Below are 57032 nucleotides of genomic sequence, written 5' to 3' on the forward strand. Positions count from 1 at the left end.
CGTACAACTCGCGCACCAATATTTTTTACTTAAAAAACAATGGGTTATTTCATGTTTGATAGGAGCGAGCTTGTCTCACGATCTTTTGATCATATGTTTTGTTCAACAGATCAAAAGATCGCGAGGCAAGCTCGCTCCTACAGGCTGGATGGTTGGTGTTACAGCTTCCACTCCAGACCCAGGCTGACGGTTCTTGGCTCGCCCCAGAACACGCCGTTATAGAAGCCGACGTTGTCGTAGTACTTCTGGTCCAGCACGTTTTTGACGTTCAACGTTGCCGAGACGTGGGTATCAAACTCGTAGCGTGCCATCAGGTCGAGGAGGGTATAGGACTTCTGGGTAATGTTTTCCTTGAAGGTGTTCGGATTGCCTTTTGCATCTGTCGTCCCGTCGGGGCGACTGGCGGCACGGTAGATATCGCTCTGCCAGTTAACGGCTGCCCCCACGGTCATCGCGCTCCATTCACCCGGGAGTTTGTAGGTAGTCGATACCTTGACCAGGTTCAACGGTGAGGCCGTATTGATGCGTTTGCCGTCGGCGTTAAGCGAGTGGGTATAGGTGTAGCCCGCCATCATGTTCCAGTCGCGCATCACTTCACCGGCAAGCTCAACTTCAAAGCCTTTGACTTTGTTGCCCTTGCCCCCGGAAGTGTAATAGTTCTCACCATTCGGGCCGCGCGGCACGGAGCTGTCGATTTCCGGCACGTTATCCTGCTTGCTCCAGAACACCGCGCTCGTCAGGTTCAAGCGTTCCTCCAGGAAGCTACCTTTGAGCCCCACCTCATAGACGCTGCCGACCACGGGCTTGAGGTACGAGCCGCTGACATCTTTATTGGTAGAAGGCTTGAAAATGTCGGTATAGCTGACATAGGCCGTTAACTCTTCAGTGAAGTCATACAGTAAGCCAGCATAGGGGGTGATCATGTCGTTGTGGGTCTGCACGACTTTATCGTAGCTGACACCGCCAGGTGCTTTATCGTCGAATTCGCGTTCAACGTTTGAGCTTTTCCAACTGCCATAACGTGTGCCGAGCACGGCGTGCCACTGATCGGTGAGGTTAAAGCGCGTGGCCAGGTAGCCGGACTTCTGTTTGACGGTGCTGTGGTTGCTGTCGATACCGCTGTCAAGGTCGCGGTATTTCGGGATGGCGCCCATATCACGCCAGTCAGGCACCCTATCGTAGCCCTCAGGGTTTAAACCAATAAAGAGCGGCGAGGTGTTGTCGTACTTGGCTTCGCCGTAACCGACCATTAATTCATGATCACGCCCCAGCAGGGCGTAAGTGCCCGACAGGTTAACGTCGATCGCGCTCATGGTTTCGTCACCGGCAAAGTGGCTGCTATAGGCCGACATGCCGGTGCCATCTGCGTTCGGGAAGCCGCCACCGGCATAATACACCTTGCCTTCGGAGTCGCTGGAACGGTGGGTATAAGCGGCTTTCAGGCGCCAGTTATCGAACAACTGCTGGTCGAGGGTGGCGAAGGCGGTTTTGTCCTTCTTCGGCCAGGAGCTCCAGGGCGTCGCATAATTGGTCGAACGCCCCAGGTTGGCCTTTTCGCCAGTACCGGTCCAATAGGGCGTTGTGCCCCAAGAGGAGCCGCGAACCTGCTTGTCCTGATAGTCGTAACCGACGGCCACGGTGGTGTTGTCGGTGAGGTCGGCCTCCAGAATGCCGTAAGCCACTTCGCGCTTGAGTGCGTAATTATCGCGAAACGACTTGCTGTCTCGGTAGGCCAGTACGGTACGGCCGCGCAAACGGCCGTCGAACCCCAGTGGTCCTCCCACATCGACGTAACTGTAGTAGTCGTCATAGCTGCCGCCGCTGACTCCGGCTGTGGCCGCCAGTTCGTGGGTCGGGCGTTTGCGGATCATGTTGATGGTCCCCGAGGGGTCACCCGCGCCGGTGGTCAGGCCGGTGGCGCCGCGGACCACTTCAATGCGGTCGTAGATGATGGTGTCGGCGTCAGTCTTCATGTAGCTGAAGGTGTTGAGCATTCCGTCAATCTGGAAGTTATTGATGGTATAGCCGCGTGACGAATAGCTGACCCGGTCCGAGTCGTTGTGTTGCACCACCACGCCGGTGGTATGACGCATGGCTTCAGTGAGGGTATTGAGGTTGAAGTCATTCATTTCCTGGCGGGTAACCACCGAGATCGACTGTGGCGTTTCGCGAATGCTCAAGTTGAGTTTGGTCGCGGTGTTGGTCGAGCCGGTGGTATAGGAACCGGTGTCTTCAGTCGTCGAACCCAGTCCTTGGGCGCTGATGCGGGTGCTTGCGAGTTCCATGCCGGAAGGTTTTGTCTCAGCTTCATCCAGGGCCTCAGTGTCGGCCAGCAAGTGCGAACTGCTGATAAGGCCGAGGGCTAACGTGACGGAACGGGTGAGGGGAGCACGCATTGCAACTGATTCCTTGTCAGATTTTTGAAGTTGTCAGTGCTTCAAACGAATGACAAAGGAGATAGTTAGGGCATTTTCAGTGTGTTGGCTAAATAGAGACTTTTCGCACAAGCACCCTGTAGGAAGAAGGCTACGTGCAACCCGTCAATCAACAACAGTACACATACGTTCACGGTTTATACTGGCCGCCTTCGCACATCTTCAAATCAAACAAACCGAGATTCTTAATGAGCCGTTCTCTGTCTATCGCACCGGAGCGCAAGTCGTTTGCGCCGCTGGTGGCTTTTATCTTGTTATTACTGGGCGCAGCGTTCCTGCAAAACACAGTGGGTTCACGCCAAGTGTTATTGCTGGTGGTGGGCGCTGCACTGGGTTTAACGCTGTATCACGCGGCTTTTGGCTTTACCTCGGCCTGGCGGGTGTTTATCAATGACCGGCGCGGTGCCGGCTTGCGCGCGCAAATGATCATGTTGTCGGTGGCCGTACTGCTGTTTTTCCCGGCGCTGGGCTCCGGCACGCTGTTCGGTCAGCCCGTGGTCGGGCTGGTCGCGCCAGTGGGTGTATCTGTAGTGTTCGGTGCGTTTATTTTCGGCATCGGCATGCAGTTGGGGGGCGGCTGCGCTTCCGGCACCTTGTTCACGGTCGGCGGTGGTAATGCGCGAATGCTGGTGACGCTGTTCTTTTTCATCTGTGGCTCGGTCATCGCCACCCATCACGCCGACTGGTGGTTTGCCCTGCCTTCGCTGCCTGCCACCTCCATCGTCAAGAGTCTGGGGGTCGTGCCAGCGCTGCTGCTGAGCCTGGCCATTTTCGGGGTGATTGCGGCGGTTACAGTGCGTATCGAAAAAGCCCGTCACGGGCAGCTTGAAGCGAGTGTGACCAGCGAACACCAAGGGCTGCGCCGCTTCCTGCGTGGGCCATGGCCATTGGTCTGGGGCGCGATTGGCCTGGCCTTGCTCAATTACGCCACGCTGGCTTTGGCCGGTCGCCCGTGGGGCATCACCTCAGCGTTTGCCTTGTGGGGCGCCAAGGCGGTGAGCGGGCTGGGCGTGGATGTCAGCAGTTGGGGCTTCTGGCAAGTGCCGAGCAATGCCAAGGCGCTGGCGGCACCGGTGTGGGAAGACATCACCAGTGTCATGGACATCGGCATCATCCTCGGCGCGCTGCTGGCTGCGGGGCTGGCCGGTCGCTTTGCTCCGAGCCTGAAAATTCCCGCTCGCTCGCTTTTCGCGGCGGTGATCGGTGGTTTGCTGCTCGGCTACGGCTCACGTCTGGCGTATGGTTGCAACATCGGTGCGTACTTCAGCGGCATTGCCTCAGGCAGTCTGCATGGCTGGGTGTGGCTGGTAGCAGCTTTTCTGGGCAACAGTGTGGGCGTGCGCCTACGGCCGTTTTTCTTCGTCGGCGAGCGTCCGCAGGTGGCGTTGAGCGGTTGCTGAGGCCTTAATTGCCATCAGAGGCTTTTGTCGCACAGTGTGTGGGTTTCATGGATTGTGCGGCAAAGGCTGCTCATTAATTCCGCGTTCGCGGTTGCGGATTTTCCATTGACTTAATAGCCACCCACCCTGGCCAGTAAAGAACTCTGTGCTGGTGGTGCAGTGGCTGATTCTTGCCAGCCTGAAGTGCCGAAAATCGCTGCGCAGTTCACACCACGCCGCGAGGATCCGAAAACCGTCAAAGTAGCCGATGGATACGGGTCGTATCAGGCGTTGACTAAGCGTTTGACTAGCATCTGTGTAGTCAATTATTACTTTTTGCTCATGCCGGATGGCATCGCGCAGCGTTTGGGCGGTGTTCCCGTCATCGTCATCTGACAGGCCGGGGCCAGCAAACAAGGCCGTATTGTCGAACTGTTCGACCCTCTTATGTTCAAGCACTGCGCGGATCTTGCTTTCAACATCAGCCGCCGCGTGCGACAACCCGGAGTCGGTTCTGCGGCTGACCCACCGCAAGCCTAACAGCAGAGCCTCCAGTTCCGTTTCGGTAAACATTAGCGGGGGTAGGGTGAAGCCGGGCTTGAGCACATAGCCGATGCCGGGCTCGCCGCGGATATCGGCCCCTTGACTCTGCAGCGCAGTGATATCGCGGTAAATCGTGCGCAGGCTGACACCGGTTTCGTGAGCGAGCACATGACCGCTGACAGGGTAGCGATGTCGACGGAGTATTTGCAGTAGAAGTAACAAGCGTTCTGAACGTGCCATGCCGGGCATGCTGACATGATTTGTCAGCATCGTCGAATAACCTGCGCGCTCTTACCTCACAAGGGCAATGCGATGAACCATCCCAACCTTCTGATCCTCTATGTGGCCGATACGGCGCGTAGTCGTGCTTTTTACGAACAGCTCCTGGAAAAAGCCCCTACGAGTAATTTCCCTTCATTCGTTTCCTTTGAGCTAGCTAACCAGCTACATCTCGGGCTGTGGTCAGAGCAGGCGCCGAACTTCAATAGCGCTGGCACAGGACAGCGTATGGAAGTCGGTTATCTGGTTGAAACCGAGGTCTTGGTTGAAGCCACCTATCAACGCTGGCAAGTACTTGGTATCACCATTGAACAACCGCTGGCGCGTGCAGTATTCGGCCTGACCTTCGTAGCACTGGACCCGGACGGGCATCGCTTGCGTGTGTGCATGCCAGATTGAACGCGAAGCCGTAACGGGTCAAACCGTGGCCGCGCGGTGTGATTTCAAGCACACCCACATCGCGGCAATGATGGGCACCAGCAGGCTCCACAGCCCGATGGCCAGGTAAAGCAGGGCGGCGCTCAAGCAACCCGCCGTGAAGCCAGTCAGGTTCACGGTGATGGGCGCCATGCGAGTCCGCACACGGGCTCGCTCCAGCGCGTCGCGTTCTGTTAGCAGGGTGAAAATGTCGATCGCCAACTGGGTAACATTGCCCGTCATCAAGGTGGTCGGTGGCGCGGCTTTCAGGTGTTGACGCGACAGTGTGTTTTGTATGGCCATGGCTGCCACGCCGACCATTCCGGTGGTAAGTGCCATGGCTGAATCCGGGTCGCTGAAGGGTCCAAACCACACGGCCAGGCCTCCAAACGCCGACAGCAACAGCACATAAGCTGCCAGCAAAATATGCAGTGAAGCCAGGTTTCTGCGGTGTAGCGCGCACGCGGCGAGGTGAGTCAGGCCGACGACAAGGGCAAACACCGGCAATGCCATCAGCTTGCCGATAATGCCGGACGTGCCTTGAACAATGCTGACCCCCAAGGTGACAAAGTTGCCGGTCACGTGAGCAGTAAAAAGCCCTTGTAGCGCAATAAACCCGACGGTATCGACGAACCCACCGTTAAAGCTGAGGGCGGGGGCTATTTGGCGAGAAATGTCTTGCATAGGGGGGCGACTTTACTTGGCTAAGAAAAAGCCAGCTTAGCAACCGTGCGCAGGGCCTCCCGGTCAACAGCTTCAGCAAAACGGACAGATGCCTTATTTCAAGGGCCAGCACTCGTGTAACAGTTGACGAGCCATGCGAGGCTACGTCCCGCTGCGCAGCAGCCGTAAAGCCTCGCGACAGCGTGGCGTCGAAGCTCACGGCCTCTTCTGTGGAGGAAGCGTGTCCAGACAGAACCGGTCAGGCCGACACGGTGCGAGCGCATCGCTCAGTTTGGCATCCAGAATTTCTTCACTCACCAGGCGGCCGACTATGGCCGCCAGTGCAACGCCGGGGTGCAGGGTGCAGACATACACACCGCTGACATTGGGCAAATACCCGATGATGGGCAGGCGATCGATCGATATCGGCCTGAGCCCTACACACGCCAACTCCGGCTCTGATAAAACCACGCCTTCAAGTTCGCTTTCGATGGCCTTGGTCGTCCGCTGCGCCACAGCGGACGGCTGGTTCTCGGCGCTGTCGTCCAGATAATCTTCTGCCGCCAGCAACGTTCCATCCGCAGCTTGTCTGACTTCCATCGCTGAGTTGGAAATGATTGTCTGCACCAGACCAGGCTGCGCCGGGTAGCGGATAAAAATGCAAGGTGAAGCTTGCACAGGGAGGGGGCAGTTGAGCATCCGAGTCAGCTCGGCAATACCGGTCCCGGCTGCCAATACCACGGTATCAGCCACTAATGTGCCGTTTGAGGTTTCAATCGCTGTCCCTGTGCCGTGCAGGGTTTTAAAGCCCAGCACACGGGTTTGCGTGAGTACTTTTGCCCCGTTCGCCTGAGCGCCTGCGATCAGTGCGTGGGTGGCTGCGACAGCGTCCAGTGCGCCTTCTTGCGCCACATACACCGCCTGTTGTGGTGGCTGCTTGAGGTTCGGTTCAAGGGCGAGAATCTGTGATCGGCTCAGCAACTGAGCGTGAGCAGGCGACACTTCACTCAGCCCCTCGCCATACGACAAAGCGCCCGTCCAGCGTATGTTCAGCGCTGGCAGTTGCGCTTCAAGGCGGTGGTATTCCTTGATGGCTTCGCGGCGCAGTTGGGCTATCGGGTCCGGTTCGCCGTGCGTGGTGTTGATCCAGGCGAACGAGGTTGCGGTCACCCCTGAAGCAATCTCGGCCGCTTCAACGACAGTGACCTTCGCCCCTTTGTCAGCCAGGTGGTACGCCAACGAGGCGCCGACGATACCGGCACCGATAACCACAATATGCTTGTCAGGTGTTAACGCCATAAGGTCTTCCTTGTCTCGGCTTTGATCCATTGACGTTACGGATGTTGCGGCCAATGATCGCTAATGTCATGCCACGTGGCCTTTGACGCCACACAGATATGCTTTTGTTTAGCGCCGGTGATGGCTGTGTCGAGGGTACCCATGGCGATTGAAATCCAGTCGGCGTAGGGCCCTTTTGAAGTTGACCAAAACATTGATGAACCGCACTCGCCGCAGAACTGACGCAAGACCGACTCTGAAGACTCAAATGACTTGAGGCTTTCAGCACCGCGGGTCAATTCAAGATCGTTACGCAGCACATTAAAAAAGCTGGCAAAGGCGGCCCCGTGGCCTTTGCGGCATTGGCTGCAATGACAGTGTGAAACCACCTTGGGCGGCGTAGACGTTTGATAGTGGATAGCGCCGCACAAGCAACTGCCGAGCAAGAGGTTATCCATTGGCGCACATTTCCAGACGAGGAGAGCGCCACTCTAAACGCGGGCGGGCGCGCATCTCAATGGTTACTACGCCGCACGCCGTCATAATTCAGCCACTTCAGCGCCGTAAGATGGCTGGCCTCTGACTGTGACGCAAGGAAAGCCTGTGGCTCTCACCCGTAAAATCTCGCCGTACGATCCTCAATGGCCGTTGCAGTTTTCAACTGAAAAACAGCGCGTGGCCCAGGCCTTTGATGCCGAGTTGATTGACATTCATCACGTCGGAAGTACCGCTGTACCCGAGATTTACGCCAAACCGGAAATCGACATGTTGGTCGTCGTGTCACAGCACCTCAATGAAGAGGTCCGCAGCGAGTTCTTGCACACATTGGGCTACGTGCGGGGCAGTGATCTTTCTGCGGGGCATCACTTCTACCGTCGCGATGTCGACGGGGTGCGCACCCATAAAATCCACGTCTGCGCAGCGGGGCATGTGCAGATAGACCGCATGCTGCGCTTTCGCGACCTGTTGCGAGAAAACGACACCATCCGCCAGCAATATCAGGACATAAAGCTACAGTTGGAGGCCAACAATCGCGGAGGGATTGGCGAATACCTCTCGCATAAAGCGCCTTATATCGATGCCTGGCTTGAGCCGTTTATGGATGAGCAAGATTAGCCGCAGGCTTGTTTGGTGTGTCGTTTTTAGTCGTAACGGCCTGAGTTGCGTTTAAGGTGCGAGCAAGCTTAGCAACTCAGTTGTCAGGGCAGCAGCCTCTTGTCTATATCCGGCAGCCCAGCTGTTTGACCAATCATCAGGCCGTCCCTGATCATCCCATTCTGCCAGTGCAAGCCCGTTCAAAATTTCCAGTTCAAACCAGACGCGTTGCCAGGCATCGCCGTCCTCGACCAACGCAGTGTCTTGCCACAAAAATTCGGTTTGCGCGACAAAAGACGACCATGCGAACAGGTCCTCCGATGCCCGCTCGGCCACGCTGCGCCAGCGCTTAGTGATTGTCATCAATAACGACCTCAGATAGTGGGTATACACGGTTTTACCGCTGGTTTTTGCAAGCGCCTGCCTTAGTGCATCAACCCGTTTTCAAGCTGTGGAAGCGAATTATCCGACCATCGTGTCAAATGTGAGTTCTATTGCGCAGACTTGCCGACCTCTACTGTGCGCATGAATATGGTCCGCAATTAACCCGTTATGAGCTTTCACATGACACAAACGCCTTTATACCTTTTTGCGAATGTACGCCACCCCTGTGAGGGGCGACCCAATGTGACGGCTATTGTGTTGTTTGGTCTCACTGTTGAAGGGGAAGACTCGCCTGTCTATATGGAGATTCGTTTCATTGATTACCTGGCCCGGCAGATAGACGGCGATCACCTCATGTTCTCATTGGATCAGGCCCTCATGTCTGCACGAAATGACTACGGCATCCTGGAAACTGATTGGCGCGCGATGAGCACAGAAGAAATTGACCGTATTGACTGGTAAAGCCTTGAGTGCGGCACGGGTGCCATTGACAAAAAAGCCCGCCAGACAAGAGCCGGCGGACCATGTGCAGGTAGCAATCACCCAGGTGCTATTTCTGGGTGATGCTGTCCGGCAAGGCATACGCAATGATGTTAAAAGAAAGCCACGAAAGAACAGTGTTGGATAATTGCCATTGAGTGAATGTTTTAATGCTCAAGGCTTTTCGCAAGTCATTGCCAAACATCTGGCCTCAGATTTGCCAGTCAGTGATATCTGATGCCCGGACAATCTGAAGCCAGCGTCAATTTGAAACGTAGAGTTTCAAGTGCACAGACCCGTAGTTAAGCTGTTTTTTACAATTGATTAGCCGTGGTCCTGTCCACCAAACGCAAACTGTTACGCCCCCCGCGTTTGGAGGCGTAGAGCGCGGCGTCACCCAGTTCGATCAACTGGCTGAGGCTGGCGGGTGGGCGGTCGAAGAGTTCGGCGCCGATGCTCAGGGTCACCGCTTGTGGGGTGACGAAGGTTTGTGAAGTGGCGAGGTAAAACGGCTCGCGCAGGGCGCTGGCCAGCGCTTCAATGCGCTCGCTTGAGGCGTTGCTCAACAGGATCACGAATTCATCGCCGCCCAGCCGGGCTGCCAGTGCGTCTTTGGGCAGTACCGCACGAATCATTTCGCTCAGGGAGATCAACAGCCGGTCGCCTGCCGTATGGCCAAACAGATCGTTGATCAGTTTGAAGTTGTCGATGTCGATCAGCAGCAAAGCCCCAGGTCGTTCGGCTGAGACGCCGTTCAGCAAGGGCGGCGCGCGCATTTCGAGGGCTCGGCGGTTGTACAGGGCGGTCAATGGATCGCGGGCGGCGAGGCGGGCAATCTGTTTCTCGCGCCGGTAGCGTTCGGTTCCGGTCATCGACAAGGCTATCAGCATGATCGCCATTGCGCCTTCTACCAGCGAGATCTGAATGATCTCGCCGCGAAACGCGGCCAGGTCAATAAACTCGCCCGGAAGCACTGCGATCAGCGCTTTGATGAGATAAAACACCCCGTGAATCAGCAGTACATAGCGCAACTGCACGGCGCCCACGCTCAACGACTTGCCGTGGGGGCGCAACAACCAGCTGGCCTTGAGTGCCAAGAGAGCGACCAACAGCGAATTGACCAGCAACATGACTCTGGACCATGACGGCTCATTCGGGATGAGCAACAGTACGGGCCAGATCGCAAAAATAAGGTACCAACTGCGCGACAAACGCACTTGTGTGAAGCGCGCAACACCCAGCAGAAACAGCCAGTGGGCCACCACCAGCAAGCCGTTGGCGAACCAGATACCGATGAGCAGCAGTCCGATACTGCGTAACAGCGCAAGGGACGAGCCTATGGCGATGGTGGCAAAACCTGCACTCCATAACAGCAGCGAGGATTCTCGCACGCTGCGCCATTCAATGGCCAGATAGAGTGCGGCGGCAGCGGCCAGCGCGATGGTCAGGGTCAATAAAGTGAGAGGGTCGAGCGCCATGAATTGACCGGCTTGCCTTGAGTGCGGAGGTGCTGGCAATTGTATGCGTATTTAGTGACTTTTCGCAGACTGCAAGACGCACTTCATCCCCAGTGGGAGCGGGCTTGCTCGCGATGCAGGCAATTCGGTGTATCAGTCACACCTTGTCGGCCACATCGCGAGCAAGCCCGCTCCCACAACAATGCTACCCGTGCGGGGTCCTCCTGCCGATCTGAACGATCTTTTGAGCATCTGTTAACTGCGCACAGCCCGCCGAGCCATAACCAGCGCCAACACTGGTGCCACGGTAAACAGCCCGAACAACCACAGTGCAGCATTGGCGATGCCGGTGTTGCCTGTCGCGTCGTTGATGCCCGCCACGTTGGAAATCACCCCGGCCAATGCTGCGCCCATGGCCATGGCGAATAATTGCAACGTGGTGATCGAGGCCGCAGCGGTGTCTTTGTCTCGCTCCGATGCCACCTGCAAGATGCGCGTCAGCAGGTGCGGCCAGCCCAGGCCGATGCCAAATCCCACCAGGAACAGCCCGAGACAGATCGGCGCCAGTTGCATCCATTCACCCAGGCCCGCCATGGGCGTGGTGATTGCCAGCATTACCAGGCCAATCACGATAAACAGCGGCCCCGCAAGGATGGCGCGCTGTGGGCCTCGACCTGTCCAGCCGGAGCTGAGGATTTCCGAGACGGTCCAGCCCGCCGCCATCAACGCTGTCATGTAGCCGGCAGCCAACGGCGACTGACCATGCAAGTGCTGCAGAAAATACGGCATGAAGATTTCGCTGCTCATCCCGATCACCAGCAGGCAAGTGGTCGCGTAGAGTGCGCAAAGCGGGGTACTGAACCTGAACGCGTCTTTAGGCAGCAGGCGTACCGAGGCACTGGATTCGTAACGGATCAGCATGAATACCAGTACCGCGCAGACGCCGATACCCAGCACGTTCCAGCTTGGCAGCGACGAGACACTGCCTGCACACACCGCCAGCACGGCAGCGGCCAGCAGCACCAGTTGCACAACCGGCAGGCGCGTAGACGCAACGGCTTCACTGTCGCGGGGCGGCAAGGCGCGGTGAGTCAAGGCGATATAGGCAAGGCTCACCGGGACCATGACACCAAAGGCCATGCGCCAGGCATCCATTTGGGCAAATACACCCCCCACCGCAGGCCCGACCAACGTCGCGACACCCCACATACCTGACACCAGCGCCATGGCACGCGGCCACAGACGCTCTTCAAACACTAATTGAATCATCGAGTAACACAAGGCCAGCAGCACGCCACCGCCCAGCCCTTGAATCAAGCGACCCGCCAGCATGATCGGCATGCTCGGCGCCAATGCGCAGATCAGCACGCCGACCATAAATATCAAGGTGGCGATGGTATACGCCAGGCGAGGGCCGGTGTGCTGGAGCAATTTGGACGTCAGTGCAGAGCCTAGGATAGAGGCCACCACGTACAGCGTGGTGCTCCAGGCATAGAGTTCCAACCCGCCGATTTCAGCGACCACCGACGGCAAAATCGTCGTGGCGATATAAGTGTTGGTGGCATAAAGCGCAATGCCACCCGAGAGGGCAATGGAGCGGGTGGCGTTCTTGCCGAGGAGTAATTCTCCCCAACTGCTGTCTTGGGCTTGCATGGATGTTTCCTTGTGCGGCGACTGCCTGTGAACGCTCGGCGAATTGCATGAAACGTGGGGTTAGGTTAATTTGCCAAGCAATTGCTTTGAATATTGCTGTGGGGCTCTTTATTTTGTCAAGAAATGACTTGGAATATTCGGCGTCGTCATCGCCGGTGGATCGCCTTTTACATCTGCTCAAAACACGCGGGCCACAACTGGCCAGTGATGCGGGCGAGTATTTGGGCACCACCGGGGAGGCGGCGCGACAACAATTGGTCAAGCTGGCGGCCAGCGGTTTGGCAGAGGCCAAGGCAGAGGTGCGCGGTGTCGGGCGCCCGACGCAGGTCTGGCACTTGACCGCAGCGGGGCATGCGCGTTTTCCGGACACGCATTCAGAACTGACGGTGCAGCTGTTGCAGACCGTGCGCGAAACCTTTGGTGAAGACGCGATAGAGCGTTTGATCGACGTCCGTGAGCGTCAGACCCAGGCGCTGTATGAGCGCGAAATGCAAGGTGTGGTGGGCCTTAAAGCGCGAGTCGAGCGCTTGGCGCAGTTACGCAGCCGCGAAGGCTACATGGCCCAATGCAGCGAGCAACCGGATGGCGCCCTGATACTGGTGGAAAACCACTGCCCGATCTGCGCAGCCGCCACGGCATGCCAGGGGTTTTGCCGGGCAGAATTGCAGGTGTTCGAGCAGGTCCTACAGGCAAAAGTCGAGCGCGTGGAACACATTCAGTTGGGGGCAAGGCGCTGCGCTTATCGCATCGTATGAATGCCCCGTGGCACAGGCAACGTGGGTGCTTTCAGTCAGTTACAGCGGCGGTTCCGGCGTTAGTGGGAAGGGAGGCTCAAGCCCAGTGCGCCGGGTCATCGACGATGGCCTGGTGTTCTTGCAGCACCTTCGGGATTTCGTTTTTCAAGAACTCGACCCACGTTTTAACCTTCGCATCCAGAAAGCGGCGCGAAGGGTAGAGCGCATAGATGCTTTTCTCATGCAGGCGGTAATGCGGCAGCAGGCGGACCAATGAGCCGCTGAGGTAGGACGCCATGCTCACGTAGTCCGGCATCAGGCAAACACCCAGCCCCGCTTCGGCAGCTTTGGCCATGGCCTCGGCCACGTTGACCCGAAACACTTCACCCGGACGAATCGAACGCTCACCCTGTTCATCACGGAACGTCCAGCTGTCGGTGAATAAAGGGTCGACAAGGTGCAAGCAACGATGCTCGCTCAGTTGTTCCGGGGTTTGCGGGATGCCATGTTTTTCCAGGTAGGAAGGGGCGGCACTGAGCACGCTGTAAATACGCCCCAACTCTTGGCCCACCAGCTCGGAGTCAGGCAGATGAGCTGACAAGGTAATGACCACGTCGTGGCCTTCTTCAAACAGGTCTGGCTGGCGTTGCGACAGGGTCAAGTCGACATTCACTTGCGGGTAAAGCTCGGCGTACCTGGCGACCAAGGGGGCCAGCAACTGAATCCCGATGCCTGTGGTGGATTGCACGCGCAAATGGCCACGGGGTATCAGGTGCGCCCCTCCGGCTTCAGCATTGGCGTCTTCAATTTCTCCGAGAATCAGTCGGCAACGTTCCAGATAGCGCATGCCGACTTCGGTCAGGGCCAGGCGACGGGTGCTGCGCTGCAACAAGCGTGCTTGTAGTGAAGATTCAAGTTCAGACAGCAAACGAGAAGTTTGCGCGGTTGAATAGCCCAGCGCCTGAGCCGCTGCAGTAAAACTGCCTGTCTCGACTACGCGCACGAACACTCGCATCGCCTGAAAAATATCCATGCTTCTTGTAACCCCACACGTAGGCGTGCTTTTTGGTGATGGCAATCATTACACAGAGCGCTGAAAGATGCCGTGTTGGCGTGCTCACCGGTTTTAGATGACAAATCATTGTGTGCTGTAGGTATATCCTTTTTTGCCGTAAAAAAATTCTCTTATAAAACAAAAGGCTATGAGGCTCTGCCACAAAAAGTGCGCAGCCCGTGGTTTCGCGTTACTTGATTTTGTCATCGTATGTGCTTGATTCTTATGGATTGGGATCTTTTCGTACAAGAATCTGTCAGACGTTTATTCTGTTTTTGCTCAGCTCTTTCATGCCTCAATCAAAGAGGTCAGCTGAACAAGATGTACTACTCACAAGGCGCCTATTTTTGAAAAACACCGAGCATCCGCGGCCTAAAGCCTCTAGCCCCGAAATTGACCTGGTCGACCTGTTTTCTTTTTTTTGGCAGCAAAAGAAATTTATTGCGACTACTTCAGTAATCGCTGGCGCCATTGCACTAGGCTACGTCTTGGTTGTGCAGCCAATTTATCAGGCAAGCACCGTGCTGCGCCCCGCAGAGATTAATGAACTGGATGCCTTGAACCGTTCAGAGGTCTACAAGCTCCCACCAAATGAAGCGCTATTGAAAGTCGGTGCAGCGCTGGATTCCTATGAGACGCGCCTGAGCTTCTTCCGCAGCCATCAGGATTTGTTCAAGCCGCTTGAAAAAGAGGGTATGACGCTTGAACAAAGCTTTGAGGTGTTTAACCGGGACTCGATCAACCTGACCCAAGTCGGCGTCAAAAACCCTGATGCCTTGAGCCCGTCTATCAAGCTTGAGCTGACCTATCCCAAATCGGTTCTGGGTGTCGATATCATCAATGGGTTTGTTGCCTACGCAATCGATAACCAGCGTGCGCAAATCAGTTCTGATCTCAAGACCATTATTAATAACCGGCAGAAAGAGCTGAGAGAGAAGATCAGCGCCGCGCGTTTGGGCTACCAGTCAGACAAAGAAGCCAAGATTGCCACGCTTGAAGAAGACGATGAGTTAAAGCGCGCTACCTTGAAGGACGAATTGCAGGCCCTGCGCCTGCAACTCAAAGCCATGCGTGAAGCGCGCATTGATCAACTGGACGAAGCCATCAGCATTGCCAGCACGTTGGGTATTTCCCGCCCGACCACGCCTTATGCAATGGGCGAGAGTGCTGGCGGCGGATCACGGGTGATTCGCACAGACATCACCTCCCAGGATACGCCGCTGTACTTTTTGGGCACTCAAGCCCTGCAAGCTGAACGCGCCGTGTTGCTCAAGCGGACTTCCGACGACTTTACCGACAAAAGGGTTCTGGAGATCGACAAAAAGCTGAAGTTGCTGGAGGTCAATCGCGAGGTTGAGCAACTCGGCAAGCGCGCGAATGAAGACGTCTACCTGAAAAATATCGAGCCTTTGCGTGCAGAGATCGTCCGCCTGGGTAATTTGAACACTGATATGAGCGCGTTGGGCCTGGTCAGTATTGACCGTAAGGCGCAGGCGCCTGTCAGCGCGCTCAAGCCGAAAAAAGCCCTGACCATTGTGCTGGGCTTGTTCCTCGGTGGTCTGTTGGGCTTGGGGATTACCACGGTGCGTTACTTCAATGTCCGCCGCCGTGATGAGCTCAAGCAATCAAGCTAAAACCGCAACAGATTTGATCTGCAGCCAGATGCTTTGCCCCGGCTGCAGGTCAAGCTGGTCACGGGAGTAGCGGGTAATACGAGCCAGCAGGGCGCTACCGGCGATGTCCAGACGCACCAGCACATGAGCTTGGTTGTCTGCCGCAGTTTCGCTGATGACAGTGGCTTGCAGGCTGTTGAGGATACTGCTGTGTTCACTGCGATGGAGGCTCAGGCTGATGTCGCGGGCCTGCACCTTTACCCGTAGGGCCTGACCCACCGCCAGTGGCGCATGGGCAACCCGCAAGCATTGAGTACTGTTTGGCAGTTGCAGGGTCAGCAATTGATACTGCGCATCGTATTCACACACCGTGCCTTCGATTACCACGCCCGCGTCATCGCCCTGCGACAGCGGCAGATCAAGCCTGGCCAGAATGTCACCGACAGGCCCGCTGGCCAGAGCCTTGCCTTCACTCAGGAGCACGATGTGGTCTGCCAGACGCGCGACTTCATCCTGCGAGTGGCTGACATACAGCACCGGTATATCCAGTTCGGCATGCAGGCGCTCAAGGTAGGGCAGGATCTCGGCCTTGCGCTGGCTGTCGAGTGCGGCGAGCGGCTCGTCCATCAGCAACAGTTTGGGGCTGGTCAACAAGGCGCGGGCAATACCGACCCGCTGACGCTCGCCACCCGACAAGTGATTGGGGGCACGTTCCAGCAGATGAGTGATGCCCAGCAGGTCGGCCGCGTGGGCCAGTTCTACCCGCCGTGCCTGGCGCGGGATGCGGCGCAGGCCGAATTCAAGGTTGGCGCGCACCGAGAGGTGCGGGAACAGGCTGGCTTCTTGAAAGATATACCCCAGTGACCGTTTATGAACCGGGACAAACAGCTTGTTGTGGCTGTCCTGCCAGACTTCGTCATTGATCTGCACGAAGGCATGTTCAGCACGCTCCAGACCGGCGATACAGCGCAGGCAGGTGGTCTTGCCAGACCCCGAGTGACCAAACAAAGCCGTCACCCCTTTACCGGGCAATTGCACGTCCAGGTCCAGCGAAAAACCGGAATAGCTGAGCTGCAGCCGAACAGTGATGTGTGAACTCATGTTCAACTCCAGGTGCTTTGAGATTTGCGGCTTGAGTACAGCGCCAACAGCACCAGAAATGAGAACACCACCATGGCGCCTGCCAGCCAGTGCGCCTGGGCATATTCCAGTGCTTCAACGTGGTCGTAGATTTGCACGGAAACCACGCGGGTTTTTTCCGGGATATTGCCGCCAATCATCAGCACCACGCCAAACTCACCGACCGTGTGGGCAAAGCCCAGAATCGCTGCAGTGATAAAGCCGGGGCGTGCGAGCGGTAGCACCACGGTAAAAAAACAATCCCAAGGATTGGCCCGCAACGTGGCGGCAACTTCCAGAGGTCTGGGACCGATGGCGGTGAACGCGTTCTGCAAAGGCTGAACGACAAAGGGCATTGAATAAATCACTGAGCCGATCACCAGCCCGGCAAAACTGAAGGTCAGCGTTCCCAGTCCCATGGCCTGGGTGAGCTGCCCGACATAGCCGTGCGGGCCCATCGCCAGTAACAGATAAAAACCGATGACGGTGGGCGGCAGCACCAGCGGCAAGGCCACGATAGCGCCAATCGGGCCGCGCAGCCGTGATCGGGTATGCGCGAGCCACAGGGCGATCGGAGTGCCGACCAGCAGCAGAATGACCGTGGTCAGTGACGCCAGCTTCAGGGTCAGCCAGATGGCCGCAAAGTCAGCACTCGAGAGCGGCATTTACAGCTGATAACCGTAGGATTTGATAATGGCCGCCGCTTTAGGGCCTTTCAGGTATTCAGCCAGGGCTTTGGCAGCGGGATTATTCTCACCCTTCTTCAGGATCACCGCGTCCTGTTTGATCGGATCGTGCAAGGCTTCTGGCACCAGCCAGGCGGAACCTTCGCTGACTTTGCCGTCTTTATAGATCTGCGACAGGGCGACAAAGCCCAACTCGGCATTGCCCGTCGAGACGAATTGATAGGCCTGGGTGATGTTCTGGCCTTCAACAATCTTGCCTTTGACCGCGTCAGTCAGCCCCAGTTTTGCCAGCACTTGCGTAGCCGCGAGGCCGTAAGGGGCCGCTTTAGGGTTGGCGATAGACAGGTGTTTGAACTGGTTTTGCTTCAGCACTTCGTCAGTGCCATTGATGTAGCCGTCTTTGGCTGACCACAGTGCCAGCGTGCCGATGGCGTAAGTGAAACGTGAGCCCGGGACGATATCGCCTTCTTTTTCGAGTTTTTCTGGCGTGCTGTCATCGGCTGCCAGAAAGACTTCAAACGGGGCGCCATTTTTGATCTGGGTGTAGAACTGACCTGTGGCGCCATACGCAGCGATCACTTTGTGCCCGGTGTCTTTTTCAAAGTCTTTGGCGATGGCCTGAATCGGCGCGGTGAAGTTGGCCGCGACGGCTACCTGAACGTCATCGGCCTGCGCTGAAGTAAACGCAAAACATCCGATCAGTGCCGCAAGCGCGGAGGGGGCAAAGTGTCGAGCGCGAAGATTCATGGCGTAACTCCATTCCTTTAGAAGCGTGAGCTGCCCGAATTGTTGGGTTGGTTTTGGTCGGGCTAGAGGAAGATAGACGGTATATAAAAAAATATATAGCCCTGTGCTATGCCTCAGCCTGCCTTGCGCAGGGTGATATTGATGCGCTGCTCGCCCAACTCTGGATGGCTGCCCGGTTTTATCGGCAGTACGCCATGGAAACGCAAGCGATCGACGCCGCCCCACACCACCACATCGCCATGAAACAGAGAGATCCTCTGCGCCGGGTCACTGCGCTGAAAGCCGCCAAATTGGAAGACCGCAGGCAGGCCCAGAGAAATCGAGACAATAGGGGCATCGTAACAACGTTCGTTCTTGTCCTGATGCAGGGACATTTTTGCGCCGGGACTGTAGGTATTAATCAGCCCTGCATCAGGTACAAAACCTGCAAAACCAGCCGCGCTCGCGGCGCCAGCAGCGATGTCGAAAAAGGCCTCTGGCATGTGCGGCCAGGCTGTCGCGCTGACGGGGTCAACAGGGCTGTAGCGGTAGCCGTGGCCGTCCGAGGTCCAGCCCAAATCACCGCAACTGCTTAAACGGGCCGACATGGTAAAACCGCCGGGGGTTTGCATGTGCCTGAAGGGCGATTGCTGCAACACGGCCTCAAGAGCGCTTAACAGTGCCTCGACCCACGGCAGGGCGAACCCGCGAAGCACAAACGCCTGCGCACCGATGCGTTCGATCCGGGCAGGCTGCTGCAGGTCTTCTTCGCCAAACAGGTCGAGCGTCATCGGGCTTAGAGCGCCTTGCTGACCTTGATGTCGGTAAATACCTCGGTATCACCGTGGAGCTTTTTCAGTGCTTCACGTGCTTCTTCTTCGCTGCCGGTTTTGAGCTGGGCAAAGTCAAAGCGGCGTTCGTCGCTGAGCTTGTACTTGATGACGTATTTAACGGTGTCCACAATATTTCCTGTCTATTAAAGAGGTGTCAGGCTTAGCGCAGCTTGGAGGTCGAGCGACGTACGATCTTGATCGTAGGCTTGAACGAGGGCTTGCGGGTCACGCTGATGGCACGGGTAGTCACCGTATCGATGGTAATGTTCCAGAAACCGGTGCTTGGCGCAGTGATGCGAGCCGGGAAATCTTTGAATGCGCCGCCGTGATAAGAGTGGCGCCCGCCATTCTTGAAGCTGCGAAAGTGCGCATCGCTCATCAGGCGGATGTTGCAGGGCTGGGAGCACTCGATAACGACAATGTCGTCTTCGTTAAGGTGCTCGCGCTGGTGAAAGAACTTCATGTGGGCTCCAAAAAGGGGGCTTTTGCCAAAAAATCAGCACGATAGCACGTGCTTTAGTCCAAGCTTGGGTCTAAAGGCGCTTATTATGCCGTGGTCCAGGCGAGTCTGACGTAAAAGGCAGATAGTTGGCCACTGTTGAAAACTTATTCCCTGACATCAGGGAGCAAAGTTAAAGATTTACTGTCTTAGGGTCTTTAACGGAGGAATTGTATGAAGTGGGGCGTTTTGGTGGCGGTGCTGGCGTTGGGTGGCTGTGCTTCAGTGACGGATATCGAACACACGATTCCTACCCTGAATGTTATTTCGGGCAAAAAACCGGACGCCTATGCTCAATGCCTGGTGCAACAGTTGTCCAAAACTCGAAACGACCCACAGATCGAGCCGCACAAAGATGGGCTGAGAATTATCGTGCCGCAAAAGCTGACCTCCAATCCAACGGCGGTCATTGATATCGAAGAGCGTTCAGGCGGCAGCAGCATCAAGGTCTATGAAAGCATGTCCAATGTGCCGGTTCGCCCGGGGGACATTCGTCAGTCAGCTACACATTGTATTTCTGGAGAATAACGCAGGCACTTGATCCGCCCGCGTTCCCCATAAAACCTGACAGAGGCTCAAGGCTGCGTCAGGTTTTTCTATGCCTGTTTGCCGGGTTCCTTTGCTCATTGGTTGTGACTCTGTCGGAATTCCCCTACGCTCCATAAGGCTTATATTTTTTAGGCCTAAACTTATAACAATAATGGAGTGGGTCATGATTCCACTTAACCGAGTGCTGTTGGGCGGCGTAGTGCTGCTCACGCTCAACAGCGTACAGGCGCAAACTTCTGCCAACATTTACCTGCAGGGCGGGGCACAGCCCGGTGCCCTGGCGTGTGTGGCTTGCCACGGGGCTGATGGCATGGGGCTGGCACCTGCAGGTTTTCCGCGATTAGCCGGTATTTCTGCTGACTACCTGAGCAAACAGCTTCACGACTTCCAAAGTGGCAAACGGGTCAGTCCCGTGATGCAGCCGCTGGCCAAGGCCTTGACTGACGACGAAATTATCTCGGTCACCCAAGCTATTGCTGCGATGCCGGCGCCGTCAGTCCCGCCGATCAATCGCAGCAGCATGCCTGAAGGCGTGGGGGAAACGCTGGCATTGCGTGGCGCCTGGGATCGGCAAATCCCGGAGTGCGTGAGTTGTCATGGGCCGGGCGGGGCAGGGGTGGGCAGCGCTTTCCCGCCATTGGCCAATCAGCCTGCGATGTACCTGGTGGCGCAGTTGAATGCCTGGCGCGATGGCTCGCGCGAGAATGACCCCAACGACTTGATGGGCCATATCGCCAAGGCCATGAGCGAAGACGAAGTCAAAGCCGTGGCCGAGTATTTCTCAACCGTGGGCCACAAGGAGATCGCGCCATGAAAAGCATGATGCCTGCTTGCGCGCTGTCGATGCTGTTGAGCCCTGTCGCCCTGGCCGCCACGATCGCCATGGACGATCAGAGCCAGATCAAAATCCCACCGGTGAGTGGCCACGGCCCGGAGTATTTCCAGCCGCCGCTGGAAAGCGAACTGCCGGATAACGCTTACGGAAAAATGGTTAAAGACGGTTATGCGCTGTTTGTCGATACCAAGCGCCAAGCCCCGCAGTTCGTGGGCAATGGCCTGAACTGTACCAACTGCCACCTGGATCAGGGGCGCATGGCCAATTCGGCGCCACTATGGGGTGCTTACCCGATGTACCCGGCCTATCGAAAGAAGAACGACAAGGTCAACACCTTTGCAGAACGTTTGCAGGGCTGTTTTCAGTTCAGCATGAATGGCGGAACACCCCCTGCGGCCGACAGTCGTGAGATCACCGCATTGTCGGTGTATGCCTATTGGTTATCGACCAAAGCGCCGGTGGGTGTCGAGTTGCCGGGGCGTGGTTACCCGGATGTCGCGCAGCCCGCCGGTGGCTACGATCTGGTACGCGGCGCTGCGGTCTACAAGGACCAGTGTGCGATTTGCCATGGCGATAATGGCCAGGGGCAAAAGGTTGGCGCTGATTACGTGATGCCGCCGCTGTGGGGCAAGGAGTCTTACAACTGGGGGGCCGGCATGCACCGGATCAACACCGCTGCCTCATTCATCAAACACAACATGCCACTGGGCAAGGCCAACAGTTTGAGCGATGAACAAGCGTGGGATGTGGCCGCCTACATCAATACCCATGAGCGGCCGCAGGATCCGCGTTTGGTAGAAGGCTCGGTCGAGAAAACCCGACTCAAGTACCACGCCAATGATGGTGTGAATGCTTACGGGCAGACCATTAATGGCGTGTTGATAGGTGTCGGTACCCAATAAACAAGGCTGCCGCCCTCAGGCGGCAGAAGCGTCTATGCTCAATCCTTGCTGCGCCCGCGAGGTGCTGGCCCAGCAAGGTCTTCAAAGACTTCGGCAACCTCGATTGCGGCTTTTTCCGAGGGGAATGGTCCCGCGACGTGTTCGCCTGATGGAGCGACCATCCACCATTCTTTTGAACTGACATTTTTTATCAGGTAACCGTTGACGCTTTTTGTGGCTGACATCGAAGCTGGGACCTTTAAGAATCGAAAACGGCGGCAATAATACCGCCAATCGAGGGCGTTGGCCTCGTGATATGGCGTTTGGCCGCAATCTGCCTGGAGCAGGTGCCGACGTGTTAACTGCTTCACTCAGTCGATGAGTAGTTGAAAAATAAGTAATTAATGAACTTGTTGGCTAAAAATTCATCTAGGTTGGCATCAGTTTGCTATTCGGGGCATTGTAACGTCGATGCCGCCTGATTAGACTGCGCCAAAATTCGAACGTACAGCCCTTTTAAGGACTCATATGATCAAGAAATGCTTGTTCCCAGCAGCCGGTTACGGCACTCGCTTTTTGCCAGCGACCAAGGCCATGCCAAAAGAAATGCTGCCGGTGGTGAACAAGCCACTGATCCAGTACGGGGTTGAAGAAGCACTGGACGCTGGCTTGAATGAAATTTCTATCGTCACAGGACGTGGCAAACGCGCACTGGAAGACCACTTCGACATCAGCTATGAGCTGGAAAACCAGATCAAGGGCACAGACAAAGAAAAATACCTGGTAGGCATCCGTCGCCTGCTGGATCAGTGTTCGTTCTCGTACACCCGTCAAACCGAAATGAAAGGCCTGGGCCACGCCATTTTGACTGGCCGCCCGCTGATCGGCGACGAGCCGTTTGCTGTGGTACTGGCAGATGACCTGTGCGTAAACCTGGAAGGCGACGGCGTACTGACGCAGATGGTCAAACTGTACAACCAGTACCGTTGCACCATCATCGCGATTCAGGAAGTTGACCCGCAAGAAACCAACAAGTACGGCGTCATCGCTGGCGACCTGATTGGTGATGACCTGTACCGCGTGCGCAACATGGTTGAAAAACCAGCACCGGAAGACGCGCCATCGAACCTGGCCATCATCGGCCGCTACATCCTGACTCCGGACATCTTCGACCTGATCAAGCAGACCGAGCCGGGTAAAGGTGGCGAGATCCAGATCACCGACGCCCTGATGAAACAGGCGCAAAACGGTTGCGTGATTGCCTACAAATTCAAAGGCAAGCGTTTCGACTGCGGTGGTGCTGAAGGCTACATCGAAGCAACCAACTTCTGCTTCGAAAACTTCTACAAAACCGGCAAGGCTTACTAACAGAGCCTGCGTGTAGAACGTTGCAAGACAAAGCCACCTTCGGGTGGCTTTGTCGTTTATTTGCCTCGCGTTAACTGCCGGCGCTGGTCAATCGCGCTGGAGCGATTATGCTGATGGCCTGCCTAGGAGAGAGAAATGGCCTACGAATTTGATTTGTTTGTAATTGGTGCGGGTTCCGGTGGTGTGCGTGCTGCACGCTTTGCTGCGGGTTTTGGGGCCAAAGTGGCGGTAGCAGAAAGCCGTTATCTGGGCGGTACCTGCGTGAACGTAGGCTGCGTGCCGAAAAAGCTGCTGGTCTACGGTGCGCACTTCGCCGAAGACTTCGAGCAAGCGTCCGGCTTTGGCTGGAGCCTGGGTGAAGCGAATTTTGACTGGGCGACCCTGATCGCCAACAAAGATCGCGAAATCCAACGCCTCAACGGTATTTACCGCAACCTGCTGGTCAACAGTGGCGTCACCCTGATGGAAGGCCACGCCAAACTGACCGGGCCCAACGAGGTTGAAGTCAATGGCCAGCGTCATACGGCCAAACATATCCTGATCGCAACGGGCGGCTGGCCGCAAATTCCGGAAATTCCGGGGCATGAGTTGGCAATCAGCTCCAACGAAGCGTTCTTCCTCAAAGAGCTGCCCAAGCGCGTGCTGGTGGTGGGTGGCGGCTACATCGCCGTGGAATTCGCCGGGATCTTCCACGGTTTGGGTGCCCAGACGTCGTTGTTGTACCGCGGGGACATGTTCCTGCGTGGCTTTGACGGCGCTGTGCGCAAACACCTGCATGAAGAGCTGACCAAGCGCGGCATGGACGTGCAGTTCAACGCAGACATCGCGCGCATCGACAAGCAGGCAGATGGCAGCCTCAAGGCCACCCTTAAAGACGGCCGTGAGCTGGAAGCCGATTGCGTGTTCTACGCGACGGGGCGCCGTCCGATGCTCGACAACCTCGGGCTGGAAAATACCGGGGTCAAACTCGACAAGCGCGGCTTTGTGCAAGTCGATGACCTGTACCAGAGCACCGAACCGTCGATTCTGGCGATTGGTGACGTGATTGGCCGTGTGCAACTCACGCCAGTGGCTTTGGCCGAAGGCATGGCGGTTGCGCGTCGCCTGTTCAAGCCTGAGCAGTATCGCCCTGTTGACTACCGCATGATCCCGACTGCGGTGTTCAGTTTGCCGAACATCGGTACGGTAGGACTGAGCGAAGAACAGGCCATCGAAGACGGGCACAAGGTGCAGATCTTCGAGAGCAGCTTCCGCCCAATGAAACTGACCCTGACCGAGTGTCAGGAACGTACGTTGATGAAACTGGTGGTCGATGCTGACACCGATAAAGTGCTGGGCTGCCACATGGTAGGGCCAGAGGCGGGGGAGATCGTGCAGGGACTGGCGATTGCCTTGAAAGCCGGTGCAACCAAACAGCATTTTGACGAAACCATCGGCGTCCACCCGACGGCGGCTGAAGAATTCGTCACCATGCGCACGCCGGTTAAACGGTAAATCCCTTTGTAGGCGCGAGCTTGCCTCGCGATCTTTTGATTGTTTAAAAGATCGCGAGGCAAGCTCGCTCCTACAGGGTTTTTACTTAGTTGTCGTAGCCGAGGTTAGGCGCCAGCCAGCGTTCGGTCACGTTCAGGTCCTGACCTTTACGCGCGGTGTAGCTGTCGATCTGGTCCTTGTCGACTTTACCTACAGCAAAGTACTGCGCTTGCGGGTGCGCGAAGTACCAGCCGCTTACCGCTGCTGCCGGGAACATTGCGTAGTGCTCGGTCAGGAACACGCCGCTCTGGCCTGCACGCATTTCTTGTGCTTCAGGGTCCAGCAAGGCAAACAACGTCGCTTTTTCAGTGTGGTCCGGGCACGCCGGGTAGCCGGGAGCAGGGCGGATGCCGCTGTACTGCTCTTTGATCAAGGCCTCGTTGTCCAGGTGCTCATCCTTGGCATAGCCCCAGTAGTTTGTTCGCACTTGTTGGTGCAGCCACTCGGCGCAAGCCTCGGCCAAGCGGTCGGCCAGGGCTTTGACCATGATCGAGTTGTAGTCGTCGCCTGCATCCTGGTAGGCCTTGGCCACTTCTTCGGCGCCGATCCCCGCGGTGGTGATAAAGCCGCCCACGTAGTCGATCACACCGCTGTCTTTTGGCGCAACAAAGTCGGCCAGCGAGAAGTTTGGTTTGCCATCGGTCTTGATGATTTGTTGGCGCAGGTGATGCAGCTTGGCCAAAGGCTTGCCGTCGTCACCGTAGAGCTCCAGATCGTCATCGTTAACCTGGTTGGCAGGCCAGAAACCAAAGACCGCCCGCGCACTGATCAGCTTTTCATCAATCAGCTTTTTCAGCATCTCTTGCGCGTCGGCGTACAACGCTCTTGCCGCTTCGCCGACCACTTCGTCGTCGAGGATGCGCGGGAACTTGCCGGCCAGGTCCCAAGAGATAAAGAACGGCGTCCAGTCGATGTACTCAGCCAGTACTTTGAGGTCGATATTGTCCAGCACCTTGGCGCCCGTGAACGTCGGTTTCACCGGCTGGTAGGTGGCCCAGTCGAACTGCGGCTTCTTGGCAATCGATGCGGCATAGCTCAAGCGTTCAGTGCGGGCGCTGCGGTTTGCCGTACGTTCGCGCACCTCAACGTATTCTTCGCGGGTTTTCTCGACAAAACCGGCCTTGAGTTCCTTGGACAGCAGTTGGGTAGCCACGCCCACGGCCCGTGAGGCGTCGGTGACGTAAACCACGGCATCATTTTGATACTTGGGTTCGATCTTGACCGCAGTGTGCGCCTTGGAGGTCGTGGCGCCGCCGATCATCAGCGGCAGATGGAAGTCCTGGCGCTGCATTTCACGGGCCACGTGCACCATTTCATCCAGCGATGGGGTAATCAAGCCGGACAAGCCGATGATGTCGCATTTCTGTTCTTTGGCCACTTGCAGGATTTTTTCCGCAGGCACCATAACGCCCAGGTCAACGATGTCGTAGCCGTTACAACCCAGCACCACACCCACGATGTTCTTGCCGATGTCATGCACATCGCCTTTCACCGTGGCCATGAGGATCTTGCCCTTGGCTTCTGGCTTGTCGCCTTTTTCCAGCTCGATAAACGGAATCAGGTGGGCCACCGCCTGTTTCATCACGCGGGCGGACTTCACCACCTGCGGCAAGAACATTTTGCCCGCGCCAAACAGGTCGCCGACGATGTTCATGCCGGACATCAGGGGACCTTCAATCACCTCAATCGGGCGGCTGAAGGACAGGCGCGATTCTTCGGTGTCTTCGACGATGTGCGTGGTGATGCCCTTGACCAGTGCGTGCTCCAGACGCTTATTGACGTCCCAGCTGCGCCATTCCTCGGTCTCGGCCTCTTTGACACTGCCATCGCCCTTGTACTTGTCGGCAATCGCCAACAGGTTGTCCGTGGCCTCCGGGGTGCGGTTGAGCACCACGTCTTCGACGGCATCGCGCAGTTCCACCGGGATCTGGTCGTAGATTTCCAGTTGCCCGGCGTTAACGATACCCATGGTCAGGCCGCTGCGAATGGCGTACAGCAGGAACACCGAGTGGATCGCCTCACGCACCGGGTTGTTGCCACGGAACGAGAACGATACGTTGGACACACCGCCCGAGGTCAGGGCATACGGCAGTTCATCGCGGATGTAGGCGCAGGCGTTGATGAAGTCCACTGCATAGTTGTTGTGCTCTTCAATGCCGGTGGCCACGGCGAAGATGTTCGGGTCGAAGATGATGTCTTGCGGCGGGAAGCCGACTTCATTGACCAGAATGTCGTAGGAGCGTTTGCAGATCTCTTTTTTGCGTGCTTCGGTGTCAGCTTGGCCCGCTTCGTCAAAAGCCATCACCACCACGGCAGCGCCGTAGCGCTTGCACAGTTTGGCGTGGTGAATGAACTGCTCGACGCCTTCTTTCATGCTGATCGAGTTGACGATGCCTTTGCCCTGAATGCATTTGAGGCCCGCTTCAATCACGTCCCACTTGGAGGAGTCGATCATGATCGGTACGCGGGAGATATCCGGCTCGCCGGCAATCAGGTTGAGGAAGGTGATCATCGCCTTCTTCGAATCCAGCATGCCTTCGTCCATGTTGATGTCGATGATCTGCGCACCGGCTTCAACTTGTTGCAGGGCCACTTCAAGGGCTTCGGTGTAGTTGTCTTCACGGATCAGGCGGGCAAAGCGCGCAGAGCCGGTGATGTTGGTACGTTCGCCGACGTTGACGAATAACGAACTGCGATCAATGGTGAACGGCTCAAGGCCCGACAGGCGGCAAGCCTTCGGGATGTCCGGAATCTGGCGCGGCGCGTAACCGGCCACAGCATTGGCGATGGCCTGGATGTGGCCCGGCGTGGTACCGCAGCAACCTCCGACAATGTTCAAAAAGCCACTTTGGGCGAACTCTTCAATCACCTTGGCGGTTTGTGCCGGCAGTTCATCGTACTCGCCGAACTCGTTTGGCAAACCCGCGTTGGGGTGAGCCGAGACGTGGGTGTCGGCCTTGTTCGACAACTCCTCGAGGTACGGGCGCAGTTCACTGGCGCCCAATGCGCAGTTCAAACCCACCGAAATCGGTTTGGCATGGCTCACGGAGTTCCAGAACGCTTCGGTGGTCTGGCCCGACAGCGTGCGGCCGGAAGCATCAGTGATGGTGCCGGAGATCATGATCGGCAGCTCAAAGCCCAGCTCTTCGAACACGCCTTGCACGGCGAAGATCGCTGCCTTGGCATTCAAGGTGTCGAAAATGGTCTCGATCAGGATCAGGTCGGCACCGCCTTCGATCAGGCCCTTGGTGGCCTCGGTGTAGTTTTCCACCAGTTCATCAAAGGTGACGTTGCGATAGCCGGGGTTGTTGACGTCTGGCGATAGCGAACAGGTACGGCTGGTCGGACCGAGCACGCCGGCAACAAAACGTGGTTTGTCCGGGGTTTCGAGGGTCTTGGCGTCGGCTACCTTGCGAGCAAGGCGTGCGCCTTCTACGTTTAGCTCGTAGGCGATGGCCTGCATGCCGTAGTCGGCCTGGGAAACCTGGGTGGCGTTGAAGGTGTTGGTTTCGAGAATGTCGGCACCGGCATCCAGGTAGGCTTTTTCTATCGAGCCAATGACATCCGGGCGAGTGATGACCAAAAGGTCGTTGTTGCCTTTGACATCGCTCGGCCAATCGGCAAAACGCGTGCCACGATAGTCGTGTTCCTCAAGGCGGTAGCTTTGGATCATAGTACCCATGCCGCCATCGAGAATCAGAATGCGCTCTTTGAGGGCTTGCTGAAGTGCTTGGATACGAGCGCTGCGGTCAGACATAGGACTACCTGTTAGAGCCATGCAAAAGATGGCAAATCATAACAAACCTGCGCCTAATTTGAGCGCCGGAAGATTTGCATGAATTCAGCTCATGTTGGAAGGCGTGTAGCACGGGTAGAATCGCGACATTTCAATATCAGGACAATGGCACATGTTTTTTCGCCTACTCACCGGCGCCGTGACGCTGGTGGTGTGTAGTACAGCGCTGGGACAAGCCCCGCTGGCGAGTCCGGCTATATCCTACACACGGGACATACAGCCGATCCTTACCGAAAAATGCGTTGCCTGCCATGCGTGCAACGACGCAGCCTGCCAGCTCAACCTGGGCAGCGCCGAGGGCGCGACCCGCGGTGCCAGTAAAGTACCTGTCTATAAAGGTGACCGCACGACACCGGTTGCACCTACGCGGATTTTCTACGATGCCAGCGGCCCGGATGAATGGCGCCGCAAAGGCTTTTACTCGGTGCTCGATGCGCAAGGTGCGCAAGCGGCCTTGATGGAACGGATGCTTGAGCTGGGCCATAACACGCCACTGACGCCCAATGCCAAGTTGCCAGAAGAAATCGTCCTTGGGCTGAACCGAGAGAACTCTTGCCCGGCGCCGGGCGAGTTCGATGCCTACGCCCAAAAGCACCCTAAAGAAGGCATGCCCCTGGCCGTAACCGGCCTCACCGACAAGCAATACCAAACCGTGCAGACCTGGCTAAAGCAAGGCGCACCGGTTGATCAGCACGCTATCAAACCCAGCGCAGGCGAAGCCGCGCAAATTGCCGAATGGGAAGCGCTGCTCAATCGTCCGGGCTCAACAGAGGCGTTGGTCGGGCGCTGGCTGTTCGAACACTTGTTCCTTGCCCATACGTATTTTGACAACGGCGTGCCTGGGCATTTCTTCCAGTGGGTGCGTTCGCGCACGCCGAGCGGTCAGCCGATTGACCTGATCGCTACCCGCCGTCCAAATGATGATCCGGGCACCACGTTCTATTACCGGTTAATGCCGGTACAAGGCGTGATCGTGCACAAAACCCACATCACCTACACGATGGGCAAGCAAAAGCTCGAGCGGGTCAAGCAACTGTTCTACAGCGGCGACTGGCATGCCACCTCGCTGCCGGGTTACGGGCCGCGCAGTCGCGCCAACCCGTTTGAAACCTTTGAAGCGATCCCGGCCGTGGCGCGTTATCAGTTCATGCTCGATAACGCCGAGTATTTTGTACGCACCTTTATTCGCGGGCCGGTGTGCCGCGGGCAAATTGCCACGGACGTGATCCGGGACAACTTCTGGGCGCTGTTCCAGGAGCCAGCCCATGACCGCTATATCACGGATGCCGCCTATCGTGGCGAAGCAACGCCGTTGCTGGCGATGCCGGGGCAGAACGATGACGTCGGCAGTGTGCTCTCGCTGTGGCACAGCTTCCGTGACAAGCGCAATGAATACGTAAAGCTGCGTCAAGATGCATACGCGGACATGCCACCTCCGAGTTGGGCAACGCTGTGGGCGGGCAATGACAATGCGCTGCTGACGATCTTCCGTCACTTTGACAGCGCCAGTGTCACCAAGGGCTTGATCGGTGAAGTGCCGCAGACGATGTGGCTGTTCGACTTCCCGCTGCTCGAGCGCACCTACTATCAGTTGGCGGTCAACTTTGATGTGTTCGGCAACGTTTCGCATCAGGCTCAGACGCGGTTGTACTTTGACTTGATCCGTAACGGTGCTGAGGCCAACTTTTTGCGCCTGATGCCGGCAGATTCGCGCGCCAGCATCCTCAGTGACTGGTACCAGAACAGCGGCAAGATCAAGATGTGGCTGGATTACGAAAAAATCGACACCAGCACGCCAACCGGCATGATCCTCGACCCGACTGATCCCAAGCGTGACTTTGCCCTCAAGTTGATTGACCGCGCCGGCACCTTGAATGCCAACCCGGATCCGATTAACCGTTGCACCGGCGCTTATTGCTCGCGACCTGATATTGCACAGGAGTTCCAGTTCGCCGAGCAATCACTCAGCCGTCTGACTGCGCGTCCGGCAGCGGGGCTGGCGGTCATCAATCAATTGCCGGAAGCGACCATGCTGCGCATTGAAGGCAACAACGGTGACCGCGAGATGTACAGCATGTTGCGCAACCGTGCCCACAGCAACGTGGCCTTTATGCTCGGCGAGGCCTACCGCTTGCAACCCGGGCTGGACACGTTAACTATTTTCCCGGGCGTGCTCAGCAGTTACCCGAACTTCATGTTCAACATTCTGGCCGCTGATGTTGAGGCGTTTGTCGAAGCGATGGAGCAATCCAAAGATCAGAAAAGCTTCGAGGCTATCGTCGAGCGGTGGGGCGTTCGCCGCAGCAACCCGCAGTTCTGGGAGTACTTCCATGATATTGGCGAGTACATCAATGAGACCGATCCGGTTGAAGCGGGTGTTTTGGACATGAATCGCTACGAAAACCTGTAATGCGGCCGGTAATAACTTAACAAGAGAGGGCAGATTGCCTGACAAAAACACTAGGACTTTGTCAGGCGCGCCGATTGGCGTAAACTGCCCCCCATGTCTGCGAGGAGATTCCATGAGCGCCATAACGATTACCGACGCCGCCCACGATTACCTGGCTGATCTGCTGTCCAAGCAGAACACCCCGGGTATCGGCATTCGCGTCTTTATCACCCAGCCGGGCACCCAGTACGCTGAAACTTGCATAGCCTACTGCAAGCCCAATGAAGTGAAGCCTGAAGATACTGCCATTGGCCTGAAGAGTTTCACGGCCTGGATCGATTCGTTCAGCGAAGCGTTCCTCGACGATGCGGTGGTGGATTACGCTACAGACCGCATGGGTGGCCAACTGACCATCAAGGCGCCGAACGCCAAAGTGCCAATGGTTAACGCTGATAGCCCGATCAACGAGCGTATCAACTACTACCTGCAAACCGAGATCAACCCCGGTTTGGCGAGCCACGGTGGTCAGGTCAGCTTGATCGAAGTGGTTGAAGACGGGATTGCCGTGCTCAAGTTCGGTGGCGGCTGCCAGGGCTGCGGCCAGGCAGACGTAACCCTGCGCGAAGGCATTGAGCGCACCTTGCTTGAGCGCGTGCCCGAGCTTAAGGGTGTGCGTGACGTGACCGACCACTCGCAGAAAGAAAACGCCTACTACTGAGTGATCAGTAACAGGGTGTTCGCTGCGACGTGAATAAAAAAACGGTGCCCCGTGAGCACCGTTTTTTTATGCCTTTTTTTGTAGGAGCGAGCTTGCCTCGCGATCATTTGATCTTAAAAGATCGCGAGGCAAGCTCGCTCCTACAGGTTTGGGTTCTTAGGGTCGATACAAATGCGCATGCCCGGCCCGGTATAGCGAGGACTCGGTAAAGTTGTCACTGGCCAGTACCCGGCCGACCAAAATCAACGCGGTGCGCCTGAATCCCTTGGCCTGTACTTTGGCCTGAATGTCCTCAAGGGTGCCTTGTACCCAATCCTGGTCCGGCCAACTGGCGCGGTGAATCACGGCAATCGGGCAGTCGCTGCCGTAATGCGGCTGCAGTTCGCGAACGATGCTTTCAAGGTTTTTAACCCCTAAGTGAATCGCCATGGTCGCGCCGTGCTGCGCCAGGCTGGCCAGTTCCTCACCAGGCGGCATTACGGTTTTTTCCGCGTAACGGGTCAGGATCACTGTTTGCGAGATGTCCGGCAGCGTCAGCTCGGCGCCCAGAATGGCGGCGCATGCTGCGGTGGCGGTCACGCCCGGAATGATTTCAAAGGCGATGCCCAGCTCACGCAGGCAGCGAATTTGCTCGCCAATGGCGCCATACAGGCTCGGATCACCCGAGTGCACGCGGGCCACGTCCTGACCTTTGGCGTCGGCGCTTTTTATCAGATCGATGATTTGCTCAAGGTGCAGTTCAGCGCTGTTGATGATCTGCTCAGCGCCATTGCCGTCCAGTACGGCAGTGGGCACCAGCGAGCCGGCATAAATAATCACCGGGCAGGTACGGATCAAACGCTGGCCTTTGACGGTAATCAGCTCTGGGTCGCCGGGCCCGGCACCGATGAAGTAAACAGTCATGGCAGTCTCTGAAAAGGTCTAAATAGAGCCGTTCGTGAAGAACGCTCATAGTGAGGCGGGGGATTATCGCGTTATTTGCCCTGTGCAGGCCAATGCAAAGGTTGCCACTGAGGACGCCTGGCGTGTCACAAGCAGTGTTGCGCCTGCGCCACCCAGCTGTTCGGCCAGTGCCAATGCGGCACTTTCGGCCACACCCCAGCACCCGGTTTGCTCGAAAACAACCTTGGAGCGCTGACTGAGCTGTGAGGCATAGGGGGCAAGCTGATCCGCGTTGAACACATTAAAAGGCAGGTTCAGCCGCCTGCAGAGTTCGATAAGTCCCGGTTCTTCTCGCTTGAGGTCGATGCTGGCGATGCCCTGGACAGCGCCTAATGTGAGCCCGGCCTTGTCGAGAGATTGCTCAACCAATGCCAATAAATCATCGCAAGTGCACCCCTGGCGGCATCCCAGGCCAATAATCGCGCAAGCGGTGTGTGTGGCAGTCGGCATCACTGTTCCAGAGCCAAAACGAGGTGCGCAGTGTTGTTGAGGTGCGTTTGGCCTGTCAACTTTGCGGCTGGACCAACATGCTCTTTACCTTGACGCGCAACTGATCAATAGAGAAGGGCTTGCCAATGACGGCCATGCCCTCAGGCACAGTGAGGGTCTCGGCGTAGCCGCTGGCAAACAGAATGGGCAGTTGCTGGTACAGTTCACGGGCTTTGCAAGCCAGTGCATGACCGTCCATGCCGGGTAGCCCGACATCGGTCATCATCAAGTCAATGCACTGGCCTTTGTCTTCAAGAAATGCCATTGCGCACTCGCTGCCATCGGCTTCAAGCACGTTGAACTCCAACTCTTCAAGCACGTCAACGATCAGCATACGAACAATGGCGTCGTCTTCGACTACAAGAATGGTGGAGGGCGTTGCGGACATATTCATGATCTCGATAAAAATTTAAATCCAGGACCCTTCACGCTGGCATCTGGCCGGTAAGAATAGCCTTGAGCACCAGCAAAGTACGGTTTTTTGTAAGAAAAATCCTACTAAGGTGCAAGAAAGCTGAACTATTTCGCGGTATTACTTCAAACTCTCACTAATTTTTATGTCCACAGGCCAGACAAATGAACTCACCTGCATCCATTGACGAGCAAAGTTTTCGCAAACTGCTGAGTCGTAACGTTGGTTTGCCTTTGGCAGTCGGTGTGATGAGTGCAGTGCTGTTCGTGGTGATGATCAGCTATTTGCTGTCAGTCCTTAAATGGGTCGAACATAGCGACCGTGTCATCAGCAACACCAATGAAGCGATCAGACTGACAGTTGATCTGGAAACCGGCATGCGCGGGTTTCTGATTACCGGCGATGAGCATTTTCTTGACCCTTACGCGGTGGCCAAACCGCAAGTACTTGCGCAGATCCAAGGGTTGCAAGAACTGGTCAGTGATAACCCCCAGCAAGTTGATCGTCTCAAGCGCATTGCGGCGTTGCAGAACGAATGGGCTGCTTATGCCCAGTCCATGGTCGATTTGCGCCGTCAGAGTGGCGATTACCGTGCGGCGGTTCAGTCTGGCAGGGGCAAAAGCCTGACTGACCAGATCCGTCAGGAATATGACGATTTCATCCAGCTGGAGCAACAGTTGCGGGTGGCTCGCAATAACGAAGCCAGTACGACTACTTTCGTCTGCGTCGGGCTTTACTTGCTTTTCGTGTTGGGCCTGAGCGGCTTTTTGGCATATGTCGGCCGCAGAGATTTACTCAATCTTTCAAAGAGTTACCAAAACAACTTCGAGTTGCAGGTTAAGGCTGCTGAGCGTCTTGAACGACAAGCCTGGCTGCGTAACGGGCAGACCGAACTGGCCGAGCAGGTGCTTGGCCGCCTCACGCTGAACATGCTGGGCCGCAATATCCTGCAGTTCTGCGCGCAGTACCTGGGCACGGTCGTTGCCGCAGTGTATGTGCGTGAAGATCACGGCGGCTTGCGCCGCATCGCCAGCTATGGATTCTCTCGTGAGCAAGAAGCGCGCAACGAGGTGATTCACAATGACGAAGGCATTGTTGGGCAAGCCGCGTTCCAGGATCAGTTGATCCGTCTGGACGATGTGCCGTCGGACTACTGCTTCAAAGTCAGCTCCGGGCTGGGTGAGGGCGCGCCTCGCAGTGTGCTGGTGGTGCCGACCAGCGACGATGACCGGGTAAACGGGGTGATTGAGCTGGGCTTTCTTCGCCCGCTGGAAGACCGTGACATTGAGCTGTTCGACTTGATCGCAGACAACATCGGCACCTCGATTGAGGCCGCGCGTTACCGCCAGCGCCTGCAAGAAGTGCTGGCAGAGACCCAGCAGCTCAATGAAGAACTGCAAGTGCAGCAAGAAGAGCTCAAGACCGCCAACGAAGAGCTGGAAGAGCAGTCGCGCATTCTTAAAGAGTCGCAGACCAGCCTTGAGGCGCAGCAAGCAGAGCTCGAACAGACCAACGAGGCCCTGGCAGAGCAGCGTGATGCCATGGACCGCAAGAATACCGAGCTGAACCAGGCTCAGGAGCAGCTCGAAGAGCGTGCCGATGAGTTGATGCGTTCGAGCAAGTACAAGTCGGAATTTCTCGCCAACATGTCCCATGAGCTGCGAACACCGCTTAACAGCTCGCTGATTCTGGCCAAACTGTTGTCGGAGAACCCGCAGCAGAACCTCACGGGTGAGCAAGTCAAATTTGCCGAATCGATCTATTCGGCAGGCAACGATTTGCTCAACCTGATCAACGACATTCTGGATATATCCAAGGTCGAAGCCGGCAAGCTTGAGGTGCGCCCCGAAAACACCAGCGTGGCGCGGATGCTCGATGGCATACGCGGGGTGTTCCAGCCGTTGGCCAGTGACAAGTCGCTGGAGTTGCGCGTCGACTTGCAGCCTGGCACCCCCGCGTTGATCTACACAGACAGCCAGCGTCTGGAGCAAATTCTCAAGAACCTGCTGTCCAACGCGGTCAAGTTCACTGAAAAAGGCCGGGTCAGCCTGACGGTGTCGCGTCATCCGGGCAATGCCATTGCATTTGCTGTCGAAGACTCCGGCATCGGCATTGCGGCCGAGCAGCAAGAGAGCATTTTCGAAGCGTTCCGTCAGGCAGATGGCACCACCAACCGCCGTTATGGCGGCACCGGCCTCGGCTTGTCGATCTCGCGGGATCTGGCGACCTTGCTCGGCGGCTCTATCAGTGTCAGCAGCGAGCCGGGGCAGGGCAGTGTCTTCACCTTGATCATGCCCGTACAGTTCGTCGAAGACGCCGAACTGCCTGTAGAGGCTCCCGTCAATGCTCCGCGCGTGCCACAGACATTGCCTGGCAAGGCGTTGCCGGTACAGGCGCCGGATGTGCCGCTGAATATCCCGCGCTTCATGGACGACCGCGAACAAGCGCCATTCAGTACGCGCTGCATTCTTGTGATTGAAGATGAGCCGAACTTTGCGCACATCCTCTACGATCTGGCTCACGAACTGGGCTATCGCTGCCTGGTCGCCCACGGTGCTGACGAAGGCTTCAGCCTGGCGGCGCAGTTTATTCCGGACGCCATTCTGCTCGACATGCGCTTGCCCGATCACTCCGGGTTGACCGTATTGCAGCGCTTGAAAGCCCTGGCCGCTACTCGCCATATCCCGGTGCACGTGATTTCTGTCGAAGACCGTGTCGAAGCCGCCATGCACATGGGCGCCGTGGGTTACGCGGTCAAACCGACCACCCGCGAGGAACTCAAGGATGTTTTCGCCCGCCTTGAAGCCAAACTCACGCAGAAGGTCAAACGGATATTGCTGGTCGAAGACGATGACCTGCAACGCGACAGTATTTCCCGCCTGATCGGCGACGATGACATTGAAATCACCGCCGTTGGCTTCGCTCAAGAGGCGCTTGATCTGCTGCGCAGTAACATCTACGACTGCATGATCATCGACCTCAAGCTCCCGGACATGCTGGGCAACGACCTGCTCAAGCGTATGTCTACCGAAGACATTTGCTCGTTCCCGCCCGTTATTGTCTACACCGGGCGCAACCTGACCCGCGACGAAGAGGCCGAACTGCGTAAATACTCACGTTCGATCATCATCAAGGGCGCCCGTTCGCCTGAGCGTTTGCTGGACGAAGTGACATTATTTCTGCACAAAGTTGAATCTCAGTTGTCCCATGAGCGTCAAACGATGCTCAAGACGGCACGCAGCCGAGACAAAGTATTCGAAGGGCGCAAGATTCTGCTGGTTGATGACGACGTGCGAAATATTTTCGCCCTCACCAGCGCGCTGGAGCACAAGGGCGCAATCGTCGTCATCGGGCGTAATGGTCGCGAGGCCATCGAGCGTTTGAATGAGGTCGACGACATCGACCTGGTGCTGATGGACGTGATGATGCCGGAGATGGATGGCTATGAGGCCACCATTGAAATTCGCAAGAACCCGCGCTGGCGCAAGCTGCCGATCATTGCAGTTACGGCCAAGGCGATGAAAGACGATCAGGAACGCTGCCTGCAAGCGGGTTCCAACGATTACCTGGCTAAACCGATTGATCTGGATCGACTGTTTTCGTTGATCCGGGTCTGGCTACCGAAAATGGAACGACTCTAAGTGCTACGAAACACCGACATCGAGATACGGCTGCTGATTGAGGCGATCTACCTCAAGTACAGCTATGACTTTCGAGACTACTCAGGCGCATCGATCAAGCGTCGGGTGCTGCATGCAGTGCGCCAGTTCGACTGCAAGACCATCTCGGCCTTGCAGGAGCGGGTACTGCATGATCCGGCCGTGTTCATGCAGTTGCTGCAACTGCTGACGATTCCGGTGAGTGAAATGTTTCGTGACCCTGAGCACTTCCTGGCCATTCGCCAGGAGGTAGTGCCGATTCTCAAGACCTATCCGTCGCTGAAAATCTGGGTCGCGGGGTGCAGTACCGGCGAAGAGGTGTACTCGATGGCGATCTTGCTGCGTGAGGAAGGGCTACTCGATCGCACCATCATTTATGCCACTGACATCAACCCGCGCTCGCTTGAAAAAGCCAAGCAAGGGATCTTTTCGCTGGAAAACGTTCGTGCCTACACCCACAACTACCAAAAGGCCGGGGGGCAGCGCTCATTTGCCGATTACTACACGGCGGCTTATGACTACGCGATTTTTGACAAGAGCCTGCGTGAAAACGTGACCTTTGCCGATCACAGTCTGGCGACAGACAGTGTATTCTCAGAAACCAATTTAATTTCGTGCCGTAACGTATTGATTTACTTCAATAAAAACCTACAAAACAGGGCGTTTGGTTTGTTCGCGGAGTCGCTCTGTCATCGGGGCTTCTTGATGCTGGGTAGCAAAGAAACCCTGGATTTTTCCGATTACAGCAAACAATTTTCGCCTTTGCTCAAGCAAGAACGGATCTATCGCAAGCTATGACAGTCCAAGACATCGCAATCGCCGGACTGCGCCCTGTTCAGGCCATCGTTGTTGGGGCTTCTGCAGGGGGCGTCGAGGCATTGCTGGCGATCTTTGCTGATATGAAGCCCGGTTTCAGGCTACCGATCATCGTCGTGTTGCACATGCCCGACGAACGACGCAGCCAATTGGCCTCTGTGTTTGACCGTCGTTTAGCAATACCGGTCAAGGAAGTAGAGGACAAAGAGCCGATTGCGCCGGGCACGTTGTATTTCGCGGCGCCGGGTTACCACGTGTCGGTGGAGCACGATCACAGTTTTTCATTGAGTCGAGAGGAGCGGGTGCATTATTCACGCCCCTCGATTGATTACCTTTTTGAATCCGCAGCCGATGTGTACCAAGACACCCTGGCTGCGATATTACTCACAGGCGCCAATCAGGATGGTGCGCAGGGGCTGGCCACGGTCAAACAGCTGGGCGGCCTGACGGTCGTCCAGGACCCTGAAGAAGCCTGGGTACCCACCATGCCGCTTGCGGCGCTGGAGCGTTGCCAACCGGACCGCATCCTGAGTTTGAAGGGTATTGCCCGTTTGCTTGTTGAGCTGGAACGAATCGAATGCCACTAAGTGATATTCAAGCCAAGCTGCTGATCGTCGACGATTTGCCAGAGAATCTGTTGGCGCTGGAAGCCTTGATCAAACGCGATGACCGAATCGTCTATAAAGCGCTGTCTGCGGACGAGGCGCTTTCGTTGTTGCTGCAACATGAGTTTGCAATGGCGATTCTGGACGTGCAGATGCCGGGCATGAACGGCTTTGAGTTGGCCGAGATGATGCGCGGGACCGATCGCACCAAAAATATTCCGATAGTGTTCGTCAGTGCCGCCGGTCGGGAGATGAACTACGCGTTCAAAGGGTATGAGAGCGGGGCGGTCGACTTCTTGCATAAGCCTTTGGACATTCATGCGGTTAAAAGCAAGGTCAACGTATTTGTCGACCTGTACCGGCAAAGCAAAGCGGTGCAACGACAGGTCGAAGCGCTTGAGCGAAGCCGTCGCGAGCAAGAAGTGCTGCTCGCGCAATTGCAACAGACACAGGTTGAACTGGAGCATGCGGTGCGCATGCGTGACGACTTTATGTCGATTGTCTCCCATGAGGTCCGCACGCCGCTGAACGGGCTGATCCTCGAAACCCAGCTGCGCAAGATGCACTTGGCGCGGGACAACACGGCAGCTTTCACAAAGGACAAGCTGGAGGCCATGGTTGACCGCGACGAGCGGCAGATCCAAAGCCTGATTCGGCTGATTGAAGACATGCTGGACGTATCACGGATTCGCACGGGCAAGCTGTCAATCAGGCCGTCGGAATTTGATCTGTCGCAGTTGGTTGCCAATTTGCTTGAGGTGTTTTCGCCCCAGATCAGTGCAGCGCAAGCGAGCATCAGCTTCAGTGCGGCGCAGCCGGTGGTGGGGCAGTGGGATGAATTCAGGATCGAGCAGGTGATTTCCAACTTGCTGACCAACGCCCTGCGTTATGGTGCACAGAAGCCAATTGATGTGGCGGTGTACAGCGAAGAGGGGTATGCCGTGGTGCAAGTACGTGATCAGGGTATTGGCATTAGCCAGGAGAATCAGCAGCGGATTTTCCAGCAATTTGAACGGGTAGCTGGCAGCCATGTTGTTTCGGGCTTGGGCTTGGGCTTATTTATTTCGGAACAGATTGTTGCGGCCCATAGTGGCAAAATAGAAGTACACAGTGAGTTAGGAGAGGGCGCTTTGTTCAAAGTCTGCCTGCCGCTGGTACAAAAGACATAAATTGGTCGCAACCTATGGCCGTGGCTGCGGTCGTAATGGCAGCAAAGTTCGGATTAAGGTTTTCCATGAGTGAAGATGCGCAAGATGTTGTTTTGATTGTCGAGGACGATCCATCGATCCTGATGATCCTCAGTGCTTACCTGTCAGGCGAAGGCTACCGGGTATTGCAGGCCGAAAACGGCGAGCAGGCGTTTGCGATTTTAGCCACCAAACCGCACCTGGACCTTATGGTTACGGACTTCCGTTTGCCGGGCGGCATATCAGGCGTGCAGATTGCCGAGCCCGCTGTGAAGCTGCGACCGGACCTGAAGGTGATTTTTATCAGCGGTTATCCGGCAGAAATCCGTGACACCGGCAGCCCGATCACCCTCACAGCCCCGATTTTGGCCAAACCCTTCGACCTCGACACCTTGCAAGCACAAATCCAGAAACTGCTCGCCTAATCGCTTGCAGCTTGCGCGCAGCGCGCCTACAACCCTTGTTGCAGCGCTGGATCGTCAGGGTTTAGCTGCTCCAGTTGCGCCAGCAGCACCTGTACATTCTGTAGTTGACCGGCCTCTTTCCAGTAGCGAATCAACAACAGACGCGCCTTGCGATTGGCGGGCTGGCGTTGCAGCAACTCTTCCAGCTGACGCTGCGCCGGTTCCAGTTGCTCCAGTTCATGCAAGGCAATGGCGAGCTTATAGCGGTACTCGCTGTTGTCCGGCTCCAGCTCAACGGCTTTGGCCAGCCCCAACAACGCGTATTCGGTTTGCCCGTGATTGAGCAACCAAATCCCCAGCGCGTGTTGCAGGTACGCGGAGTCGGGGTGGGCTTTAAGCTGATTGGCCAGCAGTTCACGGGCCTGATCGGTTTTGCCGCGTTTATCCAGCAGATCAATCTGCGCCACCACAGCCTTGAGATTCTCCGGATCCAGCGCCAGGAATTTCTCAAGTGCTGCCTGCGCCTCGTCCAGTTGCCCTTCATGCAAATACAAACGTGCGAGCTGGCCTTGGGCCTGCGGGTCGTCGGGTTGTGTCTTGAGCGTGCGCTCGTACTCGTCGATGACTTGCTGCAGCGGGCCGAAATACAGACCTTGCTCATCAGGAGACAAGCCCAGCAGCGCGCTGGCGGCGGCGAAACGCACGCTTTGCTCGGGATCATCCAGCAGCGGGCCAAGCAGCAACGTGCGCTGAGCATTGGGCACCAGCCCCGAAATACTTTGTATCGCGGCCTTGCGCACCAGCGGTGACGGGTTTTGCAAGTCGGCATCGGCCAGCTTCAGTGCTTGCGGGCTCGGGTAGTTAGGCAGCTCGGCATGCAGGCTGGCGCGGCGAATATCGGAAAGATCAGTGCGTGCCAGTTGCTGATACAGCACCCTGGCGGCCCCCGGCTGCCCGTTATGGGCTTGTTCCAGGGCGGACGAATAGCTGTGATTGATCGTGTTTGACGGCGCGGTGCCCGGAGCAGGGCGCATCCAATACCAAAGGCCCACTGCGATCAGAGCAGACAGAAGGCTTACAACCAGGTAACGGCGAGGCTGAGACATGCAAAATCCAGTAACAGTCGTGCGTATGAAGTGCAAGATTGGGACAGTAGAGGGCTTGAGTCAAACCGGGATCCATAAACACGGCCCAAATCCCCTCTGTAGGAGCGAGCTTGTCTCGCGATCTCTTGATGTTGAAGGTCGACAGATCGCAGCCTTCGTTCCTTGTCAGCGACTACAGTCAGGCGCACATGCACAAACAAAAAAAAGCCCCGCGACCGAAAGAGCGCGGGGCTAAAAATTGGTTGGTTGCGGCCAACCAAAGGAGCTCTTTACTTCACTGCACGCTAGCGACGGTCTCGGCTTGCCAGCCACCGCCCAGGGCTTTGTAGATCGCCACTACACCGCGAAACTGATCAACTTCTGCCTGGGCCTGGCTGTCTTCAGCCGCCAGGCGCTCACGCTGGGCGTCCAGCAAGACCAGAAAATCCACCGTGCCTTCGCGGTAGCGAATCGCTGCCAGGTCGGCGGCGGTGCGGCTGGCTTCGCTTTGACGAATCAACGAGACCAAGCGCTGCTGACGTTTGCCGTAGTCACTGAACGCGTTTTCAGACTCTTCCAGAGCCAGCAACACTTGCTGCTCGTAGTTGGCCAGCGCGCCATCGGCCTCTGCGTTGGCACCACGCAAACGTGCCCGCACGCTGCCCAGGTTAAACGCAGGCCAGGTAATGCTCGGGCCCAAAGCCCAGGCATTGGCCGCCGCCGAACCGATCTGCGAACCACGCCCGGCGGTAAAGCCCAGGAAGCCGCTGAGGCTGACACGCGGGAACAAATCCGCCTTGGCCACGCCAATCCGGGCCGTAGCAGCTGCCAGCTTGCGTTCGGCGCTCAAAATGTCCGGGCGACGTTGCAGCAAGTCGCCGGGGTTGCCGATGTTCAAGGCCTTGGCGATGGCAGGCAGTTGCGCCGGGCTCAGATCAACGCTGAGGTTTTCAGGGCGCTCACCCAACAGAGTGGCGATACGGTTGCGCTCACGCACTTGCTCGGCCTGCAGTTGCGGCACGCTGGCCTCAACCGCCGCAAGCCGGGCATCGGCGCGCACCACGTCGAGTTCATCGCCGACGCCAGCATCACGCAGGCTGACAGTGATGGCCTTGGAGTCCTGCTGGTTTTTCAGGTTCTCCAGGGCGATATGTTCACGTAATTGTGCGCCGCGCAGTTCGCCGTAAGCGTCAACCAACTCGGCAATCATGGTCACTTGCAACTGATACAGGTCTGCTGCTGCGGCCTGTTCGTCGGCATCGCTGGCCTCCAGCTCACGCTGGATACGGCCAAACAGGTCGACTTCCCAGGCCATGTCCAGGCCCAAATCGTAGCGCTCACTGTTGACGCGCTTTTCAGTAGTGCCCGGCACTTGCCCCTTGCCTACATCGCTGCTGGCACGGCTGGTGATGGTCGGCATGGTTTCTGTGCTGACGTCATCACGAATGGCGCGGGCTGCCCGCAGACGGGCAAAGGCCACGCGCAACTCACGGTTGCCTGCCAGCGACTGAGCGACCAGCTTGTTCAGGGTCGGGTCGTCGAACTGCTGCCACCAGATCCCTTGAAAATGTGCCCGGTCAAAGCCCTTGAGGTTATCAGCGCTGATCTGTGCAGGCTCGGTGGCCGGGGTTTTGTAGTCCGGGCCAACGGCGCAAGCACTCAGGGCCAGCACCAGAAGGCTGGGAAGGAAAACTTTGAGGCTCATTGTTGCGACTCCAACTTGAGGTGCCGCGCCGCTTTGCGCGCTTCACTGCGCTCAACATAGTTGCGGATCAACACATAGAACACAGGCGTCAACAGCAGGCCGAAGAAGGTCACCCCGAGCATCCCGGAGAACACTGCAACACCCATCGCATGGCGCATTTCAGCACCCGCGCCAGTGGACAGCACCAGCGGCACCACACCCATGATGAAGGCGATTGAGGTCATCAGGATCGGGCGCAGACGCAGACGGCAGGCTTCCAGCACCGCAGCAAGCGGGCTGAGGCCTTCGGCTTGTTTGTCCTTGGCAAATTCGACGATCAGAATCGCGTTTTTACACGCCAGTCCCACCAGTACGATTAAGCCGATCTGGGTAAAGATGTTGTTGTCACCCCCCGAGGCAATCACCCCGGTGATGGCCGACAGCAAGGTCATCGGTACGATCAGGATCACCGCCAGTGGCAGGCTCCAGCTTTCGTATTGAGCCGCCAGTACCAGGAAGGCCAGCAATACGCAGAGCGGGAACACGAACAGCGCGGTGTTGCCAGACAGGATCTGCTGATAGGTCAAGTCGGTCCATTCGTACGTCATGCCGTTCGGAAGTTCTTCCTTGAGCAGTTTGTCGATGGCTGCTTCAGCCTGACCCGAGCTGTAGCCTGGGGCCGCAGCACCGTTGATTTCGGCAGTGATAAAGCCGTTGTAGTGCATCACGCGGTCCGGCCCCGAGGTGTCGCTGACCTTGATGAAGGTCGCCAGCGGGATCATCTCGCCTTTGTTGTTACGCACTTTCAACTGGCCGATCTGGTCGGGTTCGAGGCGGAACTGTTGTTCGGCCTGAACGTTGACCTGATAGGTACGACCGAAGCGGTTGAAGTCGTTGGCATACAACGAACCCAGATACACCTGCAGGGTGTCGAAGATGTCGCTCACAGCCACGCCGTGGGTCTTGGCTTTATCACGATCGATTGCGGCGTCTACTTGCGGCACGTTCACGGTGTAGCTGGTGAACAGGCCGGCCAGTTCTGGCACGTTGTGGCTTTTGGCGATGACGTTCTGTACTTCTTTATAGAGCGCCTCATAGCCCAGACCACCACGGTCTTCGACTTGCAAACGGAAACCGCCAATGGTCCCCAAACCTTGCACAGGCGGCGGCGGGAAGATCGCAATGTAGGCTTCTTCAATGCCACCGAACTTGGCATTCAGGGTTGCCGCAATGGCCGCAGCCGACTGGCTTGGGTCTTTGCGCTGGTCAAAGTCCTTGAGTGCCACGAACACGATGCCGCTGTTGGGGCTGTTGGTGAAGCCGTTGATCGACAGACCCGGGAAGGCGATGGAGTTGGCAACGCCCGGTTGCTTGAGGGCAAAGTCGGACATGCGCTTGATCACATCTTCGGTACGGTCAAGGCTCGCCGCATCCGGCAGTTGAGCGAAGGCCACCAGGTACTGCTTGTCTTGCCCCGGCACGAAACCGGTTGGGGTGTGGGCGAAACCAAAGAAGGTCAGCACCATCAGGCCTGCGTACACCAGTAAGGCGATACCGCTGCTGCGGATAACCCGGGCGACAGTGCCGACATAGCCGTGGCTGGCACGCTCAAAGAATCGGTTGAACGGGCGGAACAACCAGCCACCGAAGAGCTTGTCCAGAACCCGTGTGAAACGGTCTTTGGGCGCATGATGGCCTTTAAGCAACACTGCTGCCAGTGCTGGCGACAGGGTCAGTGAGTTGAAGGCCGAGATGACCGTCGAGATCGCAATGGTCAGCGCGAACTGTTTATAGAACTGCCCGGTCAGCCCGGAGATAAACGCAGCCGGAATAAACACGGCGCACAGTACCAGCGCTGTGGCGATGATCGGACCGGTCACTTCGCGCATGGCGCGCTTGGTGGCTTCTACCGGTTCGAGCCCAAGTTCGATGTTTCGCTCGACGTTTTCCACCACCACAATCGCATCGTCGACCACGATACCGATGGCCAGTACCAAACCGAACAGCGACAGGGCATTCAGCGAGAAGCCGAACATGTGCATGACCGCAAAGGTACCGATCAACGACACCGGGACAGCCGCCAACGGAATGATCGAGGCGCGCCAGGTCTGCAGGAACAGGATCACCACCAGCACCACGAGAATCAGTGCTTCGAACAGGGTGTGAATCACCGCCTCGATAGAACCACGAACGAAGATCGTCGGGTCATACACGATGCTGTAGTCCATGCCCTGCGGGAAGCTCTTCTTCAGCTCGTCCATCTTTGCGCGAACTTCGTTCGAGATATCGATGGCGTTCGAGCCAGGACGCTGGAAAATCGGGATCGCGACCGCAGGCTGGTTATTGAGCAAGGAACGCAAGGCGTACTGGCTTGAGCCCAATTCAACCCGGGCAATGTCCTTCAGGCGAGTGATTTCACCGTCATCGCCTGCGCGAATGATGATGTTCTCAAACTCTTCCTCGGTCACCAGACGGCCTTGGGTGTTCACCGACAGCTGGAAGCTGGTGGCGTTAGGGGCAGGGGGCGCACCCAGTGCACCGGCTGCTACCTGGCGGTTCTGTTCGCGAATGGCGTTGACCACGTCAGTGGCGGTCAGATTGCGCGAAGCGGTTTTGTTCGGATCAAGCCACACACGCAACGAGTAGTCGCCCATGCCGAACAACTGCACGTCACCCACGCCGCCGAGACGGGCCAGCTCATCCTTGATGTTAAGGATCGCGTAGTTGGACAGGTAGAGCATGTCGTAGCGCTGATCCGGTGAGGTCAAGTGCACCACCATGGTCAGGTCAGGCGATGCTTTGTCTACCGTAATACCGATGCGCGTCACTTCCTCGGGCAGCTTGGGCTCGGTGCGGGTTACACGGTTTTGCACCTGCACCTGCGCGTTGTCCAGGTCTGTACCCAGGGCGAAGGTAATGGTCAGCGTGAGTTTGCCGTCAGCGGTGGATTGCGAAGACATGTACAACATGTGTTCGACACCGGTGATGGCCTGCTCCAGTGGCGCCGCTACGGTTTCACCGATCACTTTAGGGTTGGCACCCGGGAAGTTGGCGCGCACCACCACCGTTGGCGGTACGACCTCCGGGTATTCGCTGATCGGTAACTGGAACAGCGAAATGCCGCCCGCAATCAAAATCAACAGCGAAAGTACGGCAGCGAAAATCGGCCGTTGAATGAAGAACTGGGAAAAATTCATCGAAGTTGTCGTCCCTTAACCGCGAGGAGTCGCAACGCTGGCCAGCTTCGCCGCAGGGGTTGCGGGCGTTGCAGGTAACAGGTTGCTGGCTTCCAGGGCGTGTCGTTGTTGCGCCAGTGCGGCGAGGGTTTGTTCGTTGGCCATCGGGATGACTTCAGGGGTCACCGGCGAGCCAGGACGCACCCGTTGCAGGCCCTTGACGATGATGGTGTCGTCTTTGTTGAGACCGCTGCGGACAATGCGCAGACCTTCTATTTTTGGCCCCAGGTCAATGGCCCGGTAGGTGGTGTTGTTATTGCCGTCCATCACCAATACGAACTTCTTGCCCAGGTCGGTGCCGACCGCTTCGTCATTGATCAGCACGGCTTCGTAGGTGCCGCTACCGACCAGTTTGAGGCGCGCATACAGGCCCGGGGTGAAGCTGCCATCAGTGTTGTCGAACACCGCGCGACCGCGAATGGTGCCGGTTTTAGGGTTTACCTGGTTGTCGACGAAGTTCATCTGACCCAAGTGCGGGTTGCCCTCTTCGTTGGACAGCCCAAGATAAACCGGCGTGGTCTGGCCACGCTTGCCATCGCGTGCCAACTGGTTGTACTTGAGGAACACACGCTCGTCAGCATCGAAGTAGGCATACACCTTGTCGGTCGACACCACACTGGTCAGCGGCGTGACATCCGCTGTGACGATGTTACCGGCGGTGATGTCGGCACGGCTGACACGGCCAGTGATCGGCGAGGTGACGCGGGTAAAGCTCAGGTTGAGTTTGGCCAGATCCAGTTGCGCCTGGATAGCAGCGACGGCAGCCCGTGCAGCTTGGGAGGCGGTGCTGCGCGAGTCAGCCAGTTCAGCGGAAATCGCGTTGCTCTGACGCAGACGCTCGCCGCGCTGGGCTTCGTTTTCACTGCGGGTGGCATTGGCGCGAGCTTGCTGGAGTTCGGCTTCAAGTTGACGGACAGCCGCCTGGAACGGGCGCGGGTCGATCTGGAACAACAGATCGCCTTTTTTGACCAGGGCACCTTCAGTAAAGGCAACCTGATCAATTTGGCCCGACACACGCGGGCGGATTTCAACGGTTTCGGGTGCTTCGAGGCGACCGGTGAACTCGTCCCACTCGTTCACGGGTTGCTCTAGCACTTTGGCCACACTGACTTTTGCAGCAGGTGCAGGAGCAGTCGCTTGTGGAGTTTTACCGCATGCACTCATCACCACGATCGCCAGGGCTGCGAGTGGGAAGCGCAAATGTTTCAGTGACTGTTCCATGAGGGGGAGTCCGCCAATCTATTGAGATGGGCGGGATAATGCTGTCGCGCGCGCCGGGGCACGAATCGAACCCAGCGAAGGTTAATATCATTCAGAATGATACAAAGCTTATCCAAGCCCTCTAGCCTGCGCGTTTTATGAGTGAGCTATCAATTAAATTCGTATTGGAACAGGGTGAAAGTCCGCTGCATTAGCGGAATGAGGATTGCTCGCTGTAGGCCAGCAGGGCTTTAACACGGTGCATTTGGTCGTGGCTCAGTAGCCAATATGACCGTAATCATTTAGACACATAAAGCTGCCTGTACGACCACCTTGGCACATGACCTGATCACTACGCTTTTTGAATCATTGTGTAAAACAGGTCATTTCTTATGTCTTCGTTACATCAGCACACACCGTCATTGACGGCCTTTGATCCCAGAGGTTTAACCCTGCGCACGGTGGCTTATCATCGCGCCCGAGCCCAGGATGAGCCCCAAGCGCGCGTGCATAGACAAACGTTTAGCGCCGGCGGCCAGTTGCAACAGCAGTGGGATGCGCGTTTGCACCGCCTGCATGAGACAGACCCTGCGGTGCAAGCCAATCAGCGCCTTCGGCACAGTTTGAGCGGGCGCATCTTGCGCAGCCACAGTATCGATGCCGGGTGGCGTATTGCATTGAGCGGTATTGCGGGTCAGTTGTTATCGGTCTGGGATGCACGTGGCTCACTGCAGCGTTATGAATTTGACGCTGTTCTCAGGCCGGTTGCCGTGTATGAACAGGCCGACGATGACACGCGCGAGCGTTGCACCGAGCGGTTGGAGTACGCTGCGATGAACACCCAGCATGCAGCGCGCAACCAGTGTGGCCGACTGATTCGTCACGATGATCCTGCCGGTAGCGTGTTGTACGAGCAATACGCGTTATCGGGCGCCATTGCCCAGCAAGGCCGCCTGTTTTTACGGGCAGAGGAAGCGCTTGACTGGTCTGCGCAGCTCGATGTGCGCAAGGCGCAACTGGAGACTGAGTGTCATACCAGTGCGTGGCGCTATGATGCGTTGGGTGGTCTTGTGGAACAAACGGATGCCAAGGGTAATCGCCAGCAATCGTTATACGGGCCTGAGGGCGAGCTTGCCGGGGCCTCATTGGTGTTCAGCAGCGGCACGCGCAAGCGGTTGTTCGACTTGCGCACCTATAACGCACAGGGCCAGGTTGAGTCAGAGCGTGCGGGCAACAATGTGCAGACGCTAGCCACCTACAGGCCCCACGATGGGCGTTTGCTAAGGCTGACAGCGCGCAAGCCGGGAATTACTCAGGCCATTGTGCAAGATCTGACCTACACCTATGACCGCGTCGGTAATGTGCTCAGTATCCGTGATGCGGCGCAACCAACGACGTGGGCTAGCAATACGAAAATTGACCCCACAGCCAGCTTTGAATACGACACGTTATCCCGGTTGATCAAGGCGACAGGTCGCGAAAATGCGCAACATGCGATGGTGTCGGCGTTACCGGCCCTGGTGCAGTTTGGTTCAACCGACAGCAGCCTGATGCGCAACTACACCCGCCACTATCAGTACAACGAGGGCGGCAATCTTGTGCAGATGCAGCACGTGCCCTCCAGCGGCCAGGGCTACACCCAGCGCATCAACACCGCCGCGCACAGTAATCACAGCGTACTCAATGGTCTCGATTCGCACGCTGATCCGCTCAAGGGGTTTGATAAAAACGGCAACCAGCAAGTGCTCATGCGCGGCCAGGCCATGAGCTGGAATGCGCGCAACCAACTGCAGCGGGTCACGCAAGTGGTTCGTGAGCAGGGGAGCAGTGACGACGAAACCTATGGCTATGATGGTGCAGGCCTGCGGGTATTCAAGAGGCGCTCAAGCCTGGCTAAAAACCGCCAGCACGTTGAGCAAGTGCGCTATTTGCCAGGCCTTGAGTTGCACAGTAATGAAGCCACAGGCGAGTCGTTCAATGTGCTGTCGATTGAGGCCGGATTCACACGCGTCAGGGCGTTGGTGTGGGAACACCACCGCCCTGCGGAGGTTGCAGATGAGCAACTGCGTTTCAGCCTTGTGGACGCGACAGCCAGCAGTACCCTTGAACTCGACGAGCAGGCGGCCTTGCTGAGCCAGGAAGGCTATTATCCGTTTGGCGGTACAGCCTGGTGGGCTGCAAAAAGTCAGGTCGAGGCCAGGTTCAAGACGGTGCGTTACTCCGGCAAAGAACGTGATGCAACCGGGCTTTATTATTACGGCTACCGGTATTACGCGCCTTGGCTGATGCGCTGGATCAGCCCCGACCCCGCAGGCGATGTAGACAGCCTTAACCTGTATGCAATGGTCGGCAATAACCCCGTCACCTTCACTGACGCTATGGGGCTTTTGTCCAGTCAAGCTATAGGAAGAATAATAATTACAGGCGTGTTGACCCTTGCCGGGTATGCCTTGGGCTGGGCATCAGGCTATCCACGAGAGGGCGCGATGGCCGGTGCTGCGGCGGGGTTTGCGTTAGGTTTGATGAGTTGGCGCGCGGGTGTCACAGCTGAGCAACCGCAATCTACGGATACACGGGAGCAGATATACGCCCAATTGGTCGCTGATGCCCTCCTTGAGTCTGCACAGCATAGGGGGCTGAGCAGAGAAGAGACAAACAGGCTGGTTAATTTCATCTATACCCATCGTGTGGGTTACCAAGGGGAAGGTCTTGCTGTCGCTTACAGCCCTTCGGATAACGAAGGTATCTATGCGTATATTGGTTCCGCGCTGGCGAGGCAAAATCTACAGGCACGTGATAGAACGCGTGATCCAGTGCCAAGTGAATTAAGGCGGATGGGCTTCAGGACTATTCAGCTTCGAGATTCGGGGCGTGCAAGCACTTCAGAGACACCAGCTTCTCGCCCCTCACACGCTCAGGGCAGCGTCAGCCAGTTTGAATCGCAAGCGGCTACACAACTGGCCAGAAAAAGAGTGGGCAAGAAACAACGCTCAGAGCCCTCCGGTGAAAGCACTTCACAAGCGGCCGCAGCGTCTGAGCCCCGCTTCATTATTGACGAGTCGCAGATAACGCATTTAATGGGGGGCGCTGCAGGACGAAGCATTGGTATTGCCCTGGGTCATTTGCAAGAGGGGCGTTTTCCAGCGGTTAACTGGCATCGTCATAATGACGGACTGTGGTCTGTAGATTTACATGGTCATCCGGGATCAACCAGGCGAGGCGCTTTACGGCTGATGCTTGAGCACACAGGTGGCCGTACTTACCGGGCAGTCGGTGTCCGCGATCCCCATCGGCGCTAATGAACCGAGCGGTATAATCCGCTGCCACGCGGGCCGGATGTCCCGTCGTACTGGGATCACCCAGTACGACGGGAGCTCACCTAACTGTTTGAATCTGGCTCGTACGTATCGTTTTCGTCTTCGCTGATGGTGTACCAGGTGCAATAGGTCTGGCGGGTGAAATCACCGTTGGCATGCAGAGTCTTGATTACGCGCCCTAATGGGTCGTAGAAGAGTTGGTCGCAGTAGCCGTTTGCGCGCAGTGACGTGTCATTCAGGTAGCGGTATTGATCAGCAAAGTACGGTTGGTACTGACGGATTGCCTGACCTTTGTTGTTGTATTCGACCCGGCCGCTGACTCGCCAACGCTTGTCGCTGTGACTGCTGACCGGTTTTTCGCTGCTGTCCAGTGTCAGAGCACCGTTCTTGTCGATTTGATAAGCAGGCCCAGGCACGGTCAGTTGTTTGTTTTGCAGAACCCGACCGAATCCGTCGCTGCACGCCAGGCTGATACGGATGATCAGATCAGCACTGTCCGCACTGGTGGGGTAGCGGTCGGCCTGCAGCACCGCAACATGCACGGGTTCACGGTTGTTCATCCAACTGAAGGGGTGATAGAAACAGGCACTGGCAGCTTTCTGCAAAGCGCTGCCTGGATCGGCAATGGCGGCTTTTGGGCTGTCATCTTTGGGGCGGGCATATTTATCCAAGGGGTCAAACCCCACGGGCTTGCCGTCTTCTTCGCCGTAGAAGCTGGTGACCAGCAACTGACCAAATGCGTTATAGCTGGCCTCTTGCACGTTGTTTTGAGGGTCGGTGATCTTTATTGGTAGCAGGCAGCGATAGTCATGTTTAGCCTGGGTTGTGCAGCCATCCGGGGTTTTAACCGAGGTGACCAGGCAGTGGTAGCGATCATGTTCAACCACAGTGACCCCATGGTCTTCTGTGGCGCGAAAACGATTGGCTCGGTAAAAATCGGCAAGACCACTATAAATCGCAAAGCCTTGTTTGATTGCCCATAACGTGGTTTTGGCGGGTTTTTCAGACAGGTCTGGCTCTGGATCTGGCAGAAACAGAGTCATCGGGGTGTAGTGGGCCTCGGTCAGCGCCTTTTTCAGGTCGAAAGGTTCGGCTCCGGGCATGCGTGGTACGTCGTCATACACGGCCAATGCCTGTTCATCCAGTTCCGCGTGTTCGCTGTGATGCCCCAGCGCTTGAATAGAGGCCTGGCCTGCAGGCAGGGGGGTAGAACTTTGAGCAAGGCAGTAATAGTGCTCGGACATCCCCGCCAGCACGCGCACGGCATTGACGCCTAGAGGGCTGTCAGCGTTGTCCGAGATGAAGTGCTCGTAGCTGATGCGTCCGTCGTCCAGGGTGTTTGCGCCTTTGCCTTTAGGCAACACTAATGCATTGCTGCGCTGACGATAGGGCAAGCCCAGACGCCAGCATTGAGGCTCGACCAAGTGAGTGGCCTGGGCGCGGGCTTCTGTCAGGTAGTAGGCCTGTTGCGCTGAGTCGTGGGTATCGCGCCACCATGTTTGCTGATGTGTGTCGGTGAACGGCGGCGTGTCGGTCGGGAGTTTACGCCGCGCGTAATTGATTGCCACACCGTGTTCCAGGCTACCGTACGCGTCTACACGCAGGTTAAGGGTATGACTGCAGGCCGGGTCAAGCGGCTCGCGCTCATAGCGCCAGGCAGTCGACTCAATCGCCAGCAACATGCACCCTGAGGGCTCCAGCATGCGGACCATGTAGCGTTGCTGATTAACGGAGTAGGGCACAGCGGATTCCGCTGGATCATTGGCGGCGTAGATCTCCTCGCGCAGCGCCGAGCCGCTGAGGGCCTTTTTCATCTCCCGGACCATCGAATCCGAGCGAGTGGTGACCAGTGTGTCTTGAAGGCTGTCGGTGTCCAGACGGCTGAGCAACGTTAAACCTGGGCTCTTGGCATTTTTGTCCTTGTCGTAGTAACCAGTGAGTGGCATGTCGATGTGTTTGCCGGTGTGAAACCACGACTTTTTCAGTAGTGCATCGCTGTGTTCGGTACCTGAAGGCTCACCGAGCAGGGTGGGCGTGTCGGTTTCAAGCAGTAAACCGTATCCCTGGAACGAGCGTTCCCGATTGTCATAAAACCCTTCCCGGTACTGGAATTGCTGGACCATCCGGTTACCGCTGATCACGTCTTGTTGCTGCTGCTGGCTGACCAGATGTAACGGGAATGGCAAACCGCTGACCAAGGGTTTGTTGGCTACCTGACGTTCTTGTTTTTCATCCAGCCATTCCTGAGCACTACTGCGATAGCTTAGGGTTGCCGTCGCGCCCATATTGTTGGTGGTGCCGGTCAGCAGGTAGGGCTTACGACTGACAAAGTCATAGCGCCAATGACGGGGGGTGGGATGCGTCGTCGTCAACACCAGGCTGGAGCAACCAATGCCCTGCAAATCGGCAGTACTGACTTGGCAGAAGCGGTCATGACGCACGCCTTCAGGCCACTTTAAAAGGGTGGGTGACGATTGCAGGCCATTACCAAAACGGTTCATGAAAATCTGCACGTGATCGGCTTCTACATACAACAGATCGACCGCCCCGGAACCATCCAGGTCAGCCAGCAGAACCCGCGAAGGATCGAACGCCGCGTAACTGAAAGGCAGGTTGGCGAACACAAAACTTTTACCGAAGCGCCCACGTCCCAGGTTTGGCCAGCAGGTGATCTGGTCATGGCGAATACGGATCAGATGCTGCTGACCACTGCCCAGCACATCACTGAACGCGACCAGTTCGCTGGCCGAGTTACCGGGTTGTGGCAGTGCGTCGGTGTCGGGCTCATGGTCTATCTGCTGGGGTGCGGTAAACCCCGAGGTGCCCTGATTGATATACAGTCGAACACTTTGGCTGCCGATCAGGGCAAGGTCCTGGATACCATTACCCATCAAATCGGCCAGTTGGCCCGCGGGGTGAAAAAACTCTTGGGGCAGTGCTGCAAACGGGGTAAAACCTGACCAGCTTCTGTCGCCATTAAGGGTGAAAAAGCCGCTCATGCCGGGCTGTGCGAGCACCCAATCCATCTGGCCATCGCCGTTCAGATCGCTCAGTGCTTGCAGGGTGGGTTGGCTCGAGTCCGCAACAGGCACACGAGGCAAAACGTGCGCCGGGCCATAGATCACCGCGTCCTTGCCCTCGGACGGCGATGCTCTAAGCGGTTCCCGGTAAGTCCAGTGATGGTCTGAGCGACTGAGCACTCCCGGCAGGCCATCGTTGTATAAATCCACTAGCTGATAGCCTGTCTGACTTAGGGGCACTTGCAAAGCGTCGAAAGGCCGGTAGTTTTCAGGCTCGGGTTTCAGCACAAAGGCGCTGTACCTCAACCTCAGCGGCGGCCATTCACCCGTGCTGTCGGATGCGTCATAGGCCTGGTTTTGCACGATATGCAGCAAGTTGCCGCCCGTTTCAGTGAATTGGTATTGCAACACCAGGCGCCGGACCAGCACTGGAGCCGTACCCATCTGCGGCTCGTCGGGAAAGTAATGGAACATCAGGATTTGCTGACACAACCTTTGCGTTCCGAGCTCAAAGCCGTATGTGTAATTGAAGAACGGATCCTGACGCTGTAACCAGGGATTCTGTTCAGTGTAAGTGGGCTTTTCGGTCAGCCCGATTGTTCGTTCTCCATAGTCCAGTACCAGCTCAAAGTGCCACTGTCTGTCTGCCGGAGCATGGCTATTCCACAGCACGAGATTCTTCAGTGCCTTGAGATTGGCATAGCAAACACGTACCAGATAACGCTGCGCCCGATAGTCATGGGGTTGACTGGCGTCTTGGGCGGCCGTCTCGCTTTTGTAGTCGTAGTAAATATGTTCGCCGTGGGGGCTCAAACTCTCTTCAAGCAGCCATTGCGCGACATGCTCGGGCGCATCGGGATCTGCACAGCGCGCCGCTTGGGTTTTGCCAAAAAAATGGATGTTTCCATCGCCACTCTGAACCAACCAAAAACCCGGCTTGTCTGCGCTGGTCGACCAATGCTCGATGCGGTCAAAAGTGCTTTCGATACGCGGAAAATAACGCACCACAGTGTGTGGCGCACTGAGTTCTACACCGTTGTACTCACTGACGGTGCTGGAGACGAGCGCCCCTTGTGTGGTGCGTTGGGCGAACATTTCCTCACCGCCAGCGCTGACAAAACCATCCTGCTCGGTGTAGGACGGTACGCCCTTGAGGGTATTACGAACAATGGCCCCGACCGATAAACCCCAGCCCATACCGAAAGGGCCATTGCCTAGCGTGCTACGGTAACTGAGGCTCAGTGATGGGGCGAAAGCGCGACCGGGTGACAGCGGCAGCGGTATGTCAAACGATGCCTGCCCGGTCATGCCAACAGCGCCCCAACCGGTACCGATGCTCTGGATGGCCCCCCCGCCCTTGGGCAGAGCCGGGGTGAGCACCTCGTAAGTATCTGTTTGGCCGGTCATGCTCTACCTCCAGTTATGGCGGTGTAGCGCACGTGCACAATAATGTCGGTCAACGAGTCCAGCAGGGTGGCCTGATCTTTAGGGTTGGGAAATGCCAGTTGCCAGCGAGACACTGCGCCAGTGTATTCAAAGGGCAGGTAACGCTCGTCATGATCGAAATTGAGAGTAAACAGACCACTGTCATTCAGGCCGGTCGAAAGGGCTATTTCTTCGTGCACGTGCAGGTTTTCCTTGATGCTGTCTGGCGCATCGGAAAACTGGATCTTGTTGTAAGTCTGGGTCAGGGTGGCCCTGATGTTCTCATAAGGCCCCAGTGTTGCCGGAAGCGACACGCTGATGCTTTTGATTCGTCGCAGATAGTGCCCCGGATAGTCAGCATCAAACAGTGCTTGAGTGAGCTCAAAATCAACGATGCCGTTGACCAGCAGATCAGTTTTTAGCGCGCTCCATTCTTTGTTTAACGTGGCATTGCTGTCTTTACCGGGCAGTTGGCGTAACGACACAGTTTTACTGATTTCTAGCGCTCGCTGATTGCGTTGCAGATAAGCCGTGCTCATTTGCAGCAGATTAAGCTTAAGTGCCTCGCCCGCCGTCAGACCTCGATATTGATTGTTCCACAGGGTGTTATGAATAAAAGTCCGGTTCCAGTTTGCCTGTTCATATTGCCAGCAGGCTTGAGCGACCATACACAGTGAATGGGCCATGTCATAAGCGTGATAGTAGAATGTCGACAGTTGGCCGTTGAGCCACTTATAGAGCTGAACGTTGCAGAAGTGTTTGCTCAGCGTTTCATACGTCGTTTTAGCTTGCGCCAGCGCCGTCTCCGTATGTCTGAGTTGCAGGCGCGAGACTCTGGTTTGTTCAGTATGCGTTTCAAGCTGAGCATCAATTTGACTGAGCTCAAGCTGGGCTTGCTCCAGTGCGTAACTCCACTCCTGGTTGCGGCGGTTAAATTGTTCAGTCCGTTCAAGCTGAAATGCGCTAGAGCGTTTTGTATGGGCTAAACCCTGAGCCGTTGCCTGTGTTGCATGCATAATGCCTTCCAGTCTCGCGCCGCCATTAGCCAACCCAAAAATGTTTGGTGCCATCATGATCAAACCGCCAAGCGCCTGAGCGCCGTAGGCGACTAATTCCAGTGTTGCACTGTCCCGGTACTCTTGACCGGCGCGGTATTCTCCAGGGCTGATACCTTCCCGCAATTGTTTTTCAAAGTACTGGGCGCGAGCTTCGACAACCTTGCGCCCGGAGCGCAAGGCCGACAGACTTCTTTCATCAACGAGCAACATTTGAGTCTGCTGTTCAACCGCTACGGAGCTCAGGTCCCATGCGTGTGCATATTGCAGCGCTATCTGTTCTGTCTGCTCTTTACGCTCAAGCAGCGACAGCAAGGTGTTACCAAATTGAATAAGGTTATCAACAGCCAGCATGGCCTGAGCATGCATCACCTGAAAACGATAATGGCCAGCCTGGACAGGTTGTGCGTTTAAGGTTGCCGCTTGACTATTGCCTCTTCGAGCAGCTCGCGTTAATAGCTCATGAGGGGATAGTGGGGTGGCATACAAGGCGAGTTGCAACGGTTTACCTGCGAGGTCTAGATGGCGGCGCAAGTTATGCAGCCGACTGTCTAATTTGTCCCATCGTGCCGTCAGTCCCGGATTCAACGGTCGAAGCAAATTGGGAGTGTCAGCGGTGAGTGCCGGCAAATTGTCGTGAGCGGGAGAACGGCTTGGAGACGCTAGCGTCGCTGCTTCCTGGATGACATGTTCTTCCAGTTTTCGCAGTTCACTGGACGAGGTTGCGGTGAGTTTTTCAAGAGTGATGCTGGTCCATGGGTCAATGGTTGTAAGGTCCGGGCGTGGCCCGAGCAAACGTTTGGCGCGTACATACCAAAGCTTGGCTTCTGCCATGCTGTCAGCGGTCATTTGCCGATAAGCGGCATCACCTCTATTGATTAGAATATCCAGATATAACTGGAACAACGCTTGGCGAAAATGAACGGGATGACTTAAGGCAATCTGATTTGGATCATGAGGATTGTCGCGTGCATAACTGAGTTCGCTTATGGGGGCTGTGAGGACTTTGAGCCGCCAAACGCTGCCTGAATTCAACACATAAGTGCAACGCTCACCCCTGTATGCACTTCGTACGGCGTCTTCCAGCCCAAGCGCTTGCG

At 56.7% G+C, this 57032-nt stretch carries 46 protein-coding genes; 20 read left to right on the top strand and 26 right to left on the bottom strand.

The genetic code is table 11. The features are described 5' to 3' along the window. Positions 1–187: hypothetical protein (locus tag GHO41_RS30080; protein ID WP_218580249.1), on the top strand; the 187-nt coding region annotated here is incomplete at its 5' end. Here the strand turns inward: GHO41_RS30080 and GHO41_RS10570 are convergent. Beyond that, positions 159–2396 (bottom strand): TonB-dependent siderophore receptor, encoded by a 2238-nt coding sequence (locus tag GHO41_RS10570; protein WP_153433525.1) that lies wholly within the window; start codon positions 2394–2396, stop codon positions 159–161. The genes GHO41_RS30080 and GHO41_RS10570 overlap by 29 nt on opposite strands. A 227-nt stretch (positions 2397–2623) precedes the next feature. Here GHO41_RS10570 and GHO41_RS10575 point away from each other — a divergent pair, with 227 nt between their 5' ends. Next, positions 2624–3835, top strand: coding sequence for a YeeE/YedE family protein (locus GHO41_RS10575; RefSeq protein WP_153433526.1), 1212 nt, complete (start codon positions 2624–2626; stop codon positions 3833–3835). 45 nt (positions 3836–3880) lie between these two features. Here GHO41_RS10575 and GHO41_RS10580 read toward each other — a convergent pair whose 3' ends face one another. Beyond that, on the bottom strand, positions 3881–4627 hold the full coding sequence (locus GHO41_RS10580; protein ID WP_218580250.1) for a YafY family protein: 747 nt from the start codon (positions 4625–4627) through the stop codon (positions 3881–3883). 42 nt (positions 4628–4669) lie between these two features. Here GHO41_RS10580 and GHO41_RS10585 point away from each other — a divergent pair, with 42 nt between their 5' ends. Continuing rightward, complete coding sequence (locus tag GHO41_RS10585) at positions 4670–5035, top strand: VOC family protein (protein WP_048373409.1); 366 nt, start codon at positions 4670–4672, stop codon at positions 5033–5035. An 18-nt stretch (positions 5036–5053) separates the two neighbouring features. Here the strand turns inward: GHO41_RS10585 and GHO41_RS10590 are convergent, their stop codons facing one another. From GHO41_RS10590 to GHO41_RS10600, 3 genes are all read right to left on the bottom strand, one after another. Beyond that, positions 5054–5737 (bottom strand): YoaK family protein, encoded by a 684-nt coding sequence (locus GHO41_RS10590; protein WP_048373407.1) that lies wholly within the window; start codon positions 5735–5737, stop codon positions 5054–5056. Positions 5738–5932: 195 nt separating this feature from the next. Continuing rightward, positions 5933–7045 carry an FAD-binding oxidoreductase gene (locus GHO41_RS10595; RefSeq protein ID WP_153433527.1) on the bottom strand — a complete coding sequence of 371 codons (1113 nt, stop codon included), beginning with the start codon at positions 7043–7045 and terminating at the stop codon, positions 5933–5935. A 5-nt stretch (positions 7046–7050) separates the two neighbouring features. After that, complete coding sequence (locus tag GHO41_RS10600; RefSeq protein ID WP_153433528.1) at positions 7051–7452, bottom strand: GFA family protein; 402 nt, start codon at positions 7450–7452, stop codon at positions 7051–7053. Between the two features lie 145 nt (positions 7453–7597). Between GHO41_RS10600 and GHO41_RS10605 the strand changes: the two genes are divergently transcribed. Next, entirely contained in the window at positions 7598–8110 is a 513-nt protein-coding gene (locus GHO41_RS10605; RefSeq protein ID WP_048373401.1) for a GrpB family protein, read from the top strand. A 51-nt stretch (positions 8111–8161) separates the two neighbouring features. Here GHO41_RS10605 and GHO41_RS10610 read toward each other — a convergent pair whose 3' ends face one another. Next, positions 8162–8452, bottom strand: coding sequence for a hypothetical protein (locus GHO41_RS10610; protein ID WP_048373399.1), 291 nt, complete (start codon positions 8450–8452; stop codon positions 8162–8164). Positions 8453–8653: 201 nt separating this feature from the next. On the opposite strand from GHO41_RS10610, the gene GHO41_RS10615 reads away from it, so the two are divergent. Beyond that, positions 8654–8935 (top strand): hypothetical protein, encoded by a 282-nt coding sequence (locus tag GHO41_RS10615; protein WP_241486430.1) that lies wholly within the window; start codon positions 8654–8656, stop codon positions 8933–8935. A gap of 332 nt (positions 8936–9267) precedes the next feature. Here the strand turns inward: GHO41_RS10615 and GHO41_RS10620 are convergent, their stop codons facing one another. Together GHO41_RS10620 and GHO41_RS10625 are read right to left on the bottom strand one after the other, a co-directional pair. Then, on the bottom strand, positions 9268–10431 hold the full coding sequence (locus tag GHO41_RS10620) for a GGDEF domain-containing protein (protein WP_048389835.1): 1164 nt from the start codon (positions 10429–10431) through the stop codon (positions 9268–9270). A gap of 234 nt (positions 10432–10665) precedes the next feature. Beyond that, a complete protein-coding gene (locus GHO41_RS10625; RefSeq protein WP_153433530.1) occupies positions 10666–12063 on the bottom strand; it encodes an MFS transporter in 1398 nt (465 codons plus the stop codon). 128 nt (positions 12064–12191) lie between these two features. On the opposite strand from GHO41_RS10625, the gene GHO41_RS10630 reads away from it, so the two are divergent. Further along, positions 12192–12818 (top strand): metalloregulator ArsR/SmtB family transcription factor, encoded by a 627-nt coding sequence (locus GHO41_RS10630; RefSeq protein ID WP_218580251.1) that lies wholly within the window; start codon positions 12192–12194, stop codon positions 12816–12818. Positions 12819–12894: 76 nt separating this feature from the next. Here the strand turns inward: GHO41_RS10630 and GHO41_RS10635 are convergent, their stop codons facing one another. Next, positions 12895–13830, bottom strand: coding sequence for a LysR family transcriptional regulator (locus GHO41_RS10635; RefSeq protein ID WP_048389839.1), 936 nt, complete (start codon positions 13828–13830; stop codon positions 12895–12897). A 368-nt stretch (positions 13831–14198) separates the two neighbouring features. Here GHO41_RS10635 and GHO41_RS10640 point away from each other — a divergent pair, with 368 nt between their 5' ends. Continuing rightward, the gene (locus GHO41_RS10640; RefSeq protein ID WP_256678726.1) at positions 14199–15485 is read left to right on the top strand and encodes a Wzz/FepE/Etk N-terminal domain-containing protein; all 1287 of its coding nucleotides are present in this window, start codon (positions 14199–14201) and stop codon (positions 15483–15485) included. Here the strand turns inward: GHO41_RS10640 and modC are convergent. From modC to GHO41_RS10665, 6 genes are all read right to left on the bottom strand, one after another. Further along, the gene (gene modC, locus GHO41_RS10645) at positions 15477–16565 is read right to left on the bottom strand and encodes a molybdenum ABC transporter ATP-binding protein (RefSeq protein WP_153433533.1); all 1089 of its coding nucleotides are present in this window, start codon (positions 16563–16565) and stop codon (positions 15477–15479) included. The genes GHO41_RS10640 and modC overlap by 9 nt on opposite strands. 2 nt (positions 16566–16567) lie before the next feature. Beyond that, positions 16568–17248 carry a molybdate ABC transporter permease subunit gene (modB, locus tag GHO41_RS10650; RefSeq protein WP_048373386.1) on the bottom strand — a complete coding sequence of 227 codons (681 nt, stop codon included), beginning with the start codon at positions 17246–17248 and terminating at the stop codon, positions 16568–16570. Then, positions 17249–18016: a molybdate ABC transporter substrate-binding protein gene (gene modA / locus GHO41_RS10655; protein WP_153389703.1), complete on the bottom strand. Its 768-nt coding sequence runs from the start codon at positions 18014–18016 to the stop codon at positions 17249–17251. 113 nt (positions 18017–18129) lie between these two features. Further along, positions 18130–18786, bottom strand: a complete 657-nt coding sequence (gene alkB / locus GHO41_RS10660; RefSeq protein ID WP_153433534.1) for a DNA oxidative demethylase AlkB — start codon at positions 18784–18786, stop codon at positions 18130–18132. Between the two features lie 5 nt (positions 18787–18791). After that, positions 18792–18956, bottom strand: a complete 165-nt coding sequence (locus tag GHO41_RS29790; RefSeq protein ID WP_088500292.1) for a hypothetical protein — start codon at positions 18954–18956, stop codon at positions 18792–18794. Positions 18957–18988: 32 nt separating this feature from the next. Continuing rightward, positions 18989–19291: a DUF1883 domain-containing protein gene (locus tag GHO41_RS10665; protein WP_153433535.1), complete on the bottom strand. Its 303-nt coding sequence runs from the start codon at positions 19289–19291 to the stop codon at positions 18989–18991. Positions 19292–19501: 210 nt separating this feature from the next. Here GHO41_RS10665 and GHO41_RS10670 point away from each other — a divergent pair, with 210 nt between their 5' ends. From GHO41_RS10670 to GHO41_RS10680, 3 genes are all read left to right on the top strand, one after another. Next, entirely contained in the window at positions 19502–19855 is a 354-nt protein-coding gene (locus GHO41_RS10670; protein ID WP_048373380.1) for a hypothetical protein, read from the top strand. Positions 19856–20039: 184 nt separating this feature from the next. Continuing rightward, positions 20040–20690: a cytochrome c gene (locus GHO41_RS10675; protein ID WP_153433536.1), complete on the top strand. Its 651-nt coding sequence runs from the start codon at positions 20040–20042 to the stop codon at positions 20688–20690. A gap of 5 nt (positions 20691–20695) precedes the next feature. Next, the gene (locus GHO41_RS10680) at positions 20696–21613 is read left to right on the top strand and encodes a c-type cytochrome (RefSeq protein ID WP_371928894.1); all 918 of its coding nucleotides are present in this window, start codon (positions 20696–20698) and stop codon (positions 21611–21613) included. 38 nt (positions 21614–21651) lie between these two features. Here GHO41_RS10680 and GHO41_RS10685 read toward each other — a convergent pair whose 3' ends face one another. Beyond that, complete coding sequence (locus GHO41_RS10685) at positions 21652–21837, bottom strand: hypothetical protein (RefSeq protein ID WP_153433537.1); 186 nt, start codon at positions 21835–21837, stop codon at positions 21652–21654. A gap of 283 nt (positions 21838–22120) precedes the next feature. Between GHO41_RS10685 and galU the strand changes: the two genes are divergently transcribed. Further along, entirely contained in the window at positions 22121–22960 is an 840-nt protein-coding gene (gene galU, locus GHO41_RS10690; protein WP_048373375.1) for a UTP--glucose-1-phosphate uridylyltransferase GalU, read from the top strand. A gap of 135 nt (positions 22961–23095) precedes the next feature. Next, positions 23096–24454: a glutathione-disulfide reductase gene (gene gorA / locus GHO41_RS10695; RefSeq protein ID WP_153433538.1), complete on the top strand. Its 1359-nt coding sequence runs from the start codon at positions 23096–23098 to the stop codon at positions 24452–24454. An 85-nt stretch (positions 24455–24539) separates the two neighbouring features. On the opposite strand, the gene metH is transcribed toward gorA, so the two are convergent. Then, complete coding sequence (gene metH / locus GHO41_RS10700) at positions 24540–28250, bottom strand: methionine synthase (protein WP_153433539.1); 3711 nt, start codon at positions 28248–28250, stop codon at positions 24540–24542. A gap of 151 nt (positions 28251–28401) precedes the next feature. Between metH and GHO41_RS10705 the strand changes: the two genes are divergently transcribed. Together GHO41_RS10705 and nfuA are read left to right on the top strand one after the other, a co-directional pair. Further along, positions 28402–30699 carry a fatty acid cis/trans isomerase gene (locus GHO41_RS10705; protein ID WP_153433540.1) on the top strand — a complete coding sequence of 766 codons (2298 nt, stop codon included), beginning with the start codon at positions 28402–28404 and terminating at the stop codon, positions 30697–30699. 112 nt (positions 30700–30811) lie between these two features. Next, positions 30812–31396, top strand: a complete 585-nt coding sequence (gene nfuA / locus GHO41_RS10710) for a Fe-S biogenesis protein NfuA (RefSeq protein ID WP_153433541.1) — start codon at positions 30812–30814, stop codon at positions 31394–31396. Positions 31397–31552: 156 nt separating this feature from the next. Here nfuA and cobM read toward each other — a convergent pair whose 3' ends face one another. From cobM to GHO41_RS10725, 3 genes are all read right to left on the bottom strand, one after another. Next, a complete protein-coding gene (gene cobM, locus GHO41_RS10715; RefSeq protein WP_153433542.1) occupies positions 31553–32299 on the bottom strand; it encodes a precorrin-4 C(11)-methyltransferase in 747 nt (248 codons plus the stop codon). A 63-nt stretch (positions 32300–32362) separates the two neighbouring features. Next, positions 32363–32788 carry a cobalamin biosynthesis protein gene (locus GHO41_RS10720; protein ID WP_048373366.1) on the bottom strand — a complete coding sequence of 142 codons (426 nt, stop codon included), beginning with the start codon at positions 32786–32788 and terminating at the stop codon, positions 32363–32365. A gap of 55 nt (positions 32789–32843) precedes the next feature. Beyond that, positions 32844–33215, bottom strand: coding sequence for a response regulator (locus GHO41_RS10725; RefSeq protein WP_153433543.1), 372 nt, complete (start codon positions 33213–33215; stop codon positions 32844–32846). 188 nt (positions 33216–33403) lie between these two features. On the opposite strand from GHO41_RS10725, the gene GHO41_RS10730 reads away from it, so the two are divergent. From GHO41_RS10730 to GHO41_RS10750, 5 genes are all read left to right on the top strand, one after another. Further along, positions 33404–36880 (top strand): response regulator, encoded by a 3477-nt coding sequence (locus GHO41_RS10730; RefSeq protein ID WP_153433544.1) that lies wholly within the window; start codon positions 33404–33406, stop codon positions 36878–36880. After that, the gene (locus GHO41_RS10735) at positions 36881–37696 is read left to right on the top strand and encodes a protein-glutamate O-methyltransferase CheR (protein ID WP_371928893.1); all 816 of its coding nucleotides are present in this window, start codon (positions 36881–36883) and stop codon (positions 37694–37696) included. Continuing rightward, positions 37693–38301 carry a chemotaxis protein CheB gene (locus GHO41_RS10740; RefSeq protein WP_153433545.1) on the top strand — a complete coding sequence of 203 codons (609 nt, stop codon included), beginning with the start codon at positions 37693–37695 and terminating at the stop codon, positions 38299–38301. Before GHO41_RS10735 ends, GHO41_RS10740 begins: the two co-directional genes overlap by 4 nt. After that, complete coding sequence (locus tag GHO41_RS10745; RefSeq protein ID WP_153433546.1) at positions 38292–39488, top strand: hybrid sensor histidine kinase/response regulator; 1197 nt, start codon at positions 38292–38294, stop codon at positions 39486–39488. The genes GHO41_RS10740 and GHO41_RS10745 overlap by 10 nt, the downstream gene beginning before the upstream one ends. Before the next feature lie 65 nt (positions 39489–39553). Then, the gene (locus GHO41_RS10750) at positions 39554–39931 is read left to right on the top strand and encodes a response regulator (RefSeq protein WP_048373356.1); all 378 of its coding nucleotides are present in this window, start codon (positions 39554–39556) and stop codon (positions 39929–39931) included. 26 nt (positions 39932–39957) lie between these two features. Here GHO41_RS10750 and GHO41_RS10755 read toward each other — a convergent pair whose 3' ends face one another. From GHO41_RS10755 to mexE, 4 genes are all read right to left on the bottom strand, one after another. Next, a complete protein-coding gene (locus GHO41_RS10755; RefSeq protein ID WP_153389696.1) occupies positions 39958–41016 on the bottom strand; it encodes a lipopolysaccharide assembly protein LapB in 1059 nt (352 codons plus the stop codon). Between the two features lie 274 nt (positions 41017–41290). Next, positions 41291–42700, bottom strand: a complete 1410-nt coding sequence (locus tag GHO41_RS10760; protein ID WP_048373352.1) for an efflux transporter outer membrane subunit — start codon at positions 42698–42700, stop codon at positions 41291–41293. Continuing rightward, positions 42697–45876, bottom strand: a complete 3180-nt coding sequence (locus tag GHO41_RS10765) for an efflux RND transporter permease subunit (protein ID WP_153433547.1) — start codon at positions 45874–45876, stop codon at positions 42697–42699. The genes GHO41_RS10760 and GHO41_RS10765 overlap by 4 nt, the downstream gene beginning before the upstream one ends. 15 nt (positions 45877–45891) lie before the next feature. Continuing rightward, positions 45892–47136: a multidrug efflux RND transporter periplasmic adaptor subunit MexE gene (gene mexE, locus GHO41_RS10770; RefSeq protein WP_048373348.1), complete on the bottom strand. Its 1245-nt coding sequence runs from the start codon at positions 47134–47136 to the stop codon at positions 45892–45894. 371 nt (positions 47137–47507) lie between these two features. Between mexE and GHO41_RS10775 the strand changes: the two genes are divergently transcribed. Beyond that, positions 47508–50414, top strand: a complete 2907-nt coding sequence (locus tag GHO41_RS10775) for an RHS repeat-associated core domain-containing protein (protein ID WP_153433548.1) — start codon at positions 47508–47510, stop codon at positions 50412–50414. Positions 50415–50494: 80 nt separating this feature from the next. On the opposite strand, the gene GHO41_RS10780 is transcribed toward GHO41_RS10775, so the two are convergent. Together GHO41_RS10780 and GHO41_RS30550 are read right to left on the bottom strand one after the other, a co-directional pair. Next, on the bottom strand, positions 50495–54859 hold the full coding sequence (locus GHO41_RS10780) for a SpvB/TcaC N-terminal domain-containing protein (protein WP_153433549.1): 4365 nt from the start codon (positions 54857–54859) through the stop codon (positions 50495–50497). Beyond that, positions 54856–56781: a hypothetical protein gene (locus tag GHO41_RS30550; protein WP_305977932.1), complete on the bottom strand. Its 1926-nt coding sequence runs from the start codon at positions 56779–56781 to the stop codon at positions 54856–54858. Before GHO41_RS30550 ends, GHO41_RS10780 begins: the two co-directional genes overlap by 4 nt. Positions 56782–57032: the final 251 nt, after the last annotated feature.

Source organism: Pseudomonas sp. FSL R10-0399 (assembly GCF_009600165.1).
Classification (GTDB): Bacteria; Pseudomonadota; Gammaproteobacteria; order Pseudomonadales; family Pseudomonadaceae; genus Aquipseudomonas; species Aquipseudomonas helleri.

What these genes read in the sequence shown, in the direction of transcription:
- GHO41_RS10570 (WP_153433525.1), bottom strand. Translation starts at nt 2,396, where the DNA reads ATGCGTGCTCCCCTCACCCGTTCCGTCACGTTAGCCCTCGGCCTTATC.
- GHO41_RS10575 (WP_153433526.1), top strand. Translation starts at nt 2,624, where the DNA reads ATGAGCCGTTCTCTGTCTATCGCACCGGAGCGCAAGTCGTTTGCGCCG.
- GHO41_RS10580 (WP_218580250.1), bottom strand. Translation starts at nt 4,627, where the DNA reads ATGCTGACAAATCATGTCAGCATGCCCGGCATGGCACGTTCAGAACGC.
- GHO41_RS10585 (WP_048373409.1), top strand. Translation starts at nt 4,670, where the DNA reads ATGAACCATCCCAACCTTCTGATCCTCTATGTGGCCGATACGGCGCGT.
- GHO41_RS10590 (WP_048373407.1), bottom strand. Translation starts at nt 5,737, where the DNA reads ATGCAAGACATTTCTCGCCAAATAGCCCCCGCCCTCAGCTTTAACGGT.
- GHO41_RS10595 (WP_153433527.1), bottom strand. Translation starts at nt 7,045, where the DNA reads ATGGATCAAAGCCGAGACAAGGAAGACCTTATGGCGTTAACACCTGAC.
- GHO41_RS10600 (WP_153433528.1), bottom strand. Translation starts at nt 7,452, where the DNA reads ATGGATAACCTCTTGCTCGGCAGTTGCTTGTGCGGCGCTATCCACTAT.
- GHO41_RS10610 (WP_048373399.1), bottom strand. Translation starts at nt 8,452, where the DNA reads ATGACAATCACTAAGCGCTGGCGCAGCGTGGCCGAGCGGGCATCGGAG.
- GHO41_RS10615 (WP_241486430.1), top strand. Translation starts at nt 8,654, where the DNA reads ATGACACAAACGCCTTTATACCTTTTTGCGAATGTACGCCACCCCTGT.
- GHO41_RS10620 (WP_048389835.1), bottom strand. Translation starts at nt 10,431, where the DNA reads ATGGCGCTCGACCCTCTCACTTTATTGACCCTGACCATCGCGCTGGCC.
- GHO41_RS10625 (WP_153433530.1), bottom strand. Translation starts at nt 12,063, where the DNA reads ATGCAAGCCCAAGACAGCAGTTGGGGAGAATTACTCCTCGGCAAGAAC.
- GHO41_RS10635 (WP_048389839.1), bottom strand. Translation starts at nt 13,830, where the DNA reads ATGGATATTTTTCAGGCGATGCGAGTGTTCGTGCGCGTAGTCGAGACA.
- modC (WP_153433533.1), bottom strand. Translation starts at nt 16,565, where the DNA reads ATGAGTTCACACATCACTGTTCGGCTGCAGCTCAGCTATTCCGGTTTT.
- modB (WP_048373386.1), bottom strand. Translation starts at nt 17,248, where the DNA reads ATGCCGCTCTCGAGTGCTGACTTTGCGGCCATCTGGCTGACCCTGAAG.
- modA (WP_153389703.1), bottom strand. Translation starts at nt 18,016, where the DNA reads ATGAATCTTCGCGCTCGACACTTTGCCCCCTCCGCGCTTGCGGCACTG.
- alkB (WP_153433534.1), bottom strand. Translation starts at nt 18,786, where the DNA reads ATGACGCTCGACCTGTTTGGCGAAGAAGACCTGCAGCAGCCTGCCCGG.
- GHO41_RS10665 (WP_153433535.1), bottom strand. Translation starts at nt 19,291, where the DNA reads ATGAAGTTCTTTCACCAGCGCGAGCACCTTAACGAAGACGACATTGTC.
- GHO41_RS10670 (WP_048373380.1), top strand. Translation starts at nt 19,502, where the DNA reads ATGAAGTGGGGCGTTTTGGTGGCGGTGCTGGCGTTGGGTGGCTGTGCT.
- GHO41_RS10675 (WP_153433536.1), top strand. Translation starts at nt 20,040, where the DNA reads ATGATTCCACTTAACCGAGTGCTGTTGGGCGGCGTAGTGCTGCTCACG.
- GHO41_RS10680 (WP_371928894.1), top strand. Translation starts at nt 20,696, where the DNA reads ATGATGCCTGCTTGCGCGCTGTCGATGCTGTTGAGCCCTGTCGCCCTG.
- GHO41_RS10685 (WP_153433537.1), bottom strand. Translation starts at nt 21,837, where the DNA reads ATGTCAGCCACAAAAAGCGTCAACGGTTACCTGATAAAAAATGTCAGT.
- galU (WP_048373375.1), top strand. Translation starts at nt 22,121, where the DNA reads ATGATCAAGAAATGCTTGTTCCCAGCAGCCGGTTACGGCACTCGCTTT.
- gorA (WP_153433538.1), top strand. Translation starts at nt 23,096, where the DNA reads ATGGCCTACGAATTTGATTTGTTTGTAATTGGTGCGGGTTCCGGTGGT.
- metH (WP_153433539.1), bottom strand. Translation starts at nt 28,250, where the DNA reads ATGTCTGACCGCAGCGCTCGTATCCAAGCACTTCAGCAAGCCCTCAAA.
- GHO41_RS10705 (WP_153433540.1), top strand. Translation starts at nt 28,402, where the DNA reads ATGTTTTTTCGCCTACTCACCGGCGCCGTGACGCTGGTGGTGTGTAGT.
- nfuA (WP_153433541.1), top strand. Translation starts at nt 30,812, where the DNA reads ATGAGCGCCATAACGATTACCGACGCCGCCCACGATTACCTGGCTGAT.
- cobM (WP_153433542.1), bottom strand. Translation starts at nt 32,299, where the DNA reads ATGACTGTTTACTTCATCGGTGCCGGGCCCGGCGACCCAGAGCTGATT.
- GHO41_RS10720 (WP_048373366.1), bottom strand. Translation starts at nt 32,788, where the DNA reads ATGCCGACTGCCACACACACCGCTTGCGCGATTATTGGCCTGGGATGC.
- GHO41_RS10725 (WP_153433543.1), bottom strand. Translation starts at nt 33,215, where the DNA reads ATGTCCGCAACGCCCTCCACCATTCTTGTAGTCGAAGACGACGCCATT.
- GHO41_RS10730 (WP_153433544.1), top strand. Translation starts at nt 33,404, where the DNA reads ATGAACTCACCTGCATCCATTGACGAGCAAAGTTTTCGCAAACTGCTG.
- GHO41_RS10740 (WP_153433545.1), top strand. Translation starts at nt 37,693, where the DNA reads ATGACAGTCCAAGACATCGCAATCGCCGGACTGCGCCCTGTTCAGGCC.
- GHO41_RS10745 (WP_153433546.1), top strand. Translation starts at nt 38,292, where the DNA reads ATGCCACTAAGTGATATTCAAGCCAAGCTGCTGATCGTCGACGATTTG.
- GHO41_RS10750 (WP_048373356.1), top strand. Translation starts at nt 39,554, where the DNA reads ATGAGTGAAGATGCGCAAGATGTTGTTTTGATTGTCGAGGACGATCCA.
- GHO41_RS10755 (WP_153389696.1), bottom strand. Translation starts at nt 41,016, where the DNA reads ATGTCTCAGCCTCGCCGTTACCTGGTTGTAAGCCTTCTGTCTGCTCTG.
- GHO41_RS10760 (WP_048373352.1), bottom strand. Translation starts at nt 42,700, where the DNA reads ATGAGCCTCAAAGTTTTCCTTCCCAGCCTTCTGGTGCTGGCCCTGAGT.
- GHO41_RS10765 (WP_153433547.1), bottom strand. Translation starts at nt 45,876, where the DNA reads ATGAATTTTTCCCAGTTCTTCATTCAACGGCCGATTTTCGCTGCCGTA.
- mexE (WP_048373348.1), bottom strand. Translation starts at nt 47,136, where the DNA reads ATGGAACAGTCACTGAAACATTTGCGCTTCCCACTCGCAGCCCTGGCG.
- GHO41_RS10775 (WP_153433548.1), top strand. Translation starts at nt 47,508, where the DNA reads ATGTCTTCGTTACATCAGCACACACCGTCATTGACGGCCTTTGATCCC.
- GHO41_RS10780 (WP_153433549.1), bottom strand. Translation starts at nt 54,859, where the DNA reads ATGACCGGCCAAACAGATACTTACGAGGTGCTCACCCCGGCTCTGCCC.
- GHO41_RS30550 (WP_305977932.1), bottom strand. Translation starts at nt 56,781, where the DNA reads ATGACCGCTGACAGCATGGCAGAAGCCAAGCTTTGGTATGTACGCGCC.